This window comes from Chitinophaga sp. YIM B06452 (assembly GCF_039655965.1).
Taxonomy (GTDB): domain Bacteria; phylum Bacteroidota; class Bacteroidia; order Chitinophagales; family Chitinophagaceae; genus Chitinophaga.
Genome location: NZ_JAWLKY010000001.1, coordinates 346,029 through 403,699 on the forward strand (window position 1 = coordinate 346,029; position 57,671 = coordinate 403,699).

Annotated in this window: 39 protein-coding genes (2 of these 39 cut by a window edge); 9 read left to right on the forward strand and 30 right to left on the reverse strand. The window is 53.9% G+C overall.

Annotated elements, in window-relative coordinates; all coding sequences use genetic code 11:
* From R3I13_RS01285 to R3I13_RS01330, 10 genes are all read right to left on the reverse strand, one after another.
* Positions 1–434, reverse strand: partial view of a zinc-binding alcohol dehydrogenase family protein gene (locus tag R3I13_RS01285; protein WP_346316098.1) — the beginning only. 583 nt of this gene lie to the left of the window's left edge; 434 of the gene's 1,017 nt are visible here — the first part of the coding sequence; it begins with the start codon at positions 432–434; its stop codon lies off the left edge, out of view.
* Positions 435–614: 180 nt separating this feature from the next.
* Positions 615–1,358, reverse strand: a complete 744-nt coding sequence (locus R3I13_RS01290; protein ID WP_346316099.1) for a DUF1080 domain-containing protein — start codon at positions 1,356–1,358, stop codon at positions 615–617.
* Between the two features lie 17 nt (positions 1,359–1,375).
* The gene (locus R3I13_RS01295; RefSeq protein WP_346316100.1) at positions 1,376–2,521 is read right to left on the reverse strand and encodes a Gfo/Idh/MocA family oxidoreductase; all 1,146 of its coding nucleotides are present in this window, start codon (positions 2,519–2,521) and stop codon (positions 1,376–1,378) included.
* A gap of 21 nt (positions 2,522–2,542) precedes the next feature.
* Positions 2,543–3,586 (reverse strand): TIM barrel protein, encoded by a 1,044-nt coding sequence (locus R3I13_RS01300; RefSeq protein WP_346316101.1) that lies wholly within the window; start codon positions 3,584–3,586, stop codon positions 2,543–2,545.
* 57 nt (positions 3,587–3,643) lie between these two features.
* Positions 3,644–4,843, reverse strand: a complete 1,200-nt coding sequence (locus R3I13_RS01305) for a hypothetical protein (RefSeq protein WP_346316102.1) — start codon at positions 4,841–4,843, stop codon at positions 3,644–3,646.
* A gap of 28 nt (positions 4,844–4,871) precedes the next feature.
* The gene (locus tag R3I13_RS01310; RefSeq protein WP_346316103.1) at positions 4,872–5,924 is read right to left on the reverse strand and encodes an aldose 1-epimerase family protein; all 1,053 of its coding nucleotides are present in this window, start codon (positions 5,922–5,924) and stop codon (positions 4,872–4,874) included.
* 1 nt (position 5,925) lies between these two features.
* The gene (locus R3I13_RS01315; RefSeq protein WP_346316104.1) at positions 5,926–8,589 is read right to left on the reverse strand and encodes a c-type cytochrome; all 2,664 of its coding nucleotides are present in this window, start codon (positions 8,587–8,589) and stop codon (positions 5,926–5,928) included.
* A gap of 31 nt (positions 8,590–8,620) precedes the next feature.
* The gene (locus tag R3I13_RS01320) at positions 8,621–10,108 is read right to left on the reverse strand and encodes a RagB/SusD family nutrient uptake outer membrane protein (protein WP_346316105.1); all 1,488 of its coding nucleotides are present in this window, start codon (positions 10,106–10,108) and stop codon (positions 8,621–8,623) included.
* A gap of 23 nt (positions 10,109–10,131) precedes the next feature.
* Positions 10,132–13,239, reverse strand: a complete 3,108-nt coding sequence (locus R3I13_RS01325) for a TonB-dependent receptor (protein WP_346316106.1) — start codon at positions 13,237–13,239, stop codon at positions 10,132–10,134.
* A 155-nt stretch (positions 13,240–13,394) separates the two neighbouring features.
* Positions 13,395–14,426 (reverse strand): GntR family transcriptional regulator, encoded by a 1,032-nt coding sequence (locus R3I13_RS01330; protein WP_346316107.1) that lies wholly within the window; start codon positions 14,424–14,426, stop codon positions 13,395–13,397.
* 178 nt (positions 14,427–14,604) lie between these two features.
* Here R3I13_RS01330 and R3I13_RS01335 point away from each other — a divergent pair, with 178 nt between their 5' ends.
* Both R3I13_RS01335 and R3I13_RS01340 read left to right on the forward strand, forming a co-directional pair.
* Positions 14,605–16,728, forward strand: coding sequence for a bifunctional aldolase/short-chain dehydrogenase (locus R3I13_RS01335; RefSeq protein ID WP_346316108.1), 2,124 nt, complete (start codon positions 14,605–14,607; stop codon positions 16,726–16,728).
* 15 nt (positions 16,729–16,743) lie between these two features.
* Entirely contained in the window at positions 16,744–18,084 is a 1,341-nt protein-coding gene (locus tag R3I13_RS01340; protein ID WP_346316109.1) for an FGGY family carbohydrate kinase, read from the forward strand.
* Positions 18,085–18,092: 8 nt separating this feature from the next.
* Here the strand turns inward: R3I13_RS01340 and R3I13_RS01345 are convergent, their stop codons facing one another.
* Entirely contained in the window at positions 18,093–20,537 is a 2,445-nt protein-coding gene (locus R3I13_RS01345) for an ABC transporter permease (protein WP_346316110.1), read from the reverse strand.
* A 332-nt stretch (positions 20,538–20,869) separates the two neighbouring features.
* On the opposite strand from R3I13_RS01345, the gene R3I13_RS01350 reads away from it, so the two are divergent.
* Positions 20,870–21,160 carry a hypothetical protein gene (locus tag R3I13_RS01350; RefSeq protein ID WP_346316111.1) on the forward strand — a complete coding sequence of 97 codons (291 nt, stop codon included), beginning with the start codon at positions 20,870–20,872 and terminating at the stop codon, positions 21,158–21,160.
* Here the strand turns inward: R3I13_RS01350 and R3I13_RS01355 are convergent.
* The gene (locus R3I13_RS01355; protein WP_346316112.1) at positions 21,157–22,740 is read right to left on the reverse strand and encodes an ABC-F family ATP-binding cassette domain-containing protein; all 1,584 of its coding nucleotides are present in this window, start codon (positions 22,738–22,740) and stop codon (positions 21,157–21,159) included. The two genes, R3I13_RS01350 and R3I13_RS01355, sit on opposite strands and share 4 nt — an antisense overlap.
* Positions 22,741–23,038: 298 nt before the next feature.
* Here R3I13_RS01355 and R3I13_RS01360 point away from each other — a divergent pair, with 298 nt between their 5' ends.
* Positions 23,039–23,569 carry an HD domain-containing protein gene (locus R3I13_RS01360; RefSeq protein ID WP_346316113.1) on the forward strand — a complete coding sequence of 177 codons (531 nt, stop codon included), beginning with the start codon at positions 23,039–23,041 and terminating at the stop codon, positions 23,567–23,569.
* Between the two features lie 64 nt (positions 23,570–23,633).
* Here the strand turns inward: R3I13_RS01360 and R3I13_RS01365 are convergent, their stop codons facing one another.
* The 12 genes from R3I13_RS01365 to R3I13_RS01420 form a co-directional block, all read right to left on the reverse strand.
* Positions 23,634–24,314 carry a hypothetical protein gene (locus R3I13_RS01365; RefSeq protein WP_346316114.1) on the reverse strand — a complete coding sequence of 227 codons (681 nt, stop codon included), beginning with the start codon at positions 24,312–24,314 and terminating at the stop codon, positions 23,634–23,636.
* Between the two features lies 1 nt (position 24,315).
* Positions 24,316–24,612, reverse strand: a complete 297-nt coding sequence (locus R3I13_RS01370; RefSeq protein ID WP_346316115.1) for a hypothetical protein — start codon at positions 24,610–24,612, stop codon at positions 24,316–24,318.
* Positions 24,613–24,739: 127 nt separating this feature from the next.
* Positions 24,740–25,477 (reverse strand): hypothetical protein, encoded by a 738-nt coding sequence (locus tag R3I13_RS01375; RefSeq protein ID WP_346316116.1) that lies wholly within the window; start codon positions 25,475–25,477, stop codon positions 24,740–24,742.
* Positions 25,478–25,636: 159 nt separating this feature from the next.
* Positions 25,637–27,046: a hypothetical protein gene (locus R3I13_RS01380; RefSeq protein ID WP_346316117.1), complete on the reverse strand. Its 1,410-nt coding sequence runs from the start codon at positions 27,044–27,046 to the stop codon at positions 25,637–25,639.
* A 57-nt stretch (positions 27,047–27,103) separates the two neighbouring features.
* Positions 27,104–30,223, reverse strand: a complete 3,120-nt coding sequence (locus R3I13_RS01385) for a carboxypeptidase regulatory-like domain-containing protein (protein ID WP_346316118.1) — start codon at positions 30,221–30,223, stop codon at positions 27,104–27,106.
* 132 nt (positions 30,224–30,355) lie between these two features.
* Positions 30,356–31,363, reverse strand: coding sequence for a FecR domain-containing protein (locus R3I13_RS01390; RefSeq protein ID WP_346316119.1), 1,008 nt, complete (start codon positions 31,361–31,363; stop codon positions 30,356–30,358).
* Between the two features lie 99 nt (positions 31,364–31,462).
* On the reverse strand, positions 31,463–32,056 hold the full coding sequence (locus R3I13_RS01395) for a sigma-70 family RNA polymerase sigma factor (protein WP_346316120.1): 594 nt from the start codon (positions 32,054–32,056) through the stop codon (positions 31,463–31,465).
* 130 nt (positions 32,057–32,186) lie between these two features.
* Positions 32,187–33,581 (reverse strand): S41 family peptidase, encoded by a 1,395-nt coding sequence (locus R3I13_RS01400; protein ID WP_346316121.1) that lies wholly within the window; start codon positions 33,579–33,581, stop codon positions 32,187–32,189.
* Between the two features lie 186 nt (positions 33,582–33,767).
* Positions 33,768–36,149, reverse strand: coding sequence for an ABC transporter permease (locus tag R3I13_RS01405; RefSeq protein WP_346316122.1), 2,382 nt, complete (start codon positions 36,147–36,149; stop codon positions 33,768–33,770).
* 126 nt (positions 36,150–36,275) lie between these two features.
* Complete coding sequence (locus R3I13_RS01410; protein WP_346316123.1) at positions 36,276–39,470, reverse strand: error-prone DNA polymerase; 3,195 nt, start codon at positions 39,468–39,470, stop codon at positions 36,276–36,278.
* Between the two features lie 11 nt (positions 39,471–39,481).
* Positions 39,482–40,984 (reverse strand): DNA polymerase Y family protein, encoded by a 1,503-nt coding sequence (locus R3I13_RS01415; RefSeq protein WP_346316124.1) that lies wholly within the window; start codon positions 40,982–40,984, stop codon positions 39,482–39,484.
* Between the two features lie 125 nt (positions 40,985–41,109).
* Positions 41,110–41,844 (reverse strand): Error-prone repair protein ImuA, encoded by a 735-nt coding sequence (locus R3I13_RS01420; protein WP_346316125.1) that lies wholly within the window; start codon positions 41,842–41,844, stop codon positions 41,110–41,112.
* Positions 41,845–42,050: 206 nt separating this feature from the next.
* On the opposite strand from R3I13_RS01420, the gene R3I13_RS01425 reads away from it, so the two are divergent.
* The 5 genes from R3I13_RS01425 (at position 42,051) to R3I13_RS01445 (ending at position 50,290) form a co-directional block, all read left to right on the forward strand.
* Positions 42,051–42,671 carry an RNA polymerase sigma-70 factor gene (locus tag R3I13_RS01425; protein ID WP_346316126.1) on the forward strand — a complete coding sequence of 207 codons (621 nt, stop codon included), beginning with the start codon at positions 42,051–42,053 and terminating at the stop codon, positions 42,669–42,671.
* 165 nt (positions 42,672–42,836) lie between these two features.
* Complete coding sequence (locus R3I13_RS01430; RefSeq protein WP_346316127.1) at positions 42,837–43,943, forward strand: FecR family protein; 1,107 nt, start codon at positions 42,837–42,839, stop codon at positions 43,941–43,943.
* 200 nt (positions 43,944–44,143) lie between these two features.
* Positions 44,144–47,602 carry a SusC/RagA family TonB-linked outer membrane protein gene (locus R3I13_RS01435; protein WP_346316128.1) on the forward strand — a complete coding sequence of 1,153 codons (3,459 nt, stop codon included), beginning with the start codon at positions 44,144–44,146 and terminating at the stop codon, positions 47,600–47,602.
* 12 nt (positions 47,603–47,614) lie between these two features.
* A complete protein-coding gene (locus tag R3I13_RS01440; protein WP_346316129.1) occupies positions 47,615–49,135 on the forward strand; it encodes a RagB/SusD family nutrient uptake outer membrane protein in 1,521 nt (506 codons plus the stop codon).
* A gap of 21 nt (positions 49,136–49,156) precedes the next feature.
* Positions 49,157–50,290 (forward strand): TlpA disulfide reductase family protein, encoded by a 1,134-nt coding sequence (locus R3I13_RS01445; RefSeq protein ID WP_346316130.1) that lies wholly within the window; start codon positions 49,157–49,159, stop codon positions 50,288–50,290.
* Positions 50,291–50,470: 180 nt separating this feature from the next.
* Here R3I13_RS01445 and R3I13_RS01450 read toward each other — a convergent pair whose 3' ends face one another.
* The 6 genes in view from R3I13_RS01450 to R3I13_RS01475 are tightly spaced (at most 58 nt apart) and all read right to left on the reverse strand, a layout consistent with a single transcriptional unit that may run on beyond the window.
* Positions 50,471–50,809 (reverse strand): hypothetical protein, encoded by a 339-nt coding sequence (locus R3I13_RS01450; RefSeq protein ID WP_346316131.1) that lies wholly within the window; start codon positions 50,807–50,809, stop codon positions 50,471–50,473.
* Positions 50,810–50,821: 12 nt separating this feature from the next.
* Entirely contained in the window at positions 50,822–51,751 is a 930-nt protein-coding gene (locus tag R3I13_RS01455; RefSeq protein ID WP_346316132.1) for a DUF6772 family protein, read from the reverse strand.
* Between the two features lie 3 nt (positions 51,752–51,754).
* Positions 51,755–54,250, reverse strand: a complete 2,496-nt coding sequence (locus R3I13_RS01460; RefSeq protein ID WP_346316133.1) for a sodium/solute symporter — start codon at positions 54,248–54,250, stop codon at positions 51,755–51,757.
* Between the two features lie 58 nt (positions 54,251–54,308).
* Positions 54,309–55,418: a sialidase family protein gene (locus R3I13_RS01465; RefSeq protein WP_346316134.1), complete on the reverse strand. Its 1,110-nt coding sequence runs from the start codon at positions 55,416–55,418 to the stop codon at positions 54,309–54,311.
* Positions 55,412–56,908 (reverse strand): RagB/SusD family nutrient uptake outer membrane protein, encoded by a 1,497-nt coding sequence (locus tag R3I13_RS01470; protein WP_346316135.1) that lies wholly within the window; start codon positions 56,906–56,908, stop codon positions 55,412–55,414. The genes R3I13_RS01465 and R3I13_RS01470 overlap by 7 nt, the downstream gene beginning before the upstream one ends.
* A gap of 18 nt (positions 56,909–56,926) precedes the next feature.
* Positions 56,927–57,671 carry the 3' portion of a TonB-dependent receptor gene (locus R3I13_RS01475; RefSeq protein ID WP_346316136.1) on the reverse strand. Its footprint extends 2,237 nt past the window's final position, so the window shows 745 of its 2,982 coding nt (coding positions 2,238–2,982); its start codon lies off the right edge, out of view; it ends in the stop codon at positions 56,927–56,929.

The window sequence follows — 57,671 nt, forward strand, 5'->3', positions numbered from 1 at the left end:
GGTTCTATCAGGGCCACGTGGTCCGGGTGCATGCCGTTCACCACGTGCAGGTTGGCGGCTGGGTAAAGGATGTATTCCTGCATGGCACCGTCTTCATGCACGCCCAATACCGTTACCTGGCTGCCGCAGTTGGTTTTGCCGCGTCTCACGGCCTGGTCTTCAACGGGGTTGCGGTAAGGCTCAATGGAAACGAGGTCTCCCGGCTGCACGTTCTTCACCGCTTCACCGGTGGCCACCACCTCGGCGGCTACTTCGTGGCCGAGAATGCGCGGGTAAGTAAAGAACGGCTGGCGGCCTTTGTAGGCATGCAGATCGGTACCGCAAACGGATACATGCCTGATGCGGAGCAGGGCATAACCTGCGGGAGGCTGCCCCGGGTGCGGCTTTTCAGCCCATTGGAATTCTCCCGGCTGCTGTAGAACAAGCGCTTTCATACTTCGTGATTGATGGACTAATGATACCTGTAACAGGCTGGGTAAAGATAAAGGCTTCCTCTAAACAAACCGGTGGAATACTTACCGTTATTGGTGTTAAAATATCCATATAAAATGGAAAAGGGCAGACCGACGTCTGCCCTCATTTCTCTGTTATCCTTTTGTTCTCCGTTATTATGCTTACAATTCTTTGATCATGATCTTGCGGTACTCTACTTTCATGGGCGGGCCAATATGCACCTGCATGCCGAGCAGGCCGCTTTTCCGGCCATTCACTGTATCGTTGTCCGTTACGTCGGCCATCAGCACGCCGTTGATAAAATGCTGGAGATGGCCGCCTTTGGCCACGATGCGGCAGGTGTTCCAGTCTTCCTGTTTGATGAGCGTCTTCAGCGAATCGCTGCTGCCGAGCGAGCCGGTCACTTCAGCCAGCGTCCAGGCATTGTTCTTTCCGCCTTCCTGGAGCGTCTTATCCGTGGCCGGGATGGTCACTTTCTGGCCGCGGTAGGCCAGGGTGGTGCGGCCGCGTTCTTCGTAGTTCTGGCCGGTGTAGCGGTTAGCCCCATCGATGTCTGCCTGGTAGCCGGTGAGGGCATTGGGCACGCCGGCAAATTTTGCGCTGCGGTAATTCACGCCGCTGTTGCCGTTTTTGGTGATCCTGAACTCAAGCGTCAGTTCAAAGTCGCCGGGTTGCCCGCCCTGCCAAACGATGAAGCTGTTTGTTTTCAGGGTTTTGTCCGGCGTGATCTCCCCTACCAGGTTCCCGTTCTCCACGCGCCAGTAATTGGTGTCGCCTTCCCAGCCGGTGAGGGTTTTGCCGTCAAAAATGCTTTTGAAGCCTTTTTTGTTTTGCCCGTTGGCGCAGCCTGCATGGAACAGGGCCAGGGAAGCGGCGAATAAGCTTACTACTGATCTTTTCAGCATATCTGAGATTTAGAAGTTTATGCTTTGGGTACGTCTTTCCAGGCAAGGGCCGCCGCGGATTCAAGCACCGCCTGGCATACCGCCTGTGTTTCATGCGCTTCGCGGAAAGTGGGCGAGCAGGGCGTGCCGGTCTCGAGGCTTTTCAAAAAGTCTGCCACCTGGTGCACGAAAGAATGTTCGTAACCGATGCCCAGCCCGGGCACCCACCATTTGTCCATATACGGCTGCTCGCCGTCCGTTACATGAATGGAGCGCCAGCCGCGGAGATTGGAGCTGTCCGCATTGTCGAAGTACTCCAGGCGGTTCAGGTCGTGCAGGTCCCAGCGGATGGAAGCATGCTCGCCGTTGATCTCGAAGGTGTACAGCGCTTTATGCCCGCGTGCGTAGCGGGTGGATTCGAACAGGCCGAGGGAACCGTTGGCAAAGCGGCAAAGGAAAGCGCAGGCATCGTCTATCTTCACTTCCTGCACTTTGCCGGTGAGCTGGTGCATCCTTTCTTTGACGAACGTTTCGGTCATGGCGGTTACGTTGCTGATGCTGCCGTTCAGCCAGATCGCGGTGTCTATGCAATGGGAAAGCAGATCGCCGGTTACGCCGGACCCTGCCACGTCTGCGTCCATCCTCCAGAGGCCTTCGCCGCCCTGGGGAAGTTTGGCGCTGATCGTCCAGTCCTGCAAAAAGTTAGCCCTGAAGTGGAAGATCTTGCCGAGCTTGCCGGAGTCGATGATCTGCTTGGCCAGCGTTACCGCGGGAATGCGGCGGTAATTGTACCATACGGTGTTGGCCACACCCGCTTTTTCAATGGCTTCCACCATGGTGCGGGATTCTTCCAGCGTACGCGCCAATGGCTTTTCGCAAAGCACCATCTTGCCGCGCGCTGCGGCCGCAATGGCGATCTCCGCGTGGGTATCGTTGGGCGTACAGATATCTACGGCCTGGATGTTATCGTCTTCTATCACTTTCTTCCAGTCGGTAACGTAGTTGGCGTATCCCCACTGGTCTGCAAAACTTTTGGCTTTTTCGCCGTTGCGGGCGCAAACGGTATGCAGCACGGGCTTGTATTGCAGCTCAGGGAAAAAGTTGCGGATGCGCTGGTAACCGTTGGAATGGGTTCTGCCCATAAAGCCGCACCCGATGAGTCCTATATTCAAAGTCTTCGTCATTGTTAAAATGATTTATTGTTTTCAGGCTTCATACCAGCCGTGCTGGTTGCGCACTTTGATCATGGCGGCCAGGATATTGTTCCAGGTGCCGGGTTGCGTCATTTTTTCGTTGGGGAACATGCAGCCGTCCCAGCAGATGTGCCGGAAAGCTTTTGTCAGTTCGCCTTTTTCGTCGCGGAGCCAGAAACCTGCATCAGCGGCGATGTCCAGCCTGCCGTTGGGATCATTGGCAAGGCAGTGGCGCCCGGTTTTGTCGTGCGAGCCGGTGCCGTGCACGGTGCCATCGTTCTGCGCCACATGGAAATCGATCGTCCAGGGGCGGAGAGCGGCGGTGAGTTTCTTTAATCCTTCCTGCAGGGCTGTGCGTTTGCTCCATTCAAAGTCTGCCGGCAAAATGCGGTCTTCCGGCGCGTTGTAACCCATGAGGTACAGCAGCGTGTGCGCCATATCGGCCTGGAAACCGAGGTTGGGCCTATCAGTAGCTTCCAGTGTATCGATCATGGCTTTCCAGCTGTGCATGCCGCCCCAGCATATTTCGCCTTCGGCAGCGAGCTTTTCGCCGTAATCGGCGGCTACGTCGCAGGCTTCGCGGAATGTTTGCGCAATGAGACGGGTGTTGCCCGCGGGGTCTTTGGCCCAGCTTTCGGGAGAACTGGCGGAATCGATGCGCACCACACCATTGGGGCGGATGCCAATTTCACGCAGGCGTTTGGCAATGTGGCAGGACTTGCGGACCTGCTCTACGAAACGTTTCCGCTCGTCTGCACTGCCCATGGCGGAACCGCCGTCCGGCGGCCATATCGGGGCTACCAGGCTGCCTATTTCAAGGCCGTACGCTCCTACTTTGTCGGCCAGTTTTTTAATGCCGTCGTCGTTGCTGTTCACATCGAAGTGGGGATTGAACAGACCGATGTCCACCCCATCGAATTTAACGCCGTCCACTTCAGCGGCGGCGGTCATTTTGAGCATTTCGTCAAAAGCAATTACCGGTTCGGATCCTTCTCCTTTGCCCACAATGCCCGGCCAGGTGGCGTTGTGCAGTTTGGGCCAGTTATTTTGTTGCATAACGGTACTTTTATAACGTGAGAATTTTACAAGGTTCAACAGAGATGCGCAGCTGCATTACAGCGCCAGGTCCGGGTTTTCAGGTCCGAAGTGTTTCAGCATCACGATCGGGTCGGTGGCGGAAGCGTTGGTGATGGTCACCCCTTCTTTCGCGGCTTTTTCGCTCACGAAATATTCATCGTGGGTGAGCTGCCCGTAACGGATCAGGGCGGGTGTTTCAATATCCCACACGCCCATTTTGCCATGCCCCTGCATCATGATCAGGCCGTAAGCCGCGCTGTCTTTGATCACCACGGTAGCGCCGGGCTCGATGGTCAGTTCTTTTGCGCTGAATGCGGATGATTTGTAGCAGATCCATGTTTCCGTATATCCTTTGCCGTTAGCTGCGGGTATGGGCGCCATAAAACGGTTCCCGTGCAGGTTCGGATCCAGGTTGAGGTCCCAGTCGATCACATCCAGCAGGGCTTCGTAGTCGCCGATGCTTTCTTTGGGCGTGCCGTTCCACAGCAGCTCTTCGGGTATTACGGCGTTGTTTACGAGTGACTGGTACATGGCAAACACGTCAGACGCTTTCTGCGGTTCGTAGGTGCAAAGGCTGCCGGGCGCATGCAGCAGGCCGGGCGGCACGTCCCAGCCGGTGCCGGGCCGCAGCAGGAAAGCCTGTGAATAATCGGTGATCTTGTTATCGCCTTTGGTGAAATTGCGCAGGCATTCGCCGATCTGTTCGCGCGTGGTGCCTGGTGCAATGCCCATGAAGGTATACGGGAAATCGCCGCCATGGTTGTTCAGCTGCGGCGGGAAGTAATATGCTTCCGGTTTGCCCAGCTGCCCGATGAGCGCGGCTTTTTCGTCGTTGTGGTGAATATGGTGAGGCAGGGGGCCCAGGTTGTCGAAGAACTTGGAATACATCGGCCAGGAGCCGTACTGGTCCCACAACCGTTTGCCGATCAGTTCGTCTTTCAATTCGTCTACCGCATCTTTCAGCAGGAACTGCACTTCTTTCCCGCCGTCGTTGAACACGATCTTGCTCAGGCCTTCGTGCTCGCCGGTGAGCGGGCCGTTCTTGGCCGGAGTGGTAGACGACAGCCAGCGTTCGTCGATCCCGCCGCGCTGCCCGCCCAGTACATAATAATCATCGGGGTGCAGCTTGATCCTCCTGCCCGGCACGCAAAACGACCGCGGTACCCAGGTGGGCGCCAGGCGCAGGATGCCTTTGCCCTGCTCCAGTGCTTTGGCGGCTAAACTTGATTTTTCCATTGGCATTGTATTGATGGGTGATGTTTGTTTATGCATCGTGGAATATTTTTTTGATGGATTCTTTTCCCTGCAGCACTTCCAGCTCCAGTTCATATTCTCGGCTTTCGCCCGGCTGAAGCATGATCAGCGTGCCCTGCTTTCTTGCCCCGGCCTGGCCGATGGGCGGGTTGGTGCAGGGCTCCAGCCCGGTCACGTACTCTCCCGGCCCCCAGTGTTGCCAGTTGACGAACCAGGGGAGTTGCGACTTTTTAAAACGCACCACAGCCGCCAGCTGCAGCCGCGGGTTATGCAATCCGGCCGCGCACCAGCCATCGGCGCCGCCTTTGATATCTATATATGCTGCCGCTTCGCCTGTTCCGGCATGTTCTGCCATGGGCGGCGGGCATGTTTTAAAAGAACCGCCTTCACGGAAGATCATTTTGCTGGCCTCATCCCGCGGTTGCCAATCGCCGTCCCACAGCAGCTGCGAGCCCTCGTCTGCCAGCGGCCAGCCGAAGTTCATGTGATACATGAGCATATGCGGCGCAGGCGTGTTGCCGCGGTTCACGACCTCGTCGTGTACACGTATAACTGGAACGCCTAAACGTGCGCTGATGGTCCGTTTCATTTCAAGGTTCACACCGAGCGCCCGGGTTTCACGCACGATGCCGGTGAGCTGCATATCCAGCGCTCCGGCTGCGGGGTTGGGTTGTATTACAGACACCAATTCCGCCGCAGTGTTGCTGATGGCCCCGTGAAGCCCTCTCTCCCCATACTCATCGCTTTCCGGCCCGCCAACATGCGAGAGGCCGCAGGTTGTAAGCAGTCCGCCCCCAAAGGTATGAAGCCACGAAAGCCCGCCTGCCGGGGCGGGCGCAGGCCGGGCATGACCGGTACAACTGAGCCAGGCCAGGCTGTGCCGGTCATGAAAAGCCTCTGCAATGTCCATGGCGCGGTCTATCACTACTTTAAAGCGCAGCCCGGCGCCTGTATTGACCCAGGCCACCCGGTTGCCCCTGCCGGGGCCGTTGTCCAGCACGGCTGTTTCAATGCCGCCAAGCTGCGCGTGATGTGATATTTTATGTTGCCAGTTGTGCTGCATCTTATTTTTTTCCGAGCTGGTTGCTGATGAACATCGAGTCTTTTTCGTTGCCGCCTGATTTGATGTAAGCCATCAGGTCGCGCAGTTCATCGGGGCTCAGGCGGTTGATAAGGCCTGGCAGCATTACGGACACGGAAGAATTATTCACACCGCTCACGTTCTTCTTCTCAATTTCTCTCAGGTCCTGGGGAGAGAAAGGATTTTGTGACACGAAATATTTATCATCGTCCTGGTTCACCAGCCTGCCGGTCACTGAGCTGCCGTCTTTCAGGGTAAACACAGTAGCGGCATATTGATCGGAGATCGTTTTGCTGGGCTCGATGATCGCCTCCAGGATGTCTTTATTGGAGAAGCGCGTGCCCAGCTGCGTCAGATCGGGGCCGGCAACGCCGCCTTCGCCTTTCACGGTGTGGCAGGAGCTGCAAAGCGTGGCTACGAACATGGCTTTACCCTGCTCGAAGTTGCGGTTGTGCAGGCCGCTGTCTATTACCAGCGTGGCTTCTTCCACTTTCCATCTCCTGCCGGGGCCTTTGGGCTGCACGGTGGCTATGTCCGCCCCGCCGCGCCGGGCAAGCGAATCGCCGGACATGATGTTGAAACGTTCAAACTGGTCTTTGGGCAACAGCGCGAGCGCATTTTTCCGCGCGCCGTCAATGAAACCGAGGAAGCTGTGGCCGCCTTTGAAGGCGAATGCAGCGTAGTACCATTTAAAATATTGTTCCTGCAGCTGGGGCGTCCAGCCTTGTTTGGCCTGGCTGAGCACAGTGGCATAATAAGTTTGCTGGATGGGCGGCATTTTGGCGAGCATGTTCGCAATGTCCATCCCGTACTGCGGGTTACGCATAATTAGATCCTTCGAAGCGGTCGCGGTTTTTTGCTCTTCGGGATCATCTTTTGCATTTGCCAGTAAAGCCATTGTTTTCTCCACGGCCTTCGGTGCGTCCAGGTGTACGAGCAATTTGCTCAGGCCGCGGTTGAGGTTGTTTGTTTTGGCAGGATAATGCGGATCGAGATATGCGATCAGCGCGGTTTTCTGTGCTGCGTCAGGTTCACCCAGGCGTGTGATGGCCAGTTCAATGGCGCGCAGCAGGTCAGACTGCTGGTTTTCGCTGAGCTTGCCGTAATCGATGCTGGTGAGCTGCGTGAAAAGCGCATTCTTCACATCCGCTTTCCCCTGGCGAGCCAGCGCGATAGCGAGCTGTATGGCAGTTTCGGGATCTTTTTCCGCCAGGGCTTTTGCCTGCCATTCAGCCAGCGGCTGGTTCTCAATGGCAATGCGCGCGGCGAAGCGGATGAAGCGGTCTTCGTGTTTCAGGAAAGGCCAGGCCGCTTCAACAGCGCCAGCTTTGGGCCCGCCGTGAAATGCTTCCAGCTTGCGGCGTTGCTGCTGCAATTCGGTAGGCTCTGTGGCAGCGAGCGCTTCGGTATTTTCTTTATTGTCTTTGTAATAGATCCTGTAAAGATCGGATTCCAGCCTGCGGCCGCCGGTAAGGAAATACAGCGCACCGTCAGGACCGATCACGCCGTCTGTAAGCGGAAGCGGCGCGCCGGAAAGGAATTCTTCGGCTTTAGCGGTGTATGATGCGCCGGAAGGCTCGAGGTGAACGGCATAGATGATACCGAAGCTCCAGTCGAACGCAAATACGGCCTTTTTATATTTTTCCGGGAAATGCGCATTGCCGCCGTATACCACATTGGTAGGCGATCCCTGGCCGATGTTGAGAATTGCGGGCAGGTTGTCCGGGAAAGACGGGTTCCATTTACCGGTACCGTGCCTCCAGCCGAATTCTGCGCCGCTGGTAACATGGCAGATGCGGGTAGGGCGGTACCAGGGCGTACCAAAGTCCCACTCCATGTCCGAATCGTAAGTGAACAGCTCGCCTGCGTTGTTGAACGCCATGTCGAAAGGATTGCGGAAGCCGGAAGCGATCAGGTCCCAGTTGGTACCCGTGGAATCGATATGGGCGATCCAGCCGCCACGTGCATGCGAGACCTGGTCATGCCCGTTCGGGTCTTTGATCATGGGCAACAGGTTGTCCGTACTGTCTGTGGTGCGGATGCGGTAGCTGTTCATTTCAGGCTGGCGGGTGAAGTTGCCGGCGATCACGTAAAGCGATTGTTTGTCGGGCGACAGCACAATGCTGTGCGGCCCGTGCTCTCCTTCGCCTTCCAGTTCGCGCAGCAGGGTAATGGTTTCGAAGTTATCGTCGCCGTCTTTGTCCTGCAGGCGGTACAGGCCGCTGCCTTTGTCGAATTTTTCGTCTTTATTGTGGTTGACCATTACGTAAAGGCTGTTGAACGCATAGAGCAGGCCCTGCGCGTAGCCCATCGTCACTTTCGACGACGTGTCCGCCCCGATCTTCATTTGTTCGATCTGGATCTTGGTAGTGGTGTCGCCGATGGCGGGCAGCGTAAGGCGGTAGAGGTAGCCGTACTGGTCGGAAACGATCATGCGGCCTTTGGGGTCGAATGTCATGGACACCCAGGAGCCTTGTTTGTTGTCTCCGGGACTATACAGGTGGTCCGCGTTAAAATTGTCGGGCAGCTTCAGCTTGTCGATCTTCGGGTTGCCGGTGAGCTTGCGTTGCTCTTCCGGCTTGTTGTTGCAGGCTGTTGCTGCCATTACGGCTGCGAAAAGGATAAAGAGTCTTGTCTTTACATGCATAAAAAAATGTTTCTTTTAGTATAGTAGACGATCAATCCCAGCCCTGGTTCTGCTCTAGCCCGTTCAGGCGTTTTTCCCTGTCGGGGATGGGAAAGAGCAGCTTATAGGCTGCAATATTGTATGATGCGGCGCTCAGGCGCGTCAGTCGTTGTTTTTCCTGGTTTCCGTGCTGCGTCATCACTTCTATCGCCTTCCCGGTGCGCAGCAGCTGGTACCAGCGGTGATCTTCAAAAGCCAGCTCCACCCTTTGCTCGCGGAAAACGGCGTCCCTGAAAGCGGCCTGGCTAAGGCCAGCCAGTGGCAGTAATCCTGCGCGCACGCGTACCGGGTTGATGTATTGGTACGGATTGCCGCTGCCCGTTTCGTTGACAGCCTCCGCCAGCATCAGCAATACATGTGAATAGCGGTATACCGGCCAGTTTTCATTCGCGCGCCCATCCAGGGCGTATGGTGGATGATAGAATTTTTTGATCAGCGGAAGCTTGCCGCCGAATGCTTTGGCTTCCTCGAAAGGTGTGTTGGTCGGGCTGTCGTACAGATATACCGATTCGTCCCTCCGCTTGTCATTCGCTTCGTAAGCATTGTAAATGCCAGGTGTCGGGATATTACACCCGCCCAGGTTCCCATTAAACCCTGTGAGGTCTCTTTTTCCGTTACGTGGTCCGAATACAAAAATATAATTACTGCTCTCAGTTTCAAGCCCTGAATTATACTGCACGGAAAAAACTGATTCGGCATTGTTTTTCCGGGCCGGGTTGAAATTGTCCCCGTAATCGGGCAACAATGAATAACCCAGGGTGGTTACCTGCTGCAGGGCCGCTACCGCCGCGGGATATTCCTTCCGCGTCAGGTACACTTCCCCCAGCAGGGTGAGCGCAGCGCCTTTGGTGGCCCGGCCAATGTCCGCCCCGGTGTAGGACGGCGGCAGGCTTTCGGCCGCGTCTTTCGCATCCGCAATGATCTGTGCATACACTTCATCCACGGAAGCGCGGCTGCGCGCGAAAGCGTTTTCCGGGCTCGCGGGCTCCTTCACGATCAGCGGCACGCCGCCAAAAAGGCGCACAAGGTGAAAATAATACAAAGCGCGCAGGAATTTAGCTTCTCCCGCATAACGTTTTTTTAAAGCCTCGTCCGAAAACTGGACCGCGTCTATCCGGGTGGTGATCACGTTGCACTGGTGAATATTCCGGTAGATCTGCGCCCAGATGGTGTTCACGTAGTTGTTGCTGGAGGTGATCAGGAACTCGTCTATCTCCTCCCTTTGCTGGGCGCCGCGGTCGCTGGCGTCGTACTGGTAATTGGTATTGTCCGCCACCATTTCGGTCAGCGCCCAGAAGTCGCTCGTATAAAGGTTCTGCAGCACGCCGTACGCGCCGTTCACTGCCCGCAGCACCTGCATTTCGGTCTGGTAATAGTTCTCGCCGCTGGAAAACGAATTGGGTTTAACATCAAGCATGTAATTGCAGCCATTGGATGATAAGGCCAGCAGGCATATAAAAAGATATATTTTAGTTTTCATTTTGTGCCGGATTTAAAACATGGTTAAAATGACAAATTCGTTCCGATGGTATAGATCCTTGGCACCGGGTAGTTGGAATAGTCGATCCCCGGCACCAGCGCACCGCTGCCGCCTTTGCCGGTGTAATTGCTTACTTCCGGGTTGCCGCTGTATTTGGTGAACAGGAAAGCGTTCTGCACGCTGGCATATACGCGCGCGCTGGAAATGAATCCCTTGACCGGGATCGCATAACCGAGCGTGATGTTCTTGATCCAGGCGTAATCATTTTTTTCCACGGTGAGCGAGCTTACGTCGCGGTACATGACCCTGCCGCGGCCTGAGCCGTTGGTAGTGGGTATGCGGCCGTTGCCGGGCTGTGATTCGGAGCGCCAGCGGTCTTTCACCTCGCGCCTTACGTTGAACACGCCGTCGATGTTCCCGTTGTAGTCATTGGTGGCATGCAGCCTGTCTGCGCCCATAGAACCTACCACCAGCACACGCAGGTCGAAATTGCCGTAAGTGAACATATTGGTGAGGCCCCAGGTGAAGTCCGGGTACGGGTTGCCGATAATGTCAAAATCCTGCCGCGGCGTGATCTGCCCGTCGCCGTTGATGTCCTTAAACCGGATATTGCCGGGAATGGCGCCGGGAAACGCAGGCCCGCGGTCTACTTCAGCCTGGTTCTGGTAAATGCCGTCGAACACGTAACCGAAGAGCATGGCCAGCGGCTTGCCTACCATGGTGTAGTTGGTGGGATTGCCTTCGCTGCTGTTGCCGGAAAAGATGGGATCGTTGTTGCGGCCCAGCTTCAGCACTTTGTTGCGGTTGAAGGCGATATTGAAATTGGTGTTCCAGGCAAACTTCATGGTCTTGATGTTCAGCGAGCTGATGCCCAGCTCAAGACCTTTGTTCTCCAGGTCGCCACTATTTTCGGTCACGGTGCCGAAGCCGGAGGACTGCGGTATTTCCACCTGCAGCAACAATGCTTCGGTGTTGCGTTTGTACAGGTCGGCGGTGATGTAAAGGCGGTCTTTCCACAAACCGATGTCTACGCCGATGTTCAGCTCCCTCATTCTTTCCCAGCCGAGGTTGGGATTGCCGAAGGAATTCATCACCCGGCCGCCTGCAAGGGCGCCGCCAAACACATAGTCTGCCGTGCCGATGTTGCTCATATAAGAATAGTTCCCGATGTTGAAGTTGCCGGTGAAGCCATAAGAGACCCTCAGTTTCAGGTCGCTCACGGCAGGCAGGGCCTGCATGAAATCTTCCTGCGAAATGCGCCAGCCCAATGCCAGCGAGGGGAAGGTGCCCCAGCGGTTGTTCGCGCCGAAACGGGAAGAGCCGTCTGTACGGATAGTGGCGGTTACGAGGTATTTATCTTTGAAAGCGTAATTCACGCGGGCGAGATAGCTCAGCAGCACCCATTCCGATTTATCCGTGCCACCGGTGAGCGTGGCGGCGGCGTTGAGGGTCTTGATATCGTCGTCCGGGAAATTGGTGCCGTTGAACAGGGAGAAATTTTCTTTCTGCTGCTGTACGGTGTAACCGAGCAGGCCGGTGAGGTTGTGGCCGTTGCGGTTCCAGTTGTAGGTCAGCGTGTTTTCATTCAGCCAGTTGAGATAATCCCCTTTCATGGAATTGGCGCTGGGAATGCTGGGTGGCGCGGCATTGGTATTGCCCAGCGTGGAAGGCCGGAAATATTCCCCGGCGGCGTTTTGATAATCTATGTTCAGCGTGCTTTTGAATTTGAGGCCGGGGATGATCTCGTATTCCGCGTACCCGTTCATCAGCAATCTTGTTTCCCGCAGGTTGTTCACGGTCTCGTTCATTACCATCACCGGGTTGGGCAGGCCGAAGGTGCCGGGGCTCTGGATGTACGGGTTGTAGGAGCCGTCTGCTCTGTAAGCGGGCTCTATCGGGCTGGCGATGCCGAAAAATTCACCGCGGCCTTCGCCGCGGATGGCGCCTTTTTTCGTGGAAAACGTGGGCGCAATGTTCACGCCGACCTTGAATTTTTCGCTCAGGTTGGTCTCTACGTTTGCACGTACGGAATAGCGCCGGTAGCCGGTGTTGATCATCACGCCGTCCTGGTTGAGATAACCGAGGGAAACGTAGGCGCGTGTTTTTTCGCTGCCGCCGCTCACGCTGGCATTGATCTCCTGCATGGGCGCCACGCGGGTCACTTCTTCAAACCAGTTGGTGCCTTCGCCGATGAGCGAAGGGTTGCGGTATTTCTCCGGGATGTCCGATTCCACGGGCTCGCGGCCCTGTTCAAAACGGATCTTGTCTTCGGTGAGCTCTTTCCAGAACTGCGCGAATTCCTGCCCGTTCATCAGGTCTGGCCGGCCCTTTTTCGGGATCTGCTGCCAGCCGGTGCTGGCTGAAACGGACACAACGGGTTTGCCGGTGCTGCCGCGTTTGGTAGTGATGAGCACTACGCCGTTCGCGCCGCGGGAACCGTAAATGGCCGTAGCGGAAGCGTCTTTCAGAATAGCCATAGACTCGATGTCTTGCGGGTTGATGGCGTTCATGGGATTGGTCACTTCACTGGAGGAAGAGCCGAGCGGAAACCCGTCTACCACATACAGCGGCTGGCTTCCCGCACCCACGGCGCCAATGCCCCTTACCTGCACCTGCGGGCCACCGCCGGGAATGCCATTAGAGGTATTCACCTGGATGCCCGCAACCTGGCCGGAAAGCGCCTGGTCTACGCCGGTAAGCGGCATGTCTTTGATATTTTTCATGGAAACAATTCCCACTGAACCTGTTACATCTTTTTTCTGCTGGGTACCGTACCCCACTACTACCACCTGCGTCAATACTTTGTTGCTGCTCTCAAGTTGAATGTTCACCACTGTCCTGTTGCCTACCAGCACGGTCTTTGAAACGAAACCGATCATGCTGAAAACAAGTGAATCGGTGGCTGCGGCCTGGATCGTATAGCGCCCGGTGGCATCGGTGAAGGTACCTGAGTTGGTGCCTTTAATACCTACTGTAACGCTTGGCAGCGGGGACCCTGTGGCTGCATCGGTCAGGTGCCCGCTGATATTGTTCCTGCTTTGGGAAGAAGCCTGTAGCGCGGCGCAGAGCATGGCAGACAGGAAAAGCCCTGCTAGCGCGGAACGCGGGTTTTTACACGTGGACTTAGACATAACAATGTGGAATTAGTGTGGCAAAAGCGAATCTGGTATCAGACACAATTTAGACGAATGGTTATACATTCCTGTCCTGTTGCGTCCTGTACCGTCCTGTACTGTCCTGCCCGCAGCTAACGTGATGGGGTATACGGAAAAATGGCTGCGTTCCGCTACAGGGAAGGCCGGAGGTTGATATTGAAGGGAACTTCTATCTGGGCGCGGGAATGATCGAGGATGAGCTGTGCGGCCATTTCGCCCATGGCCCTGAAGTCTGTGGAAATAGTGGTGATGCCGTTGAGGATGAGTTTTTTAAGCGGCGTCTCGTTATACGAGATCAGGCCAATGTCGCTGCCCACCTGCAATCCCTGCGACATGATCTTTTCTATCAGCGCCACCAGGTCGCTTTCCCGGATATTGATGTATACATCGCCGCGTCGTATTTCTTCTGAAAGGATATCCGGCACCAGCTGGAAAGGGAACGCGTAATTCTGGCAAAAACGCACGAACCCTTCCTGGATCTCTTCGGGATAATAGGTATTGTCAGGGTAAATGAGCTTGAGGGTCTGGTAGGTCTGAAGCCGGTCCCTGGCCTGTTCCAGCGCGCTGTAGATGTCTTCCCGGAAATTTTCATACACAGCCCCGTATTCGCCGGTCACGCCTTTGAGCTTTTTGTCCAGCAAAATGAGCTTTTCCTTGGGAATGGTATTGATCACCTCGTCCACATGCTCCCAGCGCTCCCGGAAGTGCGGCAGCACCACCAGGTGGGTGTAGTCGTTCACCTTCTGGGTGAGCAGTTTTTTGAACAAACTGAAGTCGCTGTTGTAGATATAGAAGTCGATGTTGGCATGCTCTCCCAGCCGGTCGGCAAAGGAATCGTAAATGATCTTTTTATGTTCACTGAGTTTATTGAATAATAGCAGTATCTTATATGGCTGGCGGGGATGGGCGTTCTGCACATAGTATCCCTTGCCGGGCACGGAGCCGAGCACGCCGATGCTTTTGAGATGTTTGTACGCTTTCTCCGCCGTGTCGCGCGAGATCTCGAACACGTAGCTCACCTCGTTGATGGACGGCAGAATGTCGTCCTGCTGCAGTTTCCCGTCGGCTATCGTCTGGATAATGGCGTTGGCCAGCTGGTAATATTTGGGAGTGGCAGAAAAGTCATCGATAAAAAGATATTTAAAAACCGGGTGTTGCTTCATACGCTTGGATATTCGCCTGCCGGCAAAGTAAGAAAATAATTGTAAAGTTGCTGAAGCATGACAGTGCATGACAGTTCAAAAATGCACAAGCTTTACTTTAGCAACATGACATTCCACGTCATGATCATGTTCCCCGGCCATCCGCGGATGTGCCATCAGAAATCTTAAAAGGAATTTTATGTCTTTAGATAGAACTATCCAATTCAGGCATGTTAGTTATTTATGGGATGAAAAACAAGCCGCTGCGCTCGCCGGCGATGAAGTTGCCCTGCTGATCTACCGCTCCAACCTGCTGGGGGCAGACCTCCGGCTCACCAATTACGGCGGCGGCAACACCTCCTGCAAGGTACAGGCGAAAGACCCGCTTACCGGCGCTTCCACGGAAGTGATGTGGGTAAAGGGTTCCGGCGGCGACCTGGGTACTTTGAAAAAGAGCGGGCTGGCAGCGCTGTATGTGGACCGCCTCCGCAGCCTTCAGCGCGTTTACCGCGGCATAGAACATGAAGATGAAATGGTGGAACTGTTCAACCACTGCATATTCGACCTCAATTCCAAAGCTCCTTCCATCGATACGCCGCTGCACGGCTTTCTTCCTTTCGCGCATATCGACCACCTGCATCCCGATGCAGCGATCGCCATTGCGGCGGCGAAAGACGGGAAAAAGATCACGCAGGAATTATTTGAAGGAACGATCGGATGGGTAGACTGGCAGCGCCCCGGCTTCGACCTGGGCCTGAAGCTCAGGCAGTGCCTGGACGATAATCCCGGCATCCGCGGCATCATGCTCGGATCGCACGGGCTGTTCACCTGGGGCGACACGGCTTACGAAAGTTATATCAACACCCTCGAAGTAATAGAACGCTGCGCGCAATACCTCGCAGAACATACCGGTAAAAAAGGCCCCGTGTTCGGCGGCGCGAAGATCAGCACTCCGCCGCAGGAAAAACGGCATGCACAGGCCATTGCGCTGGCTCCGCTGCTGCGCGGATATTGTTCCTCCCAAAGCCGCATGGTAGGCCATTTCACCGACGATGCGCGTGTGCTCGAATTCATCAATTCAAAAGATATAGACAGGCTGGCGCCAATGGGCACCAGTTGCCCGGACCACTTCCTGCGTACGAAGATCAGCCCGCTGGTGCTGGAACTAGCGCCGGATGCAGATCTCAGCGATACCGCGGCTGTCAGGAAAATACTGGTGCCGCAGTTTGAAGCCTACCGTGAAATGTACACGGAATATTACAAAAGCTGCCGCCATCCCAACAGTCCTGCTATGCGCGACGCAAACCCTGTGGTGGTACTGTATCCCGGCATCGGCATGTTCACTTTCGCGAAAGACAAACAGACCGCGCGCGTGGCATCCGAGTTCTATATCAACGCCATCAATGTCATGAGAGGCGCGGAAGCTGTTTCCTCCTACACTTCCCTGCCGCGGCAGGAAGCATTTAATATCGAATACTGGCTGCTGGAAGAAGCAAAGCTCCAGCGCATGCCCAAGCCCAAGGCCCTGAGCGGCCGCGTGGCCCTGGTAACGGGCAGCGCGGGCGGCATCGGCAAGGCCATCGCCATGAAGTTTGCCGCAGAAGGCGCCGTGGTGGTGATCAACGACAACGACGAAGAAAGACTGGCCGCCGCGCGCGAAGCATTCAGCAAAGACTTCGGGAAAGACGTGTTCGCCGCCGAAGTACTGGACGTTATGGACGAATCGTCCGTGCGCCGTGTGTTCAATGCCGCGCTGCTGGCGTTTGGCGGGGTAGACATCGTGGTGAACTGCGCGGGCCTGTCTATTTCCAAACCGCTGGAAGAACATACCGAGGCCGACTGGAACCTGCTGTACGACGTACTGGTGAAAGGCCAGTTCCTCGTAACCCGCGAAGGCGCGGGCATTATGCGCAAGCAGGGTTTCGGCGGGGACGTGCTGAACATCGTCAGCAAAAACGCGCTCGTTTCCGGGCCGAACAATGCCGCATACGGTTCAGCAAAGGCAGCGCAGCTGCACCTCAGCCGGCTGAATGCCGCCGAATTGGGAAAAGATCGTATCCGCGTGAATACCGTTAACCCGGACGCCGTGATCTCCGACAGCAAGATATGGGCCGGCGCATGGGCGGAAGGCCGCGCGAAAGCATATGGCGTGAAGGTAGAAGAACTGCCCGCGTATTATGCCAGCCGCACGCTGCTCAACGAGATCATTGTGCCGGAAGATATTGCCAATGCCTGCTTCGTATTTGTAGGCGGGCTGCTGAACAAAGCCACCGGCAACGTTTTGAACGTAGACGGCGGCGTGGCGATGGCGTTTGTAAGATAGGTTCAAGCTGCATCCATGGAAAAGATCCCCGTTATAGCAATTTTCGACATCGGGAAGACGAACAAAAAACTGTTCCTCTTCGACGAACAATACCGCATTGTGTTCGAGGAAAGCGCGCGGCTGGAAGAAACCATCGATGAAGACGGCGATGCCTGTGAAGACCTGCCGCTACTGCGCCTTTTCGTGCAGGACATGATGGCGAAGGCACTGAGCCGTGAAGAGTTTTTGATCAGGGCCGTCAACTTTTCCGCGTATGGCGCCAGCATGGTGTTCATAGACGAAGCGGGACGGCCGCTGACGCCTTTATACAATTACCTGAAACCTTATCCTGCATCTTTACGCATTGGCTTTTATGAACAATACGGCGGGGAAACCGCCTTTTCCCTCGAATCAGCTTCCCCCGTGCTGGGCAGCCTGAATTCAGGCATGCAGCTCTACCGCCTGCGGCATCAGCATCCTGTATTGTTCCGCAAAATGCAATATGCCCTGCATCTACCGCAGTACCTGAGTTTCCTGCTCAGCGGCGTGGCTTGTTCAGATATTACCAGCATCGGCTGCCACACCAACCTGTGGGATTTCCGGCGGCAGCAGTACCACGCCTGGACGGAGGCTGAAAACGTCCGCGGCAAGCTGGCGCCTATTCACCGGCACGACAAAGTGCACCAGGGCGCGTACCTTACCGGCCCGGGCCTGCATGACAGTTCTGCTGCCATGATACCCTACCAGCTTCAATTCCGTGAACCTTTCCTGCTTATTTCCACCGGCACCTGGTGCATCAGCCTCAACCCTTTCAATAATACGCCGCTCACAGCAGATGAGCTTCAGCAGGACTGCCTTTGTTACCTTTCCTTCCAGGGCAAGCCCATCAAAGCATCCCGGCTGTTTGCCGGGCGCGAGCATGAATTGCAGGTGGCGCGCATAGCGGCTCACTTTTCAAGGAAAGAAACAGATTTTCATACCATGGCCTTCGATGCGGAACTGGCGCAACGTCTGCAGGCGCAGTACCCCGATGCGGAGTTCCCTTCCGGGCAAGACCTTTCCATTTTTGAAACCGCAGAAGAAGCTTACCACCAGCTGATGATCCATATCATCGCGCAGCAGCGGCATGCATCGGGGCTGGTATTGCATGGCGGTAAAGTGAGAAATATTTTCGTGGATGGGGGCTTCAGCAAAAATGCCTTATACATGAACCTGCTGGCTGCGGCATTTCCCGACATGGAAGTGTACGCAGCAGATGTAGCGCAGGCGTCGGCTATCGGCGCAGCCATGGCCATTCACAGCTGCTGGAACAAACAGCCCCTGCCCGACAGCCTGGTGACGCTCACCAGGTACGACGGCGTTATTTCACTTCCGTAAACTTCAAATTATTCTGCCTTCAAACGGTCCACAGGATTGGCTATAGCCGCTTTCACAGACTGGAAGCCGATCGTGGCCAGCGCGATCAGTATCACCATCGATCCTGCTGCTGCGAATATCCACCAGCTGAAAGGAGCCTGGTAAGCAAAATCCTGCAGCCAGCGTTTCATCACCCACCACGCGATGGGCGACGCCAGCACGATGGCTATGCATACCGGCTTCAGGAAATCGACGGACATCAGGGAAGTAACCTGCAGCGCAGAGGCGCCCAGCACTTTTCGGATGCTGATCTCTTTGCCGCGCTGTTCCGCCATGTAAGCGGAAAGAGCGAAGAGTCCCAGGCAGGCGATGACAATGGCCAGCACTGAGAAGCTCGTGAAAATATATCCCATCCGCTGCACATCCGCATACATCTGCGCAAACCGTTCGTCCAGGAAGGCGTAGCGGAACGGCTGCCCGGGAACCATGCTCTTCCACACGCCACCCACAGCGCTTATCAGCCCGGGCATATCAGAGGTTTTTACTTTAACAGACACTATGGAAGGGCTGCTGCCCAGCGTCATGCAGAGTCCTTCTATATTCGTGCGCATCGATTCAAAATTAAAATCACCCACAACGCCTATTACCTGGAAAACACTGCCGCCGTTGGTGATACGTTTGCCGATCGGATCTTCCCCGGCGGGAAAAAGTTCCTGCGCAAGCGTTTGGTTGATAACAGCGGCCTGTGAATCGGTAGGCATGGTGGCTGAAAAGTTCCTGCCCGCAACGATCCGCATGCCCATCGTTTTGATATAATCGTGGTCAATTTTCCAGAGCTGCCCGTATGTGCCTACGTCTTCCCGCGTTCTGCCTTCCTTCCAGAAGCTGTTCCCATTCCGGTGCGTACCGGCAACAGGCAGGTAATCGCTCACTGAAACGCTTGTCACCTGCGGCAATTGCTGCAGTCTTTGTTTAAAAGCGTCTGCCTGTCCCCCAAGCATATTGGCGCCCTGCACCAGCAATACCTGTTCTTTATCGAATCCCGGTTTCCGGTGAAGGATGTAATCCATTTGCCTGTAAATGACGATGGTGCCAATGATGAGCATGACGGAGGCGGTGAACTGGAAGACCACCAGCGTGCTTCTCAGGCCCGTGTTCCTCGCGCCGCTGCTCAACCGCCCTTTCAATACGGCCACCGGCCGGAAAGAAGAAAGATAAAAAGCAGGATACAGGCCTGCCAGGAGGCCCAGCAGGGCCGCAGACGCGATCACCAGCGGAACCAGCCACCAGGCCGTCCATGGCATCGACAACGTTTTTCCCGCGAGCGAATTAAAGTAGGGCAACAACAGCGCGGCCAGCAAAATGCCGATGATGAAAGAAAATACGCTGTATACCGCGGATTCCGCAAGGAATTGTTTCACCAGCTGGCCGCGTCCCGACCCGATCGCCTTTTTGAGACCTACTTCCCGTGCCCGGTTGGCAGACCGTGCAGTGGCCAGGTTCACAAAATTGATGCAGGCGATGACGAGAATAAAACAGGCAATTGCGCCAAACAGCCAGACAAAACGGATGTCGCCGTAATTGCCGCTCCCGTTAATATCATAAGAATGCAGGTGAATGTCCTTTACCGGCTGCAGTTCGAATTTCAGCAACAGCGATTTACCGATCCGCTCCACGTCTTTATTCCCCTCTTGTTTCATAATGGGGATGTAATACTTGTCCAGCACGGTCTGCTGCAAACGTTGCGCAAGACCGCCCGCATCAGTACCGGGTTTCAGGCGCAGGTAATTTTCGTAGTTGCTGGACAACCAGGTGGTTTGCTCACCCGGCCAGAATTCAACTCCCTTCATCGAAAGCAGGAAATCGAACCGGAAGTGGGAATTAGACGGGAAGTCGTCCATCACGCCACCGATCCTGTAAGGTTTTTTAAGGTCATCATTCAGGATCAGCACCTTTCCAACCGGGTTCTCATTTGGGAAATATTTATCCGCTTTGCGTTTGGAAATAACGATGGTGTTCGGCTCTGCCAATGCCTGTTCCGCACTGCCATATATCATCGGGATACTAAACATTTCCAGCAACTGCGGGTCTGCATAAGCAAACCCTTCTTCGTAAGCGTTCTCCGCTTTATCGGCTCTCCTCAACTGGCTGCTGCCCGCCCCGGCAAATAAATTATTGGGCATGATGCGCGCAGCCTGCTCCACTTCAGGAAATTCTTCCTTCACCGCGGCGGCAAACGGCGCCGGGAAAGACAATCCCTTTGTGTGTTCTCCTTTATCATTCACCTCTATCATTACCCTGTAGAGCCGGTCCGCATCCGGGTAATAACGGTCGTAGCTCAGTTCATGCCTGATATATAAAGCAATCAGCATACAAGCGGCAATACTCAGCGCAAAACCGCCGATCTTGACCGCGGCATACATTTTTTGTTTCGCTAATTGCCGTAAGGCTGTTTTAAAATAATTCCTGAACATAACGTGCCTGGTTTTCGGGATACTGCCGCACAAAGGCGATGCCTGGGATCAAATACACTGAATGCCAGTTACTTACAATTTAAACTTACAAAATAAACGTCCGGTATTGAACCTGCTGCTGTTCGATTCCGGACACCGTAGTACGGCTGTTTAAATATGCGCCGGCGCATGGGCATTTCCCTTAACTTTGTTTCTCCTTAAGCGTTACCAGGTAAAATAAACGGCTGTTTCCGGGATGGAAAGACCTGCGCGCAATGCGCCTTTGCGTTGGCCCGGATGTTGATGAGATTAATTATTGTGCACCTTTTTTTCATCTTCAAATTATTTTCTCTATGATTACCGAACAATACCTGATCAGCATTTCCTATCTCGGAAAAGTGTGGCAACTGCCTGTGCGGATAGACCAGGAAGGCATCGGATACCGGATCACTGTGGATATAGAAGGCGTTCAGGTTTGCTTCGGCCGCGATCACCACAATGGCTTACGGCCGCTGAACCACCAGGATGACTTTGACCCGCAGTTCCTCTACCTCGTTGCCAACGGCGTGCAACAGCAACGGCTTACCTATAACCTCAACCTGAACAAGCTTGAAACGCATCAGCAAAGCCAGCCGATGTATTAGAGATCAATAAACCTTTCAATTCCCAATTCTTCCGCCAGCACAGCATCGTGCGAAACCAGCAGCAGCGTGCCTTTGTAGGCTTTCAAAGCATGCGTGAGCACTTCCAGGCTGCTGATGTCCAGGTTATTGGCCGGCTCGTCCAGTATGATCATATCAGGATGCGCGTTGGAAACGAACAGGCAGCAAATGGTCAGTTTCATTTTTTCGCCGCCGCTGAGCTGTGCGCATTTTTTATCCCAGAGTTCTATGCCCAGCTGGTAGCGATGCAGCAGCATTTTTAAGGTATGCGGCGGCAGGCGCTGCTGGTCGGATTGTGCGAGCTGCTCAAATACTGTTTTGCCTGCATCAATGAAACCATACTGCTGGTCGAGGTAGATGATGTTGCAGGGCGCCCTGTCCAGCACACCCATTGTGGGGAGTAAAGTACCCATTATGAGTTTCAGCAGCGTGGTTTTCCCCGCGCCGTTCGCGCCGCGGATGGCGAGCGTATCGCCGCTGTTCACCTGGAAATCCAGCGGTTCGTCCCAGAGCATAGACTTCCCGTAAGCGAAATTTATCCCGACGGCGTGCACGAGTTTTTTGCCTTTGTGCAGCAGGGAATCCGGGAAGCGGAGCTGCAACAGCTGTTCTTTGCCTAATATTTCCCGCTGTTGCTGCAGGTCTTTGGCGATGTCGTCCATTTTTTCCGCGTGCACGGCATTGAGCTTTGCAGTGCTCAGCTCGGCATTGTTCCGCATCGTGTTGGCTACAATCTTCGGGAGGCCGCCTGTTTGTGACTTATCCCGGCCTTCCTGCCGCTGCCGGCGTTCTTTTGCAAGCTGGGCCTGCTTTTTGGCGAGCTTTAATTCTTTTTCCCGGTGATGCACGTCCTGCTGCAAAGCATTCAGTTGCTCATCGCGGCGGGCTTTGTAAAAAGAGTAATTGCCGCCGTATGTTTCGAGCCTGCCATGCGCAAGCGCCACGGTGATGTTGTTCAGCTCCAGCAGCGAGCGGTCGTGACTGATGGCTACCAGTGTGCCTTTATACCCTTCCATGAAGCGGTACAGCTGCTGCCTGCCGCGTGCGTCCAGGTGATTGGTGGGTTCGTCGAGCAGCACAATGGAAGGCACATGCAGTTCCATACCCGCCAGCATTACGCGCGTTTGTTCGCCCCCGCTGAGCAGGCGCATAGGCTGGTTGAGCCCTGCATGCTCCAGTTGCCAGTCTGCCAGCGCTTTCTGTACTCTCTCCTCGATGTCCCATTCATCGGCCAGCTGTTCAAAATAATGTTCATCTGTTTTCCCGCTGAGGATGGCCTGCAAGGCTTTCACCTTCCGGTCTGCACCCAGGGCTTCCGCCACCGTTTGCTCCTGCAGCCAGCCCAGCTGCTGGGGCACATAATACGGATTGGCAGAAACGGTCACATGACCTTCCGACGGCGCCAGCCGCCCGGCCATGATCTGCATCAGCGTGGATTTGCCGGAGCCGTTGTTGCCGATGAGGTTTACATGCTGCCCGCTGTCTATGGAACAATGAAGGTGCCCGAAAAGCAGGGTCCGGTCGTTGTGGAAATACGTGATATCCTGTAGTATAATACTCATGATGGGCAGGAGATTTAAATAATGAAGCAATGTACCGGGGCGTAGCGGCCCGATAGGAATTATCGTGTGGGTTGTTATTCAGAAAAAAGCATGATCACTAAGTTTTTCCAGGTGCAGGCGCGCCTGGCGGGCTTTTGGAGGGCCCGGTTATTCAGGAAGATTTGAATATTTACTTAGCAATTTTCACCGGAGTATTTTTTCGTGAAGTGCAAAGATAGGGATTTATACCAAAAATCCCAGTATCCGGCTGTTGAAATTGCGGGAACAGGCCCTAGCTTTGTTTTATCAATCCTACACCATGGAACACCCGGAACAGCTCATAGAAATGCTGCTGCAGCGATACCGCGATGCACTCGGCAGGGACTACGACCGTTACAAGCACCATGTATACCGCGTATTTTATAACTGCCTCCTGCTGGATGATGAAAACACCCATGCCATGAAATACGCCATCGCAGCTGCTTTCCACGATATCGGCATCTGGACGGATCATACATTCGACTATCTTCATCCTTCCATCAAACAGGTAAAACAATATTTGCGGGAAGCCGGGCGTACTGAGATAACGGAAGAAATTGCCGCTATGATCTCCTGGCATCACAAAATAAGCCCGTATAAAGGCGTATATGAAAACTCAGTAGAAATCTTCCGGAAAGCAGACTGGATAGACGTTTCGCTGGGTGCGCTCTCCTTTGGCGCCAACCGGGAAAGCATAAACGAAAATCGCCGGAAATTTCCCAACCGCGGATTTCATTGGTTCCTGGTGAGGCAAACGGTAAAGAATTTTTTCAGGCATCCGCTGAACCCGGTACCGGTGTTCAGGAAATGAAAGAGGGCTGCCTGGGGAAACGGCAGCCCCCCGGGAAGGGCAAGGGATTTTGGAGTCCAAATAATCAGTTCAATGGCCGGCGTTTCTTTATGATCATTTCAACGTTCTTAACCTGTGTGCGCGTGCCGGTGCTGATGAGGTGAATGCCGCTTTCGAAGCGGTTGCCGGCTGGCATGCGCGTAGTGTTCCGTTCGAACCTTATATGCTGCAGCACCCCGGAGCTGTCGTCCGGGAAATCGCCGCCATAGCCCATCCCGGCGTGTATCCAGGGTTGGTGGCTGATGGAGATCTCTGTGCGGGCGGAAGGCGCTTTCCCCAGCACGATGATGCCATTCCAGGCATCCGGGCGGTATAGCAGGGAATCGGTGATGCGGAATATAATGGGATGGGCGCTGTCTCCCTTCGCAACGATCTTCGCGCCGCGGAATACGACGATGCCGCTGGCGGGATAAGCATTTCCTTCCTTCCCTCCTCCATGCATCATACCGATCACCGCGCCGCTGTCTATCTCCAGCGTGGCTTCGTTCATGACATACACGATGCCTTTTATCCGCCAGTCGCGGCGGGCCGTGAGCAGGGTGTTTTCCGTGATAAAACCGCTCAGGGTATCGCTCACGGGGATGGTGGCAATGGTAAGCGGACCGTTTTGCTGTACCGCATCGTCCTTTTCGCAGGAGAGTATGCAGCACATGGCGGCCAGCGCCAGCGCGCACCAGGCGGGTGCATATGGGTTCCGGGTTTTCATATCAAATATTTATACGGACTGCCGTGCCGGCGTTCAACCGCCGTTCCAGCAGGCTTTCTTTGAGCCATGGTAATACCTGTTCCCAGTTTACGCTTTCCGTTTGCCGGTATTCAAATTTCAGCGGACGGGCCAGCGCATCGTCGCAGAAAATGAATAGCTGCACGCCGGTATTCCTGATCTCGTTCAGCACATAACAACACCTTCCGCGGAGGTAATAATAATAAATGGACTTGCCGCCGCGCTCGCGGATGCGCGGGTGAATGGTCACCAATTTTTCTCTTAGTTCGTTGGGTAACATAACGCCGGGTTTATAAAAATAATAAATTGAAAAAGAGGACGTATTAAAAAAAGGACGCCCTCTTTCCAGTGCAAAAACGGCATCCCGTCATGCGCTTTCAGCGGCCATTGTTTGACTTTAATACAATTTAATATTGAAACATACATTCAGGATAATAGAAATAAACTCCTCCGCCTATATCCGTCGATGATATCTTTGATATCTGGTGATTGTTGATATAATCGCATCTTGATTCCCCGGTGCCGCCACTGAAAGGATTCTGAGGATCTATCGGCATCATGTCTTTTATCATTTCTCCCTCTGGCGTCCGGAATTCGAACATATAAAAGCCATTGATCGCCAGCGGGGCGAACTCAGTAAATTGTCCTTTTTTTACATCCTTGTATGTATACAACGGGGGCACTTCAGCGTAAGTAAAATCAACGATCTTATATACCAGGATGTCGAACGTTTCCGGCATTACGGGATCATTTGTATAGAACGCCTGCATAAACGTGTCTACCGGCACTTCATTTTCCTGGTTCCCGACGATAAAAAGCGGCTTTGCCGCCTCCGTGGTATCGATCTGATATATGGTATATAGTGCTTCCGATCCGGGAATCACTATCATTGTATCCAGTAGAATGGTTTTACTGTTGATCTCCGTGATCTTCAGCCTTTGTGCTACAGCGGAACGTTCTATTACATTCGTAAACCTCCCGATGGTGGTCGCACTATCTTCCACCGTAAAATCGCCCACTTTTATATCATATAGCACCGGCGCCTGTTTCAGCGATCTAACTTCAAAAACTACTTTTGTGAACTCCGGCACTACCTCCAGCGTTCCTTCTTTTGAGCAGGAAAAAAAAGAAATCACAACAGTCACCAACAGCACTCCCCATGAAAAAATTCTCTTCTGAGAATTCAAAAATTGATTCATCATCATTTAATTCATTTTTGGTTTTTAAAAAGAAGCAGGTAGTCTTTCACTACCTACTTCTTAATATTTTCATTGCATCATTTGAGATTAAAAAAACTTAAAAAATTATTGGCAGTTCATTGCAGGCGGCAGGAAGCCGATGCAATTGCTCCAGCAGCCCAGCCAGTTACGGTTAGCCTGAGCAAATGCACCTCTGTAGGTTACGGTTTTGTTCAGGAAATTGTTAGCTGTGGGAATGATATTCGCAGGCCAGCCGGTAACAAAGTTTGCAGCATTTGCGATCGGCAGGGAAGCGGCATTAGCGGGCGCAAAGTTCAGGCCGGTACCGCTGGCTCCGCAGTTGAACGGAGCGAGCAGACCAACACCACCGGTAGTAGCAGCTGTAACGTTAGTGGCATCCAGCGGCGGAACGTTGGTATTGTTAGCACCGAAAGCGTGAATGATGTTGTACTTGAATTCAGTTTTCACAGACGGAGCGTCGAAACGGGCGCCGTAAGAAGTGGTACCATCACCATAACCCATCACAACAGAGTTACGCATAATGTAGTCGGCAGACCTCCTGAAACGAACGCCGTTCAGTGTGCCAGCGATAGCTGCGTTCTGGCCGCCTACGATAGTGATGTTAGACAGGATAGGGCGGGTTTTGGGAAGCGCGCCGCTGTTGTCGAATTCATCATTATCGCATTCGATGCCGTTTGCGTCAGCATAGGTCTGGTTGAAGCAGCAGCTGCTGCGAACTACCAATGCGAATTGGATGGCGCCACGGTAGCCGTAGTCGAAATCCAGGCCGTCATCGTTCATAGCAAGGGCAACCAGGTAGCTGGCGTTAACAGTGCCGCCGAAGAACTCGAACGCATCGTCTGCGCCCCAGGCTGCTTCAACGTGGTGGATGGTAGTCTGGCTACCTACGCCACCCAGGGTCAGGCTGTTCAGTTCTTTGTTAGGAGCAACCACTGCGCCGGCGTACTCAATCCTTACAAATTTGATAGTGCCGGAGTTGTCGAGTGAATCGGTGCCGCCATAAGTCACGTCGATGCCGGGAGGCAGCGTGGGCAGGTCGATACCTTCGATAACGGGGTTAACTTTGTTCACGATAGATTTACCCAAGATTACAATGCCCCCCCAGTCGCCGGGGTTAGCAACGGCATTGCTGCCATTAATGCGGGTGGTAAATACAATGGGGTTGCAGGAATCGCCGTTGGCGTTAATTTTTCCTCCCTTGGTGATCACCAGGGCTGATGCGTCTTTTGCGCTGTCTTTCCTGATGCCTTCGATACGGGTGCCGGCGTTGATGGTCAAAATACCTCCGCTGGCAACGTAGGTTTTACCATTCAGGATGTAAACCTTGTCATTGGTCAGCGTCATACTGCCGGAAATTACGTTAGGCAGCACTACTGTATCACATACAGCAAGTACACCGGCCTGTAAACCTCTGTCTTCCGGCTTACCTTCTTTTTTACAAGCGCCCATTACAACGAGCGTTAAGGCAGCAAATCCAAATAGAATCTTTTTCATGGGACTTTTTTGATTAACAATTTTTGGGAATCGGGTTATACTTTGATGCAATGAAAACTAGAAATTGTAAGTGGCGCTAAAGCTGAGGTTAACGCCTCTCTTCGATTTGTAACGGGTAAAATCTCTATCCGGGTTATACTTTGTGCCTTTCGGGTCATTATTTCCGTTGTCGCTCAGCTGGTTCGGTGGCTCTCCTTTCGTATAATTATTATAGATGATAACAGGTTGCTGCAAAAGGTCGCTCACGTTGAAACGAAGGGTGAGCTTATCTCTCAGCAGGGAAGCATTCAGCTGCAGGTCTATCACGTCCCTGGGATTTTCATATTCGTCCTGCCAGGGATATAAACCGCCGCTGACGATCCTTCTGCCATAACGGTTATAGCTTGCCTGGAACCCGATGGGCTTGCCCACATAACCAAGGCCCACGTTATAGATGCTGGGTGACAATCCCTGGACGGGCCTGTTCCTTGAATCGCCGGGCAGCTCCGTTTCATCGCCCCCGGTAACGCCGTTGGATGCCTTAAGCAGTGCGTCCGTATTGTATTTCACATTCGCTTTCATCCAGCTGACGTTGCCGCTTACGTAGATATTGGAAAGTATGCGGGAAGCGGGATTGATGAAGTTCAGTGATTTCCTCAGGTCTACTTCCAAACCGTTGCTGGTAGAACTTTGCAGGTTGAAGTAGAAATACAGCAGGCTGCCGGAGCCTTGGGCCGCAATCAATTCCACCGGCGAATCGAAGTATTTATGAAAGAGCGAGAGCGACAGTATTTCCCCGGCGGAAGGATAAAACTCATAGCGCAGGTCCACATTCGTGATCTTCGCGTCTTTCAGGCCCATCGCGCCCCTATAATCCGTTCTGGTCTTGAATTCAAAATACTGGAAGGCTGATCTTTCCCTGAAATCCGGCCGGCTCATGGTTTGGGAAGCCGCCGCCCTTATATTCATTTTGGCATTAATCGAATACACAAGATTGGCGGAAGGCAGCCAGTCCAGTTTATGGTAGGTGTAGTTGTTCACCGGTTGCCCGTTTACAAGGAACAAGCTGTTTACGATCATGGTGTTATCTTCTGCTCTTACACCTCCAATGAAACGCAGCTTGCTGAGCAGGTTAGCATCCAGCATGAGGTAGCCGGCATGCATACGCTGAATACCATCATAAGTGGCCCCGTCGTATATAGCTTTCTCATAACGGATATACCCGGGCCTGATGAATTCAGGCGCCAGTAATTTATAATCCGGTAACCCGAAAGTGTTTTTCTCATAATCCGGGTCCAGGTTGGCAGCATCGTCCCTGATCGCGGCGAGGCCAAAGCTTTCAAAATCAGCTTCACGGTATGTTCCGGCGTACCCCGCTTTGATACGCTGTTGCATTCCGTCAACGATAAAGGGGAAAACAACATTGGCTGTCCAGTTGTACCGCATTTCGTCCAACCGTGAATTAAAGATGCTCAATCCCCTGGCAAGACTGCCGGTACGGTCCCTCAGCCCTTCGTACTCGTATAAGTTGTCGCGTCCGTATATGCGCAGGCCCATAGAATTCCTGGTATCAGGCTGATCCCGGGTAACAGTCACCCTGTCTGCACTCCAATCCAGTTTAATGTTTCTTTTACCTATTGCATGCTCGCCTTCCAGCCGGTGTTGCCACAGATCGTTAATAGTGGTGATGGTAAGGTAATTACGGTACATACCATCCGAAAAGCCGGGCATGGGGCCAGAGACATCTGACGTTTCATTTGCAAAAAGATGGTTATACAGGTTCTTGAAAACGATCTTATGTTTCTTCGTTTGGTAAGCCATGTTGAGTACGCCTCCGAGCGAAGAACGGAAAACATAATTTTCCCCGGTAAATTCAAACGCGTCCGTTGTATACGCCCTCCTTTCTTCATTCTCCCTTGATTCTTCATGACGGAACAGCCCACCCGCCACGATCCCTATACTGGCGCCGTTCTTCAGTTTCAGCTTCTGGCCTATATTGAATTGGTAATTCTGCACCGGGGAATAATCATATTTGTAAACGCCCCAGTTATTGGGTATCTGCCGGCCCATTTCACCTACTTTCTTCGGATCTCCAGTTGAGATGTAATCCGGGAAGCTCCAGTTATTCTTCTTCCACCAGTTCTTTGTACCGTCATCATACCCCAGGTAATCGTTCTTCCCCCTTTTAGAGCTGTACATATCTTTCCCTGCGCTATTGGTATTAATACCCGTACCGAGGGTGATGTTGTAATAATTTTCTACGGGAATATCTTTTGTATTCACCTGCACCAGCCCGCCCGCGAATTCGGACGACATATCGGGCGTTGCCGTTTTGTGTATCACGATGTTATCTATCAGCCCGCTGGGAATCACGTCAAAGGCAAAGTTGCGCCTGTTGGGCTCGGTACTGGGCAGCATGGAACCGTTCAGCAGCACGGTATTGTACCTGTCGCTCAAACCGCGTACGGTCACATATTTCTCATCCTGCACAGTAAGGCCGCTCACGCGCTTCAACACCTGCGCGGCATTATTGTCCGGCGTTACCCTGATCTGTTCTGCGCTGATGCCGTCTGAAATAGCGGCGTTGTTCTTTTGTTTCAGGTACAGCGATGAAATGGATTCCCTCCTGGCGGAAGCCACTACCTCCACGCCTTTCAGCGTTCCCTTCTGCACGTTCAGCGAGATGTTCAGCACTGCCGGGCTGCCGCCTTTCACTACCACCTCGTCGATCCGCTTGGTATTGTAACCAATGGAGCTGATAGTCACGCTGTGTGTGCCTTCGGGCAGTTCCAGGGTGTATTCCCCTTTCACATCCGCCGTGGTGCCCTGGCTGCCCGCCTTGATGGTAGCACCGATCACCGGGGAATTGTCTTTAGCATCCAGCACCTGGCCGGTGAGTTTGCCGGCCGAGGTCCTGGCTACGGGTTTCCTGTTGAGGATAATTACATCATTCTCGATATTAAATATATAGGCTGTTCCCTTCAGCGCCAGGGTTAACACTTCCTGGATGCCGGCCTGGCTTACATTTACAGTTACAGGCGTATTGAGGTCCACTTCTTCCTTCACCATGTTCACCACATAACCGCTCTGGGACTCGATCTGCGCGATCAAGTCGCTTAAAGGCGCTTTATTCAGTGAAAGCGTCAGTTTTTTAGTTTGTGCAAATACTACATTGGTCAATAAAATAAACAGGATCAAAACACATGATCTTAATGCTTTTGTTCGGGCAAAAGACCTCCCTTTCCTCCCCTCGGAGGAATTTTTTGTACAATTGTTCATTCTTGTTTTTTTACTTTTTGGTTTGTGCTATAATAGAAAGCAGGTATTTCATTAACGTATAGTGACCAATGAATCCTTGATCTGGTAATTAAAACGTGCCATTTTGCTTAGCAGGTGAATGATCTCCTCTTTGCTTTTCCGGTGAAATGTTCCTCTTATATGTTTGCCCAGTACTTCCCGGTTCTCTACTTTAAAATCCAGTCCATAGTTATATCGCAGGCTCCTGAAAACGTCTTCCAGTTTCATGTCCGTGAATACAAGATCGTTGTTGATCCAGCCGTCGATGGAAGCGGCATGCACTTCTGTGAGCGCTACGCCGGCGGAAAGCTTGCTGAATACGGCTTTTTTGCCGGGCAACACCAGCACGTTCTCCATACCTGCACTATTCACCGCTACCCTGCCGGTTTTCACGGCCACGTCTACCTCCGCTTCATCTGCATAATTACGTACGTTGAAGGAAGTGCCCAGCACATCCACCTGGATGTTGCCGGTGGTAACCCTGAAAGGCCGCTGCGGGTCCTGCGCTACATCCAGGAAGGCTTCCCCTTCCACCAACTTTATTTCGCGGTTGTTCTTTGCAAAAGTTTCCGGATACATGACCGTGCTGCCGCCGTTCACATATATGTCCGAGCTGTCGTTCAGATGGATCACGATGCGCTGGCCAGCCGCTGTAGTAACTGTTTTCCAGGCAATGGCCATTGCTGCTTCGTGTTGCTGCTGCCTGCCGGGTCTGCCCAGCTGGAAACCCACCGTTCCGGCTACTAGTATGGCTGCGGCGCCGGCGGCTTTCACCCAGGTCTTGCGCCACCAGGCTTTCATCGGGATCACCTGTGCAGCAGCAGGCCTGATATTAGCCGCAATATTCTTGTAAACATGATCGAGTTTTTGAGCATCCACGGGCATAGCTTCCAGGGCATTCCACTCCTGGTCCGGGAAAACGGCCGCCAGCTCTTCCTGCGTCGCATTTTCCAGGAACTGAATGATCCAGGCTTCTTCTTCCGGTTGCAGCGTTCCTGCATCCAGCCCTTTCAGGTATGTCCGTATTTTTTGAATATCCATAACATCAATACGCAGAACAGGTACCTGATCCCTCCACGAAATGTATTACCAAATTGTTAAGCGTGTTTTTCCCGGGGAAAAGGAAATGAGAAGAACGGGTTACAGATTGACCAGCACTGCATACACGAGGCAGAACTGGATGCGGGATAACAATTTCGACTGAAGTATCCGGGAGGTTTCGCGGATGTATTTTTCCACCGTTTTGATGGCGATGCCTTCCCTCTCGGAGATCTGGAAATAGGTAAGGCCGTATTCCCGGTGCAGCCTGAAACACTGCCGTTTCAGCGGACTGATGCCGCGCATGACCTGCTCGTAATCCTGGTTATACTCCTTTTGGTGCATGTTGCGGATAACGTTGTTGTCAGCCGCATCTGACTGCGGGTTGTCTGCCTGGCGGAGGGAAGCGATGTAAACGGAGCTTTTCTTTTTGGCGGAAGCCAAGGTGCGGAAGTAAGACAGCACGGTGTTTTTCAGTATCCTGAACAGGTAGTTTTCCAACACCTGGTCCTCGTCGATCTGCTCCCTGTTCTGCCAGAGCTTTACATAGGCTTCCTGGGCGATATCGTCCATGTAGGCGTTGTCTTTCTCGAAAAATTTTCTCAGGTAGGCGAGTACACGGGGATATGTACTATCAAAAAAATCCCTGAAAGCCAGCTCATTACCATTCTTTATTTCACTGGAAAGGAAGTTCATATGCTAACCTGCTTTTTCAAGCTGCGGACAAATGTATTTTTAAATTCCTCAAATGCCCGGCTGCTGTCTATTAATTAAAGGTTAATTCGGGTGCATAACATGGCGCGCATACAGGCTATCCGCCTGAGTTTCATTGCGGTATCATTACCGGTGCGGAGCGGGCGGCCTGTTCTGTTGCGGACTCGTATACCGGTTTTACCTGCATCCGCCGGTGGGGCGGCGCTATGCGCAAATCAGTTGGTGTGCCGGTGAAGCCGGGGCCGTAAATGATTTCCAGGGCCTTGGCGGTGAGCACGTCGTTGCCGTCTCCTATCGCACCCAGGGGCAGGGTGCTTGTTTCGGATATCGCATATTGCGGTGCAATGCCTGCAGAATAGCCGCCCTGGCCGTTTTTGTTGAACAGTTTATAGACGATGGGCTGCAAGGTCCAATCCACCTGGCGGGGCGAGCGCAGGTCCGTGATCGCAAAGCCGGCCTCGTCTTTCCCGGCCGTAGCCTCCCCGATCTGCACCAGGTTGAGGAAAGGCTTCAGGTTGTTGACCACCAGCTCCGCAGACGATACGGTGGCCCTGGTGGTGAGCACAAACACCCTGCTGAGCTGCAGCTGGTTGGGCTGCAGATCGCTGTACAGCCGTCCTGCCGCACTGGCGGAGGTATTCAGCACAGCCTGCAGCGTGCGCGTACGGCGGCCTTCGTTGCGGTTGCCTTCGTAAATGGCGTACACTTCGCCCGCATTGAGCTTATGCGTGACGAGCGCCGCCAGCTTGGCACTGCTGGCCACGCTGCCGCCTGCATTATAGCGCAGGTCCAGCACCAGCTCACTGACGCCTGCTTCCCTGAATTTCCTGAAAGCGTCCAGCAGGCTGGCGTCGAAGGATTCGTCGAAGGAAGTATAATAGAGGTAGCCGGTTTTGATGCTGCCTTTGGTAAAAACGCGGGTGTAATACACAGGGTTCTCGCGGGAATAGCCGGGGCTCAATTGTATGTCTGCGCCGGGTTCCCAGGTATTATTATTAAATGCCGCGGCAGTAAGCGTGATCGTTCCCTTTTCATTCAGCTGACGGTTGATCTCATTCAAATCCTGTGCGTCTATCTGCCGGCCGTTCACTTTCATAAAATAACTTCCGCGCTTCAAGCCCGCCCGGTCTGCCGCGCCGTTGATATTTACGAAGGTTACCACGCCAATGTAATTATTATACCCGGGCACCTGGAGCAATGCATAATGGAAGCCGAAAGCAAAATAGGAATTGGTAGCAGAAGGCACATTTGGCCCGCTGATATGGGAAAAACGGTCGGAGGAGGAAAGCAGGCTTTTGAAGAATAGTTCCGGGCTCAGCGAATGATCGGGTTTGGCGGGTATCTGTTCGTTCCAGTAATAGAACCGCCGCATACTGTCCAGCGTCCAGCGGTTGATCTTCCCGAGACTGTCCGTGGGGTATGGGTCGGGCAGTGCGTCGTTTTTGGAGCAGCTGGCGAACAATACGAGTAGTACCGGGAATAAGGTTATAAAAACAAGGGATCTCACTTTACAAAGCGTTTCCGAAAAGTTACAGACTTTCCGGCGCGGAGAAAATTATCGTGAATGAACTTATCATTAATTCAGGACATTCCACTTTCCCGTCTGGTTGACAAATGTCCATCCAATCGGGTTAGCACGCCCCTCCGGGGACGGGAGGAGCCACAGCAGAGGCATCCGGGGCGGGAATGCGTCCTATTCAGTGGCCAGGCTGTCTACCGGGTTCACCAGCGCAGCTTTTACAGACTGAAGGCTGACGGTCAGCAATGCGATCAGCAGGGTGCCCGCTCCCGCCAGGCCGAATATCCACCAGGGCATGGAAGCGCGAAGCGCAAAATCCTGCATCCACTGCTGCTGCGCCCATATAGCTACAGGCACGCCTATCAGCGAAGCAATAAAAACCAGCTTCACATAGTCTTTTGCAAAGAGGTGCACGATCTCCGGAACACTGGCGCCCAGTACTTTCCTGATGCCGATCTCTTTTGTACGACGGGCGATGTTGTGCGCGGTGAGCCCCAGCAGGCCGAGACAGGTGATAAAGATGGAGAAGATGGTGAATACGCCGATGATCTTCCCGAATTGCTGGTCTGCTTTGTATTGCTGGTCGTACAGTTGGTCGAGGAAAAAATAATCAAAGGCCCGGCCGGGATAAGTAGCCCGCCATATTTTCTCCGCGGCTGCGATTACGCCCGAAGCATCTGCGGAATTGAGCTTTACCGAAATGTACTGCGCATTGTCCGGCTTCACATAATGGATCATGGGGATAGGCGGTTCCTTGGAGGAACGCTGGCTGTAATTCTTCACCACACCTATTACAGTACGGTTCACGCCATAGAAGATCGTCTGGCCAACCGCTTTTTCGGGAGAAGCGAACCCCAGCAGGCGGGAAGTTTCTTCGTTGATCAGCACATCAAAACTGTGCTTGCCGTCTGCACTGAAATTCCTGCCGGCGGCCAGCTTTATTCCCATGACCGGCAGAAAATTCGCATCCACTGCATAAGTGTAGAAGTTGTAACCATTCGCTTCAGCACCTAATCTCCGCACGTTATTCGTTGTATTAACATCGCTTACATCCACGCCGGGTAATGCCGCTGTGGCAGATACGCCCTTTACGGCGGAAAGCCTGAGCAACTCGCTGCGCAGCGCTTCATGTTTGCTCACCCGCAGCGAATCGCTGCTGCCGTCGTAAAGCTCTTTGATCACCAGCACCTGGCTGATGTTCATCCCTTTATCCTGTTCCCGCATGTATTGCAGCTGCCGGTAAATAACGACGATAAATGACAGCACCACGATGGCTACGGCAAACTGGCCTACTACCAATGTTTTCCTCAGTGCCCCTCCTTTTGCGCCGCCGCTGCCGGAAGTTCTGCTCATAACCACCACCGGTTTCACGGCGGAAAGCATAATGGCAGGCTGGAGGCCGGACAGCAGGCAGTTCAGGCCGAATATCAATACGCAGGTGATCCAGAACGAAGCGGAACGGAAGATCTGCATGTCTATTGGTTTATTCACCAACTGCAGGTAAACGGGCGTGAGTACATACACCAATGCCAGCGCGAGTATGAATGAAATAAAATTCACGATCAGCGATTCCAGGAAGAACTGGCGAACGAGTCCCAGGCGTGAAGAGCCCAGCACTTTCCGGATGCCGGCTTCTTTGAGCCGTTCGGAAGACCGTGCGGTGGTAAGGTTCACGTAATTTACCGAGCCGATCAGCAGGATGAGGATGGCAATGATCAGCAGGAACCTCACTGTATTGGCGTTTCCCGGCGGCTCCGGCTCATAGGAACGTTTGGAATACAGGTGAATGTCTTTGATCGGGCCGGCGGTCAGTATTTCCTCTCTCAGCCGTTCCTTTGATAGTTTATAGAGCTTTTGGTTCAGAGCAGCCAATGAAGCGCCGGGGACCAATTCCACGTAAGTAAAATTATTATTGCCGTTCCATGTATTTAGCCCGGGATCTGTTGCGGTTACCCGTGAGAAAGGAAGCAGCATATCGAATTTGAGATGTGTATTCTCCGGGATGTCCTTAAATACGCCCGTTACCGTTACAGAGAAATCATGCATCCGCAAAACTTTACCCATAGGATCCTGGTTCCCGAAGATCTTCCCGGCAGTGGTTTCGCTTAGCAAAACCTGGTCGGGGCTGGTAAGCGCCCGGCTTTTATCTCCACGGATAAAATCGATATTGAACATGGAGAAGTATTGCGAATCAGCCGCAAACACCCTTTCGATATTAAATCCCTTGTCTCCTGACTTAATTTCCGAATAGCCGATATGCTCCACCCGGGCATAATTTTTCACTTCCGGCATATCCCGCAGCATCAGCGGACCCAATACAGGATAGGTTTCGCAATCCGTCATTATATACTCGGAACCATTGTAATGGTCCAGCGTTACGCGGTAAATGTTATCCGCATTGGCATGAATATCTTCATAACTATGTTCGAACCGAACGTAATGGATGATCAGCAGGAATACGGTGGTGGCCAGGGCGAGGCCTGAGATGTTGATGATGCTGTACACCCTGTCTTTCCAGATGTTCCTGTAAGCGATTTTTAGGTTGTTCCTGAGCATATGCCGGTATTTGCTGCGGAGGCTGGCGCATGAATCATGCCATGGTTTAATTACCTGGTAATCAGCACCATGAATGAAAATAGTTGTCCATATCCGGACAAAAAACGTTCAAATCCGGCCGGGATGTTACTTAAAGTTCCGCCCCTTGTAAAATACGTCCTTTGCGTCAGTTTCGCTGATGCCTGTTTGTTTTTTTACTTCAGGCGGGACCAGTACAGACTGGTCATCATTCCCGGGAATCGTAAGGCCATTGAGCAGCCTGGTGAGGTTATAACATTTCTGCACGATCACATGCACTACTTCCCCTTCCCGCTGCACTTTGCCTTCCACCATCAGCAGCCGCGACTGGACGATCTCTTTGCGGTATGTAGCAAACAGTTTTTCAAACACCACCAGGTTGGAAAAATTGGTTTCGTCTTCTATGGTGATAAAACAAATACCGCTGGCGGTGGATGGGCGTTGCCGCACCAATACGAGCCCAGCCACTTTCACGGTCGCGCCGTCTTTTGTTTCGTAGATATCCTGGGTGCTGAGCACATGCAGGAGCTTCAGTTTTTCCCGTACAAAACTGACCGGGTGGGCTTTCAGCGACAAAGAGGTGGCGGCATAATCCTGTATCACATGTTCCGCTTCGGTCATAAACGGCAGCGACACCTGTGCTTCGCTGGCGCTTGGTGAAGGTTGCCCGGCAAACATTGCCACGGGCGTATCGTGCAGGGCGGATACTTCCCACAGCGCCTGGCGGCGGTCTAACCCGAGTGAACGGAAAGCGTCCGCATCTGCCAGTTTTTCCAGCACGGTCTGCGACAACCCGGCGTCGCGCAGTGCGGTAATGCTGGTGTACCCGGCTCCGCGCATGGCTGTCAATACTTCCATATCTTCCTGCTTCAGCCCGCTCACCTGCCGGAAACCCAGGCGGATGGCGCGGTATTTCGGGGCGCCGTTTTCCAGCGTATTATCCCACATGGAGCGGTTCACGTCCACGGGCCTCACTTCCACACCGTGTTTGCGTGCGTCTATTACGATCTGTGCGGGCTGGTAAAAGCCCATCGGCATACTGTTCAGCAATGCTGTGGCGAATACATCCGGGTAAAAACATTTAAGCCAGGAGCTGACATATACCAGCAGCGCAAAGCTGGCGGCGTGGCTCTCCGGGAAACCGTAGCTGCCGAATCCTTCCAGCTGGCGGAATATGCGGAGTGCGAAATCTTCCTCGTAACCTTTGGCGACCATTCCATCTACGAGCTTTTTCCGAAAACGCGCCACCTTGCCATGCGATTTGAAAGTGGCCATACTCCGGCGCAATTCATCCGCTTCCGCGGGGGTAAATCCAGCGGCAACGATGGCTATTTTCATAGCCTGTTCCTGGAAGAGCGGCACGCCTTTAGTACGCTCGAGAATATCTTTCAGTTCCTGCGAGGGATATACTTCAGGTTCTTCGCCGTTGCGCCGCCGCAGGTAGGGATGCACCATGTCTCCCTGTATCGGCCCGGGCCGTACGATGGCCACTTCTATCACCAGGTCATAAAAATTTTCAGGCCTCAGCCTTGGCAGCATGGACATCTGCGCCCTGCTTTCGATCTGGAAAACGCCAAGGGTATCCGCGCGGCTGATCATTTCATAAACCTTCTTATCGTCCTGCGGGATATTGGCCAATGTAAAATGCTCACCGTAATGTTCTTCCGCCAGGGTGAACGCTTTGCGGATGCAGGTGAGCATGCCCAGCGCCAGCACATCTATTTTCAGAAAGCCCAGCACGTCAATGTCATCTTTGTTCCATTCAATGCTCGTCCGGTTTTCCATGCGGGCATTCATGATGGGGCAAAGGTCAGTCAGCTTTCCCCGCGTGATCACGAAGCCGCCGGTGTGCTGCCCAAGTTGCCGCGGGAAGCCCATCATTTGTTCCGTCAGCTCAATTACTTTTTTCAGGTGCGGGTCTGCCGGGTCGAGGCCTTCTTCCCTGATCCGGTCTTCATCCACGCCTTCATCAAAATAAGACAATGCGCCGCTCAGCCGGTCTATCATATCCAGCGACAGGCCCATGGCCTTGCCTACATCCCTGACGGCGCCTTTCTGCCGTTGCTGCGTAACGGTAGCCACGATAGCGGCCCGGTCGCGGCCATACTTTTCGTAGATGTACTGGATCACTTCTTCGCGGCGCTCATGTTCAAAATCCACATCAATATCCGGTGGTTCATTTCTTGCGGATGAGATAAAACGTTCGAAGAGCAGGTCGAATTTAGCGGGGTTCACCGCGGTGATGCCGAGACAATAACATACCGTGGAATTGGCCGCGGAGCCCCGTCCCTGGCAAAGGATGCCCTGGCTTCGGGCAAAACGTACGATGTCGTATACCGTCAGGAAATAGGAGGCATAGTTCATTTCTTCCATAAAGGCCAGCTCATAGTTGATGGCGGACGCGATCTTCTCCGGCACCTGTTCCCCGAAATGTTCGCGTGCGCCTTCCCAGGCCAGGTACGTCAGCTCCTCCTGCGGCGTGCGGCCTTCGGTGGTGATCTCTTCGGGATAAATGTATTCCAGGCTGTCCAGCGAAAAACGGCATGCATCCGCGATCTCCGTACTTCGCCTGATGGCGTCAGGGTATTTCAGGAAAAGGCGCCGCATTTCATCGATGGGTTTCAGGAAACGTTCCGCATTGCTGTGCAGCAGGTATCCTGCATTGTAGACCGTACATTTTTCCCGCACGCAGGTGAGCACGTCCTGCAGCTCGCGGCGTTCAGGGATGTGATAATGCACATCGTTAGTGGCTACCAGCGGGATGTCCAGCTTTCCGGCCAGGCGCGAAAGCCGGTAGAGTTTTTTCTGATCATCGCCGTCGTAGGAACGGCTTGCACCCAGGTACAGGTCGCTGCCGATCACTTCGCGGTATTGCTGCAATGCGGTTTTAAAATCTTCATCGAGATCAAACTGCGCATTCAAAGTAGCCGGCGGCACGGCAATAAATTTCATGCCTTTGCAGTGCGCATACACATCCTGCCGGTATAAATGGCATTCGCCTTTTTCAGCGCGCAGGTTGCCAACGGTGAGCAAAGCGGAAAGCCGCCCATATGCCTCGCGGTCAGTAGGATAAGCCAGCAGGCTGGGGCCATCCAGCAGGTCGAGCCGGCAGGCGGGAATGATCCGGATGCCGCTTTCCTTTGCGGCAGCGTGGCCGCGTACGATACCGGCAAAACTGTTGCGGTCCGTAATAGCGATAGCCTCATAACCATATTCCGCGGCCTGGCTCACCAGTTCTTCCGGATGCGAAGCACCCCGGAGAAAACTGAAATTGCTGGTCACCTGTAATTCAACATACTGCATATTTTCTCCTTCTACGCAAAAAATCCGTGTATAAACCACTGCCCGCGCTGGTCTTCGTTATAATGCCCGGAGCGGAACAGCCAATATCGCCTGCCCTGTTCATCTTCCACGGTATAATAATCACGGTGCTCCCCGCCGTCGAGCCACCATTCGCGTTCTATGCGTTCCGGCCCATCAGCTCTCTTTATTTCATGCAGGCGGCCCCTGTACCGGAACAGCATGGGCGGGTAATCCGGTATGGGCGCGGTTACCTCGACCGCTTCGGGCGTTGGCAGCAGGAGGATGGGCCTGGGCCTGTCCAGCCGCCAACCTGCGGCGGGTTTATCTTTCAGGGAAGATGCAGGTGCAACGGACCTTTCGGGCCAGTAATGCTCATCAGGTAAAAAGCGCCGGATAACATCCGCGCCGGCCTTTCCGGCCAGCCTGTCCAGCAATTCCGCCACGGAAGCGTCTTCCAGGCCGGGCCCTGATGCCCAGAGTTTTTCCTGCTGCGGTTCCGCGTCTTCCACCTTCGGCGCTTCCAGCACAAAAAGCTCGATGCCCAGCGCCGGCTCGATAGTGGGTATTTTGAGTTCGAACAGTTTATATAAATGCGCGGGACTGTGAGACGCGCGGCTCGTGCCGATCTCCGCCTGCACCGTTTTGCCGTCTACCCGGCAGCATTTCAGCACAGCGGTTCTCAGGCCTTTGCCTTCCGATTCAAGACGCCTGCATAATGTTTCCAGCAAACGTTCTATCGCAATCCCGATACCGGCCGCCGTACAGATCGGTTCCAGGCAATGCAGCCTTTCCTGGTAAGGCGGGTTGATATAAATGGGCCGGATAAACTCTTCGGCCAGTCCTAACGCCTGGCTCAGCTTCGTCAGCAGGTCTTCTCCGAAACGCCTGCGCAGCACAGCGCGCGGCAAACTGGCAAAACCGGCGATGCGGTGAAACCCAAGCTTCAATAATTTCGACAATACAACAGGATCGGGACGCAATGCGGCGGGATGCAAAGGCAGCAATGCACCGGCCTGCTCCCCGGCCGGGACGGCACAGGATCCCGTACCATACCGTGTTACAGCCCATGCCGCACCAATGGTATCTGCCATGGCGGCGCGCACATCAAACCCGGCAGCATGCAGCTTGGCGATGATCTCTTCCAGGTAAGCCTGCTCCCCGCCCCAGAGATGCGCACAGCCGGTGGCATCCAGCACCAGGCCATCCGGCAGGTCCAGCGCAGCGACAGGTGTAAAGCGGATGCTCCATTCTCCCAGCGCTTTCAGCAACTTTTCTTCCAGGCCGGGCCGGTTGTCGAACACCTGGAGATCAGGCTCCACCGCTTTGGCATCCGCTACCGGCATACCTTCCATGATGCCCTGCGCCTGCGCTGCCTTACTGGCCGCGGTGATCATCATCCGACCATGCGAGGGTTCCGCCAATACAAATGATACATCCCGCAGCGCAGGCTGGCGGCGGATCATCCAATCCGTCACCAAATGACGGAACCATATCGTAACATACCGCTTTGCCATCTTACCCCGCTTTTCTTTTTTCACAAGGCATTACAGCCACAATATCTTCCACCGGCATTACAAACCGCCGGATCATCCAATCCATCACGCATTGACAGTGCCATATCATAACATGCCGCATCATCTTACCCCGCTTTTCTTTCCTCACCCTGTATTGCAGCAGGCACATGATCCGGCAGCATAAGGAATTGCCCGGCTGACCATTCCACGTTCCACATACCAGGGTTCCCGTTTCGGACCTTTAATAATTCCACCTGCCAACGCGGGAACCCTACGCCCGGCATACCTTCCTCCAACCTGCTCGGCAAAGGCGTGATCTTCCAGCGGGCCATACTGGCAATGGGATTCAGTTTCCGCGGATCGGTGCGCAGCAGGAAACACGTTACCCCGCTATGCTCCACCACCAGCTGCACCCTCCTGGACTGCGCAAAGCTGATCTCCCCCAGGTCTGCCACCACAGCGGCCAACCCTTCACATTTCAAACTTTCCTCCATCGCCCAGAGCACATCTTTCCCCCGCACCAGGTCCACAAAAATGAACCGGTCAGGCTCCACCCCAAAAGCCTTCAGCGCCGGCGGGAAAAGCCTCCGCGTAGTGCCGATCCAGATACAGGCCCCGCCCCGCTGCATCAACGCGGCCAGCAAACCGGCAATAAAACCGCCGGACGCAGCTGTTTGCTCAGGCGCATCGGTCAGGAATTCGTGGATAACGCCGGTGGGGAAAATCGCTTCGGGAAATGAACGGAGCACGGGCTCCAAACCAACATTCACAGCAGCATGATCACTTCCTGCCTTGTAACCCTGCAAGGAATAGATCTCCTTTTGCAGGGCAGCAATGATATCTGCTTTGCTGCCGCACATGTCTGTTAGTGGTTAATCTGATTACTCAATTATTTAGCAATAATACTAAATATTTTAGTATTTCAGACAAATAAATTTAAGCAGGAATATCCCATCCCAAATCACTTCATCCCTGTATCAAACTCACACAAACATCTTTTTCCATCCAATTTTTACTACTTTTAAGCAATAACCATCAACCAACCGCGGCAACAGGTTACCAGTACATGGACGAGCTACTGCATCATAATATCAACCAACTGTTCATAAGCATCAGCGAAGGGAACGAAAGCGCCTTTAATACACTTTTCCGGCAATCGGTGCCGGTGCTGTACCCGTTCATCTTCCGACTCGTGAAGCAGGCTGCTGCAGCGGAAGAGGTGATCCAGTCTTCATTTTTACGCATCTGGCTCAGCCGCGACAAGCTCGCCGGCATTACGCACGCCAAAGCCTGGCTCTACAAAGTAGTGGCCAACGAATGCTACACCTACCTCCGCAAGGAAGCCCGCGAGCTGCAACTGCGCAGCGACGCATGGCCGGGAGAAGAAGCGGATAACTCGCTCGCTGCAGAACTTTCCCTGAACGAAACGCAGCGCCTCATTACGCAAGCCGTATCGAAGCTGCCCCCGCAGCGCCGCCGCATTTTCATCATGAGCCGCCAGCAGGGGCTCAGCATCCCGGAGATCGCGGAAAGCCTCGGGCTTTCGTCGAATTCAGTCAAAAACACGCTGGTGCTGGCCCTACGGGATATCCGGGAACACCTGGCCAGGCACGGTCAGTTCATCCCGGTGCTGGTCATCCTTTTTTGCCTGAACAGCCAGGCCGCGCATACCACGATGATGTTGTAAAAAAATATTTTCAGGCCGATAGGTCCTTTTTTGCCCGGGCGCATTCTTAGTTATTGAAAGGGGGCGCCTGGCCCCGCAGACTGGCACTATTCCATTAATGATACTTACGATTTTATGCAGGAAGACAAACTAAGGTTCTTACTTGGTCAGCGTCTCTATGACCGTATGTCTGAGGCCGAAGAGAAAGAGCTGAACAACCTTTTGCAGGATGAACGGAACGAAGAACTTTTTCTTTCCGTTCTGACGGAACTCATGTTAGACGCGTCTGAGCATGAACCTTACAACCCCGCCCGCTGGCAGCCGGTGCAGAACCGCATCCTGCGTGCGGACGCGGGAACGCCTGTAGTGCCTTTGCGGCGCAGCTGGTGGAAATGGACTGCAGCCGCAGTTACAGCGGGCATCCTGGCCGTTGTCGCCTGGCAAATGCTGTTCACCCGTGAAGCCATGCCGCCAGCCGGTGTAGCGATGGAAGGCCGTTACAAAAACGATGTGCCGCCGGGAGGCAACCGCGCGTCGCTCACGCTGGCTAATGGCTCCGTGATCACGCTGGACGATGCGGAGAACGGCATACTGGCCCAACAGGGCAATGCGCAGGTCACCAAACTGCAAAACGGCCAGCTGGCTTATGCTGTCACGGATAAAAAAGCGCCCGTGGCCTGGAACAAATTATCTACGCCGCGTGGCGGGCAATACCGCATCACGTTGCCGGATGGCACGGCCGTATGGCTCAACGCCGCCAGCACATTGCATTTCCCGACAGCGTTCGAAGAAAGTGAAAGGGTAGTGGAACTGAGCGGGGAAGGATATTTTGAAGTGGCGAAAAATGAGCTTCAACCCTTCGTGGTGAAAACAAACGACAGCATGAACATCCGGGTGACGGGCACGCACTTCAACGTGATGGCCTACCCCGGGGAAAGAACGGCGAACGTGACCCTGCTGGAAGGCGCGGTGAAAGTGAACGGTCTCCCGTTATCGCCCGGTGAACAGGCGGTGCAGGCCGGTGGCCGGGTACAGGTAGGGCCGGCGGATACGGAGCAGGCAGTGGCCTGGAAGAACGGGTATTTCAGTTTTAATAATGCGGACATCCATGCCGTGATGAAAGAACTGGAACGCTGGTACGACATCTCCGTCGCCTATGAAGCAAATGTTTCGCATCTCCGCTTCGGCGGCGGCATGCAGCGCAGCCTGCCCCTGAGCAGCGTGTTGCGGATATTGGAGAAGAACCAGGTGAAATTCAGAATAGACGGGAGAAAGATAACAGTCCTGCAATAATATTTCCTAACCAAAAAAACCGAACGCTTATTAGACAAGAGAGAAATTAAACCAACAACCAACCAGCCCGTAAAAAAGCCGGTAATGCGCTAACATTGCCGGCCGGGGCGATACTATTGACGCGAACCAATTTTATCACCAAAGTCAAATCTATGCATTTTTTGAATGCCTTGTACCACCACAAAGTTTTATGGAGGGCTATGAAACTGTCAACCTATCTTTTATTGATCGGCTTCCTGCATGTAAGCGCCGCCGCCCGGTCTCAGCGGGTCAGCTTCACAGGACAGAATGTGCCGCTTACCACCGTTTTTAAAGCCATCCAGCGGCAATCCGGCTATATCGTGTTTTACAACTACGACCTGCTGCAGCAGGCATCGCCGGTTACCCTCCGTGTAAAGAACGTTCCGGTGGACGAACTGATGAAACAGGCGCTGCAGAACCAGGGCCTGGATTTTTCCATCGAAGACAAGACCATTTTCCTCGTGCGGCGCGTAATGCCCGTGCAACCTTTGCCCGTGGCGGAAGACCCGGCAATCAACATATCGGGCCGCGTAACGGATGAAAGCGGGAAACCGCTGGCCGGCGTGTCCGTGATCGTAAAGGGCACCACGAGGGGTACGCAAACCAACGAGCAGGGCGAGTTTACGCTGCCTAACGTGGACAAGCGGGCGGTGCTCGTCTTTTCCTCCATCGGCTTCGACCGGCAGGAACTGAGCGTATCCGGGCGAAGCGTGCTCATGCTGCAGCTGCAGCCCGTATCCAGCCGGCTGGATGCCGTACAGGTGGTGAATACCGGCTACCAGACCATTTCCGCTGAACGGGCCACAGGTTCCTTTTCCTTTATCTCTCCCGCCCGCCTCGAAGCGAAGCTCAAACCCGACCTGAGGGCCGCACTGGAAGGGCAGGCCGCGGGCGTGGTGATCACCAAGGAAGGCAACGTCGAAATACGCGGGGTGTCTACTGTTACCGCTGAAAAGAAGCCGCTGCTCGTGATAGACGGCTACCCCGTGCAGGGCGACCTCGAAACCATTAACGTTGACAACGTAGAGAGCATCACCGTGCTGAAAGACGCCGTGGCTGCCTCCATCTACGGCGCGCGTTCCAGCAACGGCGTGATCGTGATCACTACCAAGAGAGGCCGCTCCGGCGCCATCCGCGTGCAATACCGCGGCTCTACCGGCATCACGCTCAAACCCCAGCTCAGCTATCTCAACAGGGCATCCGCCTCCGATTACATAGATGCGGAAATAGACCTGTACAACCAGGAACCGAACACTTACCTGAACACGTACAATAACTATAACTCATTATCCGAAGTGCATTACCTGCTGGTAGCCAAATCGCAGGGATGGGTAACAGCCAAGGAAGCGGACGACCGCATTGCGGCACTCCGCCAGCAGAACGGCATTGAGCAACTGGAGAAAAATTATTTCCGGACCCAGTTCACCCAGCAGCACAACATTTCCCTGACCGGCGGCGGCGAAAAAAGCTCGCTGAATGCGGCGGTACGCTACATTTCCAACCAGGGCAACAGCACGGGCACCAGCGACAACCGGGTGATCGTGGATTTCAAGAACGAATGGCGGCCCGTGAAGAACCTGGGCGTGAACCTCTTCACCAATGTCAATTACAACACCAGCCGTTCGCCCTTGCGCACATCGACGGAACTGCTGGGATATACTTCCACTTCCCTGCTTCAACCTTACAGCCTGATCGTGGACCCGGTTACCGGCCAGCCCGCGCAGGTGTTTACCAAGAATAAACGGAAGGAAGAGCGCTACGCCGCCATGGCCGGCCTGAAACCAATGTATTACACCCCGCTGGAAGACCTGGCGCTGGAAACTACTAACGCGCAAGGGCTGCTGCTCCGCTTCGGCGGCAACATACAGGCCACCATCTTCGACGGGCTTACCGCGGAATTGGGCGGCAACTGGTCCAGGAACAATACCAACTCCCGCTCCATTTACGATAAGGATTCCTACCGCATGCGCCAGTTTTACAACGACGCCACATCCATTGCCAACCCTTCCAAACATTACATCCCCGATGGCGCCATGGTCAACGAAAGCAGGGGCATCATACAGTCTTACATGCTGAGAGGCCAGCTGGGCTTCAACCGCAACCTGGGCCTCCGCCACTATGTGGCGGCCCTTGCGGGGATGGAGGTCAGCCAGACCAAGACCGACAACAACACCTACCCCACCCGCTTCGGGTACAACGACCAGGCAGGCACTTTCGCGACCTTCAACTATGCGGATTACAATGCCGGCCTGTATAATGCGGATATGCTGGGCACCAGCCGCCCCACCGCCAGCATTGGCAGCTATGCGTTCGACGATAAACGTTTTGTAAGCTGGTATGCCAACGGTTCCTACGAATACGACAACCGGATCGTGCTGAGCGGCAGCGTGCGGCTGGACCAGACCAACTTCTTCGGAACCGATCCGAAATACCGCTACAAGCCTTTATGGAGCGCAGGCGCCACGTATAAGCTTTCACGGGAAAAATTCTTCCAGGTGCCCTGGATCAGCAAGCTCAACATCCGCGGCTCATACGGCATCAACGGGAATATCTCGCTCAACAACGGGCCTTTCCTGATCGTTACCGCGGGCAGCTTCTCCAATCTCACCGGCGACATCAACTATACCATTTCCTCCCCGCCCAACAACACCCTGCGCTGGGAAAAAACGAAAGTGACCAACTTCGGGCTGGATATGGGATTCGCACGCAACCTCGTTCGCGTTACGCTGGATTATTACCATAAAAACAGTGAGGACGTTCTCGCTTCAGACGCCATCGACGCCACCCGTGGCTTCAGTTCTCTCGTAAAGAACGCCGGCAAGATCCTGAACCAGGGGTTCGAAGTGTCTGTGGACGCGGACATCGTGAAACGGCCCGGCTTCAGCTGGAATAGCTATTTCATTTTTGCCTACAACAAGAACAAGGTGAAAGAGTATAACGTCAATTACATTTATCCTTCTTCCCTCACCAATGGCGCTATCCGCAAAGAAGGCGACCCGCTCGACGCATTGTATGCCTATCGCTTTGCAGGCCTAGACAACAACGGCGTGGCGCAGTTCTACGACCAGTCCGGCAAAAAGATGGGCGGCGGAAACGCAGCCGTGGGCGACCTTGTGTATGCCGGCACCCTTCGCCCGCCTTATGTGATGAGCCTCACCAACACCTTCGGCTACAAAGGGTTCGATGTTTCATTTATGCTCATTGCGCGGCTGGGTAATGTGCTGCGGAAAGACGCGTTCACCGGTTCCAACTACATCAACAAAAATGTGGCGAAACGCTGGCGGCAGCCGGGAGACGAGGCCAACACCATCTATCCCAAGCTCACTTCCTGGAACATGGACATGTTCTACTTCCCGTACAGCGACGTGCTCGTAGAAAGCGCCAGCTTCATGAAACTCCGCGACGTAACCGTGACCTATACACTGAACCCGAACCTGCTGAAGAGAGCCGGGGTGAAAGACAGCAAAGTCTATTTCCAGACCCGCAACCTCTTTATGATCACGGCCAACAGCGACAAACGCGACCCTGAAATTTCCGAGCTGAACACTACGGGAGGCACCGGCGCCTTTACCGAGCAAGGCTACACCTCGCTGCCGCTGCGGCCGGAGTTCTATGTAGGCATCATGTTTACCCTCTAAAACTGAAAAAGGATGAGACTATTTCGTATATATATCAGCGTTATAACCGGGATTCTGCTGCTGAGCGCCTGCAACAAGTTCCTGGACGTGAAACCGAAAGGGAAGCTGATACCCTCCGAAGTGGCGGACTTCGACCACCTGCTGGATAATACCAACATTGTGCAGTTCATTTTCGTGGACAACAACCTGGGCAGCATGCCCGGCTATCTTACGGATAACCTGGAGCTTTCAGAAGGTATCGCGAAGATCGCGTATAAGGCAAACAACCACCCGAATATCGACCGGTTCTATGCCTATACTTTCCGCAAGCCTTACAACAACCCGAACGTAGCGGATTATTTCTGGGACTGGGGCACCTACCGTTCCGCCGCTTATTTCAACAACGTGATAGACGGCGTAAGCAAGATACAGGACCTCAGTTCCGGCGATATGCAATATGCGCGGAGAGTGCTGGCGCAGGCGCGTGCAGGCCGGGCCTGGGTGTATTTCCACCATTCCCTGCTCTACGGCCCTATATACAGGCCCGGCGGCAATAACAGCACCCGCACCATACCGTACCTCACCAATTCGGATGTAACCGCGCCCATGGTAGACCTTTCCACGCAGGAAGAAGTATTTGCGCTCGTAGCGCAAGACCTCCATGCCGCGCTGCCCGATGCGCCGGAGAACACAAACTGGCCTTCGCGTCCCAATAAAGCTGCCGTACAGACCATGCTGGCCAATTACCATCTCTTCACGCAGAAGTACGACAGCGCCGCGTATTACGCCAATCTCGCCTGGACCGCTGCGACAGCTTCCGGCGGGCCGGGCAGGGTGCTGTACAATTACAACGACTTCACCTGGACCAATCCCGCAAACGTGATCAGCAGCACCATCAAAGCGCCGGACAATTTCCTGTCTGCCGTGAACAGCCGCGAAATACTCCTGTACCGGTCCACCGACGCAGGCGCAGGCCGTTCCTCCGCCAGTTATCCTTCCGCTGAGTTCACCGCGCTGTTCGACAAGAACACCGACCTGCGGTACAAGTTCTTTTTCCTTACCGCACCCGGTTATAAAACCACGTACAACAGCGTTACCTACGACGACGGCGAGCGCGTGCAATATTACCGCGGCTCCAAATCGCAGATGACGTCAGGGTTCACTTATCCCGAGCTGTTGCTCATCCGCGCCGAAGCATACGCCCGCACCAACAAACTGGCGGAAGCCATTGCAGACCTGAACCTGCTGCGGCAATACCGTTACGTAACCGGTACGCCGCCCCTGGCCGTTGGCACGCAGGAAGAAGTGATCAAAGCAGTACTCGATGAACGCCGGCGCGAACTGCCCATCGGCAGCATCAAACGCATGCTGGACCTGAAGCGCTTTGTGCTGGAACCAGGCAAACCCTGGCATAGGGCGAAGATCACGCACATGGTAGGCGCTGAAAAATTTGAAGCGAATGTAGATTCAGATTTCTTCATCCTCAATATTTCCAACACCATTTTACAATACAACCCGGGATGGAACATCCCGCTCGACACCCGTCCATACTAAAACCAACAAATACACATCCATATGAAAAAGATCATCTCCGCAGCCGCACTGCTGCTGCCCCTGACGCTCCTGGCCCAGGAAGTGCCTTTTGAAATAAAGGGCAAAGTGGCAGACCCGGGCTACCCGGCAAGGGCCTACCTGTACTATAAGAACGGCGCGGATAATATTACCGACTCTGCTGATGTGGAACAGGGCGCTTTCACCTTTAAAGGCAAAGTGGCCAACCCCGTACGCGGCACCCTGCAGGTACGCCCCAGGCCGGAAGAAAGGAGGCCCATCCGCCTGGAATCGCTCAGCTTTTATATCGAAAAAGGCACGGTGAAGATCGCCAGCGAAAAAGGGATCGGCGAAGCAGTAGTGAGCGGAGGCCCGCTGAATGTAGATTTCAACCGCATGGGCGAAGCCACCAAACCCATGAAAGCCAAATACGCAGAACTGAGCAAGGAATATGGCGCGGCGGATGAAGCTACCCGCAAAAGCGAAGCATTCCAGAAAAATTACCGCGACAAATACAAAGCCATCAGCGAAGAAGAGAAAACAGCGCTGCTGGGGTACGTTAAAGCCAATCCCGGTACTGTGATCGCGGTGGATGCGCTGCAGTCCTACGCCGGCTCTATGCCCGAAGATGTGAAACCGATAGAAGACATCTTCAAAACACTCGCTCCCCGCGTGCAGGAAAGCACACATGGAAAAGCATTCGCCAAAGTGATCACCGGCTGGAAGAACACCGCCATCGGCGCACAGGCGCCGGAGTTCACGCAGAACGACACCGAAGGCAAACCTGTGAAGCTCGCCGATTTCAGGGGGAAATATACGCTGATCGATTTCTGGGCTTCCTGGTGCGGGCCCTGCCGCGCGGAAAACCCGCATGTAGTGAAGGCGTATGAAAAATACAAATCAAAAAACTTCGAGATACTCGGCGTTTCGCTGGACCAGCCTACCGGCAAAGCAGCCTGGCTGAAAGCGATTGCAGACGACAAGCTCACCTGGGTGCAGGTAAGCGACCTGAAGTTCTGGGAAAATGAAGTAGCGCGCCTGTACGGCATCCGCGGCATCCCGCAGAATTTCCTGCTGGACCCGCAGGGCCGGATCATCGCTAAAAATCTCCGCGGAGACGCGCTGGAAAAGAAGCTGGCAGAAGTGCTGGTGAATTAAACGGAAAGTAAGATCAATATGAAAAAACCACCGGGTGAAAACCCGGCGGTTTTTTTGTTTCCAGTTTGAAGTCAACTTTAGGTAGCTTCCTGATCTAAATATTCCGGACCCGGCTTTACGCCATGATCCCGGAAGGATATGTGTCCTGACTTTATCTTTCGTATTGTGCTATTCGGACAACTATGATTTCAGATGCAGGTGAACCGAGGCTTTCACTTCAGCTTCCTCCCCGGATATTTCACCGTTTATCCGCAGCCAGTTACCGAAGTGGCTCACCTTGCAGAAATAATGTCCAGGCTGGTCTATCACCGGGAAAGCTGCGCCTTCCCTGATCCAATTGATGCCGTCCGCCGAAATTTCCACGAAAGCGTTTACCCGCACGTTCTTTCCTTTCAGCTCTTCAACGATCAGGAAAAAAATGGCTTCTCCCGCCCATCCCGCTTCCATAGGATGCGAGCTGATCTCTCCTTTAAAATATTTCCTGCGTTCTACCGCAGCAGCATGAAACTGTCTCATCATCTTTTTAAATAATTATTCAGCTGAAATAACCACTGAGTCCACGTAAAAAAACACCCTTCTGTCCGTATCGTTTTCCACCCACATGCTGGGGTTAAACAAACCTTTTATTCTCGCGTAAGGCGCTGTGAGGGTGGGTTTCATCCCTCTCAGGCCGAAGGTTCTGTCGCCGGACTGCAATTCCACGTACTCCCGTTTTTCCGTATCGATCAGCAGGCGCAGGTAGCTCCAGTTGATCTTATCGTCGCTTTCGTTGTAGCAGAGGTCCTGGTAGCCGTCGGGGATCCATTCGAACCCGTCGGTGGAGCCATCCGGGTACCGGTTGCCGTACCACATGGCGTCTATGCCCATTTTGCACCAGTCGTCTTCCACGCCATAGGCCCATTCCACATTACTCACTTCTTTCGCCTTGAATACCTGCCAGCGGCGCACCATTTCACCGTTTACGGCATTCACATAGCGCGCACCGATGAAGTACCTGTGCTCATCGTCCTGGATATCAAAGAAGATACCGAATGCGCGCATGGCCTGCTCACTGAGGCCCTGGCGGTCCTGCTCCGGCGTGTAGGCATACCATAATTCATATTGCCGCAGGCCCCTGGGCAGGTGCGTGGTGAGCCGCTTGATGCCATGCGAAAGACTTCCCGGCGCGGGCGCTTCCGTGTAGGGATTGGCCACGGGGCGCGTGGATAATTTCAGGGAATAGGTGCCGTTCATCGAGCCATGCGTGCCCGCCAGCCTGAAACTGGCGCTGCTCAGCATCAGCGGGCCCCACTGCGTTTTATCGACATGACTGTACCTGAGCGTGTTAAAATCTTTCCCGACATAGTTAGGATGCAGGTCCATCCATCCGTTCAGCCCTTTGTCGAAATCATCGTAACAGATGATCTTCTTTAGCGGCTGGTATTTGTTCAAACCTGCTTCCAGCGCAATCACATGTTCCATATCTTATTTTTCTTTTAGTTTATCGTTGATAGAATAATACGTCAATCCCTGCAGTCCCTTCTTCCCCGGGAGCATGCAGCTGGCCAGGTACCCGATGATGTAACAGCTCAGGAACCCGATGGCGCTATACAGCCAGAAACTAAGCGGCGTAAGCGTTTTCACCAGGTACAGGATGAGCCCGCTGCTGATGGCGCCGATCAAAGCGCCGGTGGCGTTGGCCCTTCGGGTGAAGATACCCAGCATGAACAAGGCGGTCGTGGCGCCGATGAACAGGCCGGTGATCTCCTGGAATACATCCAGTATGGAGTTCACATCCATGTACACCAATACCAGCGAGAGCCCCGTCGCAAAAACGCCCAGCACTACCGTGGCAATCCTTGCCGTGACGGCCGTTTGCTTTTGCGTGATATTCTTTTTATACCTGGCATAAAAATCCGTTGTAAAAATGGTCGCCACACTGTGAATGGAACCTTCGAGCGTAGACATGGAAGCCGCGAATATCGCAGCAATGATCAGCCCGCTGAGCCCTACCGGCGCGCGTTGCGCGATGAACATCGGCAATATGCCATCCGACGCGATGGAGGGATTCAGCTGGTCCGGGTGCTGCTTGTAGTAGATATACATCGCCGTTCCCAGGCCGTACACCACCAGCGCCCATGGTATAGACACGGCCACATCCATCCAGACGCTCCTTTGCGCCTGCTTCAGGCTGCCGGTGGTCATGTAGCGCTGTACCACGGCCTGGTCGCTGGTGAGGTTGCCCAGGCGGATAAAGATGTTCCCGATCAGCACCACCAGCAGGGAGGAAGAAGTGAAATTCCATTCGCTTTCACCCAGGCTGAATTTATGATCGGCAATACCCTGTGCAAAAAAATCACCGAGCCCGCCCTTCAATCCTGCAATGGCCAGCACGATGCAAATGATGCCGCCGCCAAGCAGCAACACAGCCTGCGCCACTTCTATCCATATCACCGCTTCAATACCGCCCATGACGGTATACGCGGTACTGAGTACACCCATGATCAGGATACAGGTTACAGTATCCAAAGGCGTAACGGCAGCCAGCGCCAGCGATGGCAGGTACAGCACCAGCCCCATACGCGCCAGCTGGTACAGCACGAACACCGATGCGGCGAACAGCCGCGCACCGGAATTAAAACGTTCTTCAAGGTAATGGTAAGCGCTGGCCACATTGATCTTCCGGATAAACGGGATGTAGGCGCGCGTTACGATGGGCACGGCGATGAACCAGGTGAACACCCCGGCAAAGTAAGCCCAGTTCACGGCATATGCCTTTGCAGGTATGCTCATAAACCCGATGGCGCTCACCTGCGTAGCCATGATGCTGATGCCCGCAGCCCAGTACGGGATATTTTTACTGCCCAGCAGGTAGTCCTGCGAGGTCTGTTTTTTCTTTGAAAAATAATAGCTAATAAAACCAAGCCCCGCAAGGTAAACCAGCAGCGTAGTGTAGTCTATCCAGCCGAACTGGCTCTTTTGCATAACGGTTTGCAGCGTGGCAGTTTGTATCGATTTGGTGCGCACGCCGGGCCGCAGTTCGCCGCCTGCCAGCAACAGCTTGTTATTCCAGCGCACAGCCGCTGCGCCTGCCACCCCGGCGGGCATGGAGCCGTAGGCCGTCCAGGTATTGGTGATGGTGTGATAAGCCAGCACATCGTTGGGCATGTGGTAGTTGTCCGCCAGCTCAATGGCTTTATCGGCATCATGCCCGTCGGACCCGCTGAAGAGCAGCACATGGGTTTGCCCGAGCGGCAGTACGGAGCTGTAGAACGCTGCCCTGGGCAAGGCTTCCACCGGTTTCCATTGGTTGCGGCGGGGATCGTAAGTAAAACCGTCTTTCAGATATCCCATTGTTCCTTTCCCGCCGAAGAAATACAAACATTCATATTCCCCGTTGCTTTGCGCGGTCATCACTGCGCCGGAACGCGCAGCTCCCGGCCATGCGGGCAATGGTTGCCATTGCCTGCCTCCTTCAGGCGAGAGGTCCAGCCGCCGGAAAACCTGCTGTGGAATATTATTTTCATCCTGGCCGCCCGCAATGTAAATATGATGGCCGATCCTTGCGGCGGATAAAGAATGCAGCGCCGCCGGAAGTTTGGGAAAAGCCGTATCTGTCTCAGCTTTCCCGGTCGCGGGATTCCAGCGCAACAGGAATATCCCATCGGAAACCGATTGCCCGTCTGTGCCGCCCAGTACCAGCAAACCGCCGTCCAGGCTCACTACCGCGGCATTAGCCAGCGGCGCGGGCAAGCGCCCCGCTTCTATCCATTCTGCTGCATTTGCATCTTTCGTAACATAAATACGGTCGTATACTATTTTTTTCCCTCCCTGTTGAATAGGTTTATCAAAGTTTCCGCCTCCCGCCACGATCAGCGCGCCATTGCTGACGCCGGTGATCGCGTGGCTGAGGCCTTCCTTCACAGGCAAGCTGCCGGGTTTACCCCACGAAAGGCCCTGTGCCTGTAGCTTTACAGGCATCATCATAAAAATTCCGATGCAGCATAACAATATATTCTTCATGAAACTGATCCTCATATTATTTTGAATTTCCCAACAGCCATTTCAAGCTGAACCGTGCAATAGAAACCGTATCCGGCATATGTTTTGCGCCGCCGTGGCCATACAGGCAAATGATACTTTTATCCGGCAGCACCGCCAGGTCCGAATACGTAGCGCCGCCTTCCTGGAGCAACTTGCTCACCGGCCATGTTTCGCCTTCATCCCGGCTCAGCCGGATGGTAAGGTCTCTTCTCTTTTTAAGATCAGCAGGCTGTGAAACCAATAAGATATTGGGTTTGAAGGCATAACGGGTGAGGCCGATGTCGCACACGGCGCCGGTGAGGCCCTTATCGTACACGATAGGCGCAGACCAGCTCAGCCCTTTGTCGCGGCTCACTACTTTTGCCTGGAAAGAGCTATCCCGCCGGGAATGTGCACGCCCTATCAGCAAAATATCGCCGTTAGCCTTCTCCACGATCTGCGATTCATTGAGCTCCCCCACCGGCGCATCTCCGCCAACTTTCCAGGTTTTCCCATGGTCGTCGCTGTAGATGCAATTAACACCGTATTTCCGTTCAGCCGCCGCGAAAGAAATGGATCTCCGGTGCCATACCGGCACCACCAGCCGTTTGTTCTTCAGCTGGATGCCATGACCAGGTCCAGGAAGATGAAAGGTCCACCCGTTAGGGCTCCCGTCGAAAAGCCGCGTGATCTCTGTAGCAGCGGACCAGGACAGGCCGTCGTCGCTGCTGGTGATATAAAATACCTGGGTACTATCGTTCTTGTGGTTCAGGGCGTAGAACAGGAAGAGTTCATTCGTTTTATTGTCCTGCACAATAGTAGGATTGGTCCAGGATTGGCCATTGATGCTGCTTATGACGGTGGTGGCGGAGAAGCTCTTCCCTCCATCCGTACTTCGTTTCAGCGCAATGTGATGCGCGCCGTCGTCCTTGCTTTCTATGATGCGCGCTTCCGCGAACGCGAGGATCGTTCCTTTGTTGGTCACAGCCAGGCCGTACACGAAATGCGCCAGGATGTTGTTCTCATTAGCCCGCCAGAGCACGGTCTTCTGCGGCGCATGCTGCCCTTTCGCAGGCAGCACGCACAGCAGCAGCATGGCCGTCAGTATCCTTTTTATTTTTACCATTGCGGGTTTTGTTTGATCTTGGGATTGAGCTTGACTTCATTGGCCGGGACCGGGAACAGCAGGTGCTTATCGGTCACCGGGTAGTTGGGATGAATGTCCTTGATGGTCTGCACCAGGCGTTTGGTTCTCACCAGGTCGAACCAGCGGTGGCCTTCAAAGCCCAGTTCCAGCACCCTCTCATTCAGCACCGCGTCGCGGAACGTTTCTTTGGTCAGTCCCTGCAGGTCCGCCGGTGTGGCGGAAGGCGTGCCGCCGTTCCTGTTCCTCGCTCTCGCCCTGATGGCGTTGATCATGGCATATGCCTCATTCGTCGGGCCGGAAATTTCATTCAATGCTTCCGCCCGCATCAGGTACACATCTGCCATTCTTAATACTACAAAATTGCCACCAAACGCAGCCGCATCCCTTGTGGTGGCATTTTTATTCACATACTTCCTCGCGGGGCTGGGATAGGGCATCGCAAGCTGTTGCCAGGTGACCGTATTCCCGCTCTTATCCGGGCCGGAGGTATAGAACGTGCATTCCTTGCGGTAATCGTCGTCAGGATACCGGTTAAAATATTCCACTTCACAGGCAATACCGCCGCCATCGGAAGCAGCCTGGTTGGGAACAACGAACATGCCTCTCGGCAATGAAAATGCGCCAAATATGCTAAGCTCGCCGGCGGAGATCAATACACGGTCGCCCTGCCACTCGAATAAAGATTCCCTGTTAAACTCATCTTCCGAACCGATCGCTTTTTCATAGTCAGGCAAAAGCGTATGCTGCGGCATGGCGATCACTTCGCTGCAAAGGTCCGCGCAGCGCTGGTAATCGCCCTGCTGTGCTGCAACGGATGAAGCCCTTGTAAGATATACTTTTGCGAGCAACGCTTTGGCAGCGCCTTTCCTGGCCCTTCCGTTCTGGTTGGTTGGCGCAAGGCGGTCGCCGGCATATACCAGGTCTTCAATGATCTGGTTATAAATTTCTGCTACCGGTGATCTTGCAATATCCACCTCATCGAGCGAAGCAACCTCGAAGGTGACCAGCGGCAGGTCGCCCCATAACCTCACGCCATAAAAATAGCTCAGCGCCCGCAAAAACCGGGCTTCCGCCAGGTACTGCGTTTTCAGGGAATCGTTCATGGCTATTCCCGCAACGCGGTTGATAACGATATTAGCGGCATTGATGGCGGCATACATGTTATTCCATACCCTCGATATATCGTCGTTGTCCGCCACATAGCTGAATTCATCCAGCGGCTTCTGCGCGGCAAGCGCGGGCGATAAAGCTTCATCTGACGCGAACCAGGTGATGTACTGCAGCCGCCTTGCGATGAATGTTTCACTGTTGCTGCCTATGGCATCATAAGCGCCTGTAAGCGCAATGAATGCATCTTCCGCCGTTTTGTAATAATTCTCCGGCGACAGGAAGCTCTGCGGCTTTTCCTCCAGGAACTTGCTGCAGGATATGAACATGCCGGCGGCCAGGAAAAGAAAAATATATTTCATGACTGGATACATTTTTTTTTAGAACTTCAGGTTAATGCCGAACATGAGCGTTGTAGCCGTGGGATAATCCCCGCCGCCATCGGGATCATACCCGATGTAATCCGTACGCGTCAAAAGGTTCTGGCCGGACACGTATACGCTTGAACCCGCCAGCTTCGGCAGCAGCGAAGCAGGGAAAGTATAACTAAGCTGCACGTTGCGCACCTTCAGGTACGAAGCATCCATCAATTGGTACGTGGAAGTGAGCACATTGCTGTAACCCGCGCGCGGTATGTTGCTTTCGGGGTTCCTGGGAGACCACCGGTCCAGCAGTTTTACCGATTTATTCCCCGCGTCCGAAGGGTCCGTAAGGCCGGTATTCTCCACCTTGTCCGCCTTCGCGGCGCCCTGCAGGAATATGGTGAGGGCAAAATTCTTATACCCGAAGGAACTGTTGAAACCGTAGATAAATTCAGGAAGGGAGTTACCCATTACGATCCTGTCGTCCGCATTCAGGAAGCCGTCCTGGTTCACGTCCCGGTATCTTGCATCACCCGGCTTAACATTCGTCTGCACGGTTTGCGCATCGATCTCCGCCTGGTTGTGGAACACGCCTTCATAAACATAGCCCAGGAAGTTGCCGGGAGGATAACCAACGAATAAAGTGGTGGATGTAGCACGGCCCAGTGAAGTAACCTTTGCTTTGTTGTGCGCGAAGTTCAGGTCGGCGGTCCAGGTGAATTCGCCGGTGAAGATGTCCCCGCCAAGATTCACTTCAAACCCT

What these genes read in the sequence shown, in the direction of transcription:
- R3I13_RS01290 (WP_346316099.1), bottom strand. Translation starts at nt 1,358, where the DNA reads ATGCTGAAAAGATCAGTAGTAAGCTTATTCGCCGCTTCCCTGGCCCTG.
- R3I13_RS01295 (WP_346316100.1), bottom strand. Translation starts at nt 2,521, where the DNA reads ATGACGAAGACTTTGAATATAGGACTCATCGGGTGCGGCTTTATGGGC.
- R3I13_RS01300 (WP_346316101.1), bottom strand. Translation starts at nt 3,586, where the DNA reads ATGCAACAAAATAACTGGCCCAAACTGCACAACGCCACCTGGCCGGGC.
- R3I13_RS01305 (WP_346316102.1), bottom strand. Translation starts at nt 4,843, where the DNA reads ATGGAAAAATCAAGTTTAGCCGCCAAAGCACTGGAGCAGGGCAAAGGC.
- R3I13_RS01310 (WP_346316103.1), bottom strand. Translation starts at nt 5,924, where the DNA reads ATGCAGCACAACTGGCAACATAAAATATCACATCACGCGCAGCTTGGC.
- R3I13_RS01315 (WP_346316104.1), bottom strand. Translation starts at nt 8,589, where the DNA reads ATGCATGTAAAGACAAGACTCTTTATCCTTTTCGCAGCCGTAATGGCA.
- R3I13_RS01320 (WP_346316105.1), bottom strand. Translation starts at nt 10,108, where the DNA reads ATGAAAACTAAAATATATCTTTTTATATGCCTGCTGGCCTTATCATCC.
- R3I13_RS01325 (WP_346316106.1), bottom strand. Translation starts at nt 13,239, where the DNA reads ATGTCTAAGTCCACGTGTAAAAACCCGCGTTCCGCGCTAGCAGGGCTT.
- R3I13_RS01330 (WP_346316107.1), bottom strand. Translation starts at nt 14,426, where the DNA reads ATGAAGCAACACCCGGTTTTTAAATATCTTTTTATCGATGACTTTTCT.
- R3I13_RS01335 (WP_346316108.1), top strand. Translation starts at nt 14,605, where the DNA reads ATGTCTTTAGATAGAACTATCCAATTCAGGCATGTTAGTTATTTATGG.
- R3I13_RS01340 (WP_346316109.1), top strand. Translation starts at nt 16,744, where the DNA reads ATGGAAAAGATCCCCGTTATAGCAATTTTCGACATCGGGAAGACGAAC.
- R3I13_RS01345 (WP_346316110.1), bottom strand. Translation starts at nt 20,537, where the DNA reads ATGTTCAGGAATTATTTTAAAACAGCCTTACGGCAATTAGCGAAACAA.
- R3I13_RS01350 (WP_346316111.1), top strand. Translation starts at nt 20,870, where the DNA reads ATGATTACCGAACAATACCTGATCAGCATTTCCTATCTCGGAAAAGTG.
- R3I13_RS01355 (WP_346316112.1), bottom strand. Translation starts at nt 22,740, where the DNA reads ATGAGTATTATACTACAGGATATCACGTATTTCCACAACGACCGGACC.
- R3I13_RS01360 (WP_346316113.1), top strand. Translation starts at nt 23,039, where the DNA reads ATGGAACACCCGGAACAGCTCATAGAAATGCTGCTGCAGCGATACCGC.
- R3I13_RS01365 (WP_346316114.1), bottom strand. Translation starts at nt 24,314, where the DNA reads ATGAAAACCCGGAACCCATATGCACCCGCCTGGTGCGCGCTGGCGCTG.
- R3I13_RS01370 (WP_346316115.1), bottom strand. Translation starts at nt 24,612, where the DNA reads ATGTTACCCAACGAACTAAGAGAAAAATTGGTGACCATTCACCCGCGC.
- R3I13_RS01380 (WP_346316117.1), bottom strand. Translation starts at nt 27,046, where the DNA reads ATGAAAAAGATTCTATTTGGATTTGCTGCCTTAACGCTCGTTGTAATG.
- R3I13_RS01390 (WP_346316119.1), bottom strand. Translation starts at nt 31,363, where the DNA reads ATGGATATTCAAAAAATACGGACATACCTGAAAGGGCTGGATGCAGGA.
- R3I13_RS01395 (WP_346316120.1), bottom strand. Translation starts at nt 32,056, where the DNA reads ATGAACTTCCTTTCCAGTGAAATAAAGAATGGTAATGAGCTGGCTTTC.
- R3I13_RS01405 (WP_346316122.1), bottom strand. Translation starts at nt 36,149, where the DNA reads ATGCTCAGGAACAACCTAAAAATCGCTTACAGGAACATCTGGAAAGAC.
- R3I13_RS01410 (WP_346316123.1), bottom strand. Translation starts at nt 39,470, where the DNA reads ATGCAGTATGTTGAATTACAGGTGACCAGCAATTTCAGTTTTCTCCGG.
- R3I13_RS01415 (WP_346316124.1), bottom strand. Translation starts at nt 40,984, where the DNA reads ATGGCAAAGCGGTATGTTACGATATGGTTCCGTCATTTGGTGACGGAT.
- R3I13_RS01420 (WP_346316125.1), bottom strand. Translation starts at nt 41,844, where the DNA reads ATGTGCGGCAGCAAAGCAGATATCATTGCTGCCCTGCAAAAGGAGATC.
- R3I13_RS01425 (WP_346316126.1), top strand. Translation starts at nt 42,051, where the DNA reads ATGGACGAGCTACTGCATCATAATATCAACCAACTGTTCATAAGCATC.
- R3I13_RS01430 (WP_346316127.1), top strand. Translation starts at nt 42,837, where the DNA reads ATGTCTGAGGCCGAAGAGAAAGAGCTGAACAACCTTTTGCAGGATGAA.
- R3I13_RS01435 (WP_346316128.1), top strand. Translation starts at nt 44,144, where the DNA reads ATGAAACTGTCAACCTATCTTTTATTGATCGGCTTCCTGCATGTAAGC.
- R3I13_RS01440 (WP_346316129.1), top strand. Translation starts at nt 47,615, where the DNA reads ATGAGACTATTTCGTATATATATCAGCGTTATAACCGGGATTCTGCTG.
- R3I13_RS01445 (WP_346316130.1), top strand. Translation starts at nt 49,157, where the DNA reads ATGAAAAAGATCATCTCCGCAGCCGCACTGCTGCTGCCCCTGACGCTC.
- R3I13_RS01450 (WP_346316131.1), bottom strand. Translation starts at nt 50,809, where the DNA reads ATGATGAGACAGTTTCATGCTGCTGCGGTAGAACGCAGGAAATATTTT.
- R3I13_RS01455 (WP_346316132.1), bottom strand. Translation starts at nt 51,751, where the DNA reads ATGGAACATGTGATTGCGCTGGAAGCAGGTTTGAACAAATACCAGCCG.
- R3I13_RS01460 (WP_346316133.1), bottom strand. Translation starts at nt 54,250, where the DNA reads ATGCCTGTAAAGCTACAGGCACAGGGCCTTTCGTGGGGTAAACCCGGC.
- R3I13_RS01465 (WP_346316134.1), bottom strand. Translation starts at nt 55,418, where the DNA reads ATGGTAAAAATAAAAAGGATACTGACGGCCATGCTGCTGCTGTGCGTG.
- R3I13_RS01470 (WP_346316135.1), bottom strand. Translation starts at nt 56,908, where the DNA reads ATGAAATATATTTTTCTTTTCCTGGCCGCCGGCATGTTCATATCCTGC.